Source organism: Phocaeicola fibrisolvens (genome assembly GCF_025567125.1).
In the GTDB taxonomy this organism is placed as follows: Bacteria; Bacteroidota; Bacteroidia; order Bacteroidales; family Bacteroidaceae; genus Phocaeicola; species Phocaeicola fibrisolvens.
Window position 1 is genome coordinate 57,672 of the sequence record NZ_JAOQJI010000002.1, and the last position, 55,514, is coordinate 113,185.

The following is a 55,514-nucleotide window of genomic DNA, read 5'->3' on the forward strand; positions in this document are numbered from 1 at the left end:
CAATATGCCATACGTCAAGGAGTGGCTCATGCGGTATACGGCTATCGCCAAAATGAGAGAATTTTGAGTGCGTGGCGGTGGAAACCACCGCCCACACTTCCAACACCATTAAAAGAGAAAGCGTTATGAAATACTATTTTATACTGACAGACGGCAAGGACGCATGGATACAGTTCGTTTACCTCCCCACGGGAGATTATGTGTCCGGCTATATCCGTGACTTGCGGAGCGTGGGAATATCCGTGCATGATTATGACCTTTGGACAAAAGATACGCGCCCCATTGCCGAGCGCACCCTTGAACACGTGCAGCAAAGGATGAAGCATTAAAAACGGGCGGTAGTCTTGCCGCCCGCTACTTTCTTTCATGAGCAGGTCGGGCGGATAAGAAAGTAGCAAAGAAACCGTTGCCCCCATCTCCGATTTAGATTTAGACTTTTTCCAAAAGCAACTTGTAGGTGAGAGTATGTTCAACACTACCTCCATTCGTTCTTATTTCATCCCTAACTTTATATAACGAAATATCTTCACTCAATATTTTTTCTACACACGCTGAAGATGCTAATATCTCATAGGAAGGATTAAATGTATGTGTTCCAGCTTTCCAGTATTCATTAACAGCAGCAAGTCGCAAATCATTATCATCTGAAAATCTGAATATGTCTAATATATTATCCAACTTATTCATATCCCCTCTAAAATATGGAGGTTCTTTTACTGAAACTCCATAGATAATACCACCGTATTTGCTATAAAATCGTAAAGCACAAATTAAATCTTGGAAAAGAAACAAACATTGTTTCCTCTCTGGTACATTTTCTGGACGGCTTCTGTTTAATAAATCTTCCATTTCTTTCTTTTCATCTTGCATTGTTTCTTCAAATGAAGTTTTTGGCATGATGGTATCACCTACTTGGTATTTTCTTTTATCAACTCTAAAAATCATCATAATAACTATGTTATAAAATAATATTTATTGAAAAGAAACTGGGAGTGTGCTTGCCCACTCCCAGAAGAATATACTCTTTTTCAAAATAAAGCTATGATAGCAACAATCAAAGATAGTATGCTAATCACAAGCTAAGCCTTTTCGTATGACTAATTGGGCTTATTTGATTGAGTTTTCTTCTTTTTTGAAAACTCAATCTACAACTTAAATGAAAAATCTATTTTCATTATTGTGTAATTTGAGTTATAGGTCAAATTTTTATTGTCCCCGTGACCATTTTTGGACTTAGCCATAACAACAAAATTCGTTCCATCTTTATAATCTGCCATATTGTCGCATTTTATTTTTCATACAGCAGCAGGAACTCCATTTTGCGCCGCCGCTCTATCGAGCGGACGGTTTTGCCCTTGTACCGGCAGTAGGCTGTGTATTCACGGTAAATGTCCCTGTTCCCGGCTTCCAGCTTGCGGATGAGCCTGCTTTTCGGGTGTCCGCCATGACCGAGCAGCACCCCTTGACCGACATTGTAGCTTAGGACGGTCAGGAGCAAAGCATCCTTTTTATACTTGCGGAACAGCCTGTAACGCACCGCCAAATCCTTGCGGAGCAGGGCTTCCGCTTCCGCCTCCGTCATGCCGTAGGACAGCTTCTCGTTCGGCAGCCTGCGGTGTCCGTAGCCGTAATACGGGTAGTCGGAACGGTCATGCAGCCCCTCGTATTTTTTCACCAGTTCGACGGCAATGTCGGCTTTCGGGTGGCCGTTGAACAGCGCCAGCAGCCGTGCCGTTTCCTCCGTATCCTGTGCCGGCAGGCTGCCGCAGAGGGTAGACGCTAGCAACAGGAGCAACGCCTTGCACATCATCGGCTGACGTTCAAGGTGTCCGACACCGCCACATCCGTATCCGAGTCGTTGTTGAACTCGACTTCCCACTCGAAGGCATTGCCGAAATTGTCCTCCACCGTGATGGTCAGGCTCTGCGACTCGTCGCACTCCGAAGTGTAGTACAGGCGGAACTTTTCATTTTCCAGCAGATAGCGGTCGTTGGGCTGGAAAACCAGGCCGTTGTCCAGCTTCAACGTGCCTTCCCCGTCGTACTGGAAATAGCGGATGGTATAGACCGCCCCGTCAAACTCGCCCTCACGTACCAGCTCGCAGCGTATCTCCGCCGTTTCGCCCTGCGCCAGTTCCTTCGGCACGGGCATGGTTTCCACCGTGAACGGATAGGCTTGCGTCACGTCCAGGTCATCGTCGCAGGCGGTGAAGCCTATGGAGAGCAGACCCACGCAGATGGCTGCAAAGGTTCTCACTATATTTCTTTTCGCTTGTTGTCTGTTGTTCAATTTGTTCATGTTCATAATCGTTACATTTTAAGTCTGATGTTCCTGTTATTTTTCTCGTTTTGTTTCAGGCGGCTTTGCAGGTACTCGTTCAGGTCCTTGCATCCGTTGTATATGCCGGAGCAATCTGATACCTTTTCTCCGTAGCGTGTGCGCAGGGTTTCCAATGTCCGCCGCCCGGCTTCGTCGTTGTCGAGGCAGCACTTTATCTGCCCGTAACCGTTCAGATGTCGATACGCCCTCGCCACGTTGGACACCGAGTTGAGCACGAGGTGGTCTTCCTTGCCGCCGATGCCCAGCGCACGGGCGGAGAGGTAGTCCATGAAGCCCTCGTACACGTTGCAGGTCGCCGAGCCGACCGGCAGCAGGGTCACGTCCTTCGGCGGCACGCAGCCCTTGAAGAACGGGTTGCGTATCTCGTAGCCGCCGCCTTCGTTGCCGAAAGCCACCGCAAAATACCGCTTGCCGTGCGTGGTATAGCGCATCTCCTTGCAGTTCGCAATGGCTACGGCGGACGGTATGCCCCTCTCTTGCAGGTAATGGAGCAGCGCCCGGTTCTGCAAGGGAAGCACCTCCACATCCTCGAAGCTGTGACCGTCGGAACGGTGCGTATCAACGGCTTTTTGCGGTCCATAGTCCTGTGCCGGCATACCCGCCACTTCCGCCACATACCTCGCTTGCGTGAGGAAGTCGCCCGTCTTGATGAACTCGCCTGCCAATGCGAAGATGTTGCCGCCCTTGCCCTCGCCGAAGTCAAACCAGAGGTTCTTCTCCGGGTTCACCTTGAAAGAAGGCGTATGTTCTTCACGGCAAGGCGACCTGTACCATACGGCATTGGCACGCCTTTGCACCGGGTGATGCCCCAGCCGTGCGAGGAAGTCCTCAATCGGGAACCGTTTCATCGCTTCTATGTCCATAGGCATCCGTCAGTTGATGATGAATTTCACGCCTATCCCGTACTCCGTGTGGCACACGCCCATGCTGCCGCCCCAGAGGAAACGCTCCCTGAGCGAAGCCGTCAGCGCGATGAAGTCCGCGAGATACACCTCCATGTCCAGCGTGGCGGCGCAACCATAGACGAAGGCATCCCCGTTGTCCAGCCTCGCCCCGTCGTACAGCGTCTTTTCGCCCCAGTTCACCGTTTCATATCCGGCAAGGGCTGACGCGCCCGCATAGAGGAACACCACCTTTTTCGCGTCCGACAGGAAGTTGTAGTAGAAACCGCCCTCCGCCGTGAACTGTGCCGCAGGGATGGTCGTACTCCTATAATCATGGTTGGTTTGCAGATATTCCACCCCGTACACCCACTTGTTGCCGCCTTTGGCATAGCTTGACAAAGTGGCTCCCAGCACATAGCCGTCCGCCTCGTTCAGCCCGGCTTTCAGTTCGATGCCCCGCATCTTCGGCAGGCACCGCTGGGCTTCCGCCCGTCCTGCCAGGAGGACGGACAGAAGCGTTACAAGGAAAAAGACTCTCGCTTTCATCGCACGCGCAGTTCGTTGATGGTTTCAGCCTGTACCAAGTCCTCGTTCTCCACGGTAAACGTCTGGTGGCGTCCGCCGTCCTTCTCGTTCATCTCCACCACGAGCTGCTTGCCGTCGGGGATGGTGAACTTCGGAAGGCAGAACACCGTGCGTTCGGACTGCTTCCCCGCTACACGGACGGCGTAGTTGTAGACGCGGAGCGGGAACAGCACCTGCTCCTGCATGGCGGTACGCTTCGCCACCTTCTTGTCCACAATCTTGAACGTGATGTAGTCCACGTCAAACGGCACGTTGCTCTGGTTCTTGATTTCCGTGTGGAAATACAGCAGGTCATTGTGGACATAAATCCCTTTCAGCAGGTACTGGATGCCGAAACGCTTGCAGCCGATGTGCTTCACCTTGCGCTTGTCCTCCTTGTGCAGCGACTTCATGATGAGGTGTACCAGCATCGGGCTTTCGCTGCCCAGTTCCTTCAGGTAGATTTCCTGCGCGTTGTTCGGTCGGTTCACCGTGCTGCCGTCGTGGATAAAGTCCTTCATCTCCACGTTCAGGATAAGCGGCTCGTCGGCGTACTTCACGTTAAAGGTATAGAAACTGCCATCCTCCGTGATGACGCTCATGTTCGTCTCGCTACGGAAGTCCTTGACCGTCGCCTTCACACGGATGACGTTCTCCGCGCCGTCCGCCTTGCCCGCTATCAGGTTGGGCGAACCCAGGTCCACGTAGCGCACCGCCGCCGGAAACAGGATGTGGACGGTCTTGTCATACGTGACTTCCAGACCGTGCGGCGGTATCATGCGGTCGAACATCAGCTTCTTCGTCAGACCGTGGTACAGGTCGCCGTCCTCCTCCGTCTGCGGATAGACGTCCTTCACTAGTTCCAGCCCGTCCTCCTTGGCGGTGGCGGTGCTGTCGTTCGTCACTCCCTGCGCGTAGGTCGCACAGGCGATGCCCATCAGCAGGGCAAACATTGTCATTACTTTCTTGATACTCATTTTACGTTGGATTTAGTGGTAAATAAAAATTGGTTTGTTGATTATTTTTTCTTTTTTCGCCTTTATGTTTTTGGACTGTTCATTCCTTTTCTTGGTAGAGCAATACCCTGTACCCTGACTTCAGATGTACCTTGACCGTGCGCATCCTTTTCGAGATGTACTGCGAGATGCCCTGTATCGCCCCTCGCCCCAAGTCGGAGGCGAGCTGCGCCCCCGCGTCGGTCGATATGTTGATGCTGCTGCCGAGCGAGCTGCCCATGTTCGCCCCGATTTCCTTTGCCGCGTCTATCTCCATCGAGCCGGGGATGAAGATACCCGCCTGTCCGTCGCTGTCGTACACCTCCAGTTCTACCGGGATGATGCTTCCCCCGTGTTCCAGCGAGGTGATGCCGATGCCGAGCCTTTCGCCCTGCAACCGTGCCGCGCCCACAAGGAGCGTGTTCTGGGGAATGACGCGCCCTGACACGCGCATCGGCTCCAGCAGCCGGAGCTTCACCGTCTGCCCGTCCGTGAGGGTCTGGTCGCCCTGCACGCAGGCGGCGATGGTGTTCTTTTCCGAGGCTTCCGCTGTGCCGATGGCGGTGTGGAAACCGTAGTTCCGTTCACCTGCGTAGTCAGCGATAAAAGCCGAGTCCGTCATGGGCTGCGGCAAGGCGGATACCACTGCCGGACGCACCCCGCTCACCGGTTCGGCTTTCATACCCTTTCCGTTGGTTTCAGGTACGGCAATTTCTTCTTTTGGCTGAGTCGCCTGTCCGGTGCTGTTGCCTCCATTTTGGTATTTTGCCGCCAGCTCATAGGACTTCTCCAACAAGGCGACCTGTTCCTCCATAGTAGAAGGCTTGCCCTCCTGCGCCATCAGCATGGCTTCCAGTTCGTCGATGCGTTCCCGGAGTTCCTCCTTTTCCGTGTCCTCCTTCGGCGGCTCGTAGAACGTGCCGAGTGAGGTGTTCAGCCGTTGGTAGGCGGCAGCGGAAGTGCGTATACCGGCTTGCCTTTCCTCGTCGGACTTGTCTTCGGGCGTTTCCGTCCGTGTCAGGCGGTAGTCGTCCGATACAGTATCGCTTTCATTCCCGTTTCCGTCGTTCCAGAACGAGGACAGGTCGCCCACCATACCCCGGCGTTCCTTGCGGCGTTTCTCCAGTTCCAGCTGCTCGTAGGCCTTGGTCTTGTCGCCGATGATTTTGGAGTCTTCGGGCAGGGGCATATCCGTGTTGAACCCCTGTCCTTGTTGCTCCTTTTCCTTGTCCTCCTGCGAGGGCGCGAAGATGAGCCACATACATCCGGCGAACAGCAGCACCATCAGCGGATAGACCAGCATCTTCTTCCTTTGCTGACGCTGCTGTTCCGTCAGCGGCTTCTTCTCTTTTGTTTCATTCTTTTTCTGTTCCTTTTCCATACATTTTGTTTTTAACATATTGTTCATACGCTTCTTGCATACTGCTTTTTTGTGGCAGTTCAGGTTTCTCTATGTGCCGTATCTCCAACGCCCTTTCCCCCTTGCCGAAGCCGATGACGGCGGTAGCGGTCATGTAGAGGCAAAGGACGGCGAAGACGGCAAATGTCGTGAGGACTATCCTTAACCGCGCCTTTGGAGACAAGGCATCCAGTTTTCCACGCAATTCCTTCTTGAAATCGGTGGCGTATTTTTCAATGAGATTTTTCACCTTTCCCATATTGTTACCTTTCAATGGTTCGGATGTCCCTGTTCTCCAATACCGTGAATCCCTCGATGGTGAAGCCGTTGGGGTTGTCGTCCGAGCGGCTCGCGTTGAGCAGGCGGCAGGCGGTCACGAGCGTGCGTTCCGTCACGTTGCTCTCGCGGATGATCATCTGCCTTGCGTATGTCCGCGCCTCGTAGGGGTAGCGGTCGAAGTTGCACACCACGCTGTCCACCTGAAGCACCTGGTTGATGTTTCCGGCGATGATTCGGTTGTAGAAGCCCTTTTCGGCGAAGTCGGCGTAGTAGTTGTACGCACTCTTGTCCGCCAGGAGCAGGGCACGCTTCACGTTGTGCTCGATGGCGCTTTTCTCCGGCGAGAGGGTGAAAAACAGCTCGTGGAAGCGGCGCACGTGTTCCCTGGCTTCCGCCGGGCGGTTCTGCGACAGGTCCTGCGAGAGCGCAAGCATCAGGCTCTTGCCCCCGTCGAGGACGTATATCTTCTGACGCTGCGCCTCGGCAAAGCGGAAGGCGCACACCACCGAGCAGACCACCACGAGGGCGCACGCCGCCGTATAGACGATGCCGAACAGACGTATCTGCCGGAAGCTCGTCTCGATGTTCTTGAGTGATTTGAATTCCATTTTCTTCTTTTCGTCTTTTTAGTTCATAAATACTTTCTCTTTACGTAACTCTTTTTCCCTTGTCGCCGACTTGAGAGCGTCAAGTCAGCGACAAGAGGGACACAAGTCAGCGACTCGTGAAAGGCATGACATACTACTTCCTGAATATCTTTCCGGCCGTTCCCTTGATGAGCTTGCCCGCGCGTCCCGCCACGTTTCCTGCGGCTGCACCCGCCACGCTGCCGCCCAAAGCTCCGGCGGTGTTGATGTTCTTGTTGTAGTTTCCTATACCACCTCCGGCCTGGATAATCCACCCTGCCACCGTCGGGATGGTGAAATAGCCCACGATGCCGATGATGAGGAACACGATGTACACCCCGTCGCTCGCGTCCAGCGAGAAGTTCGGGTCAGCCTGCATCCGCTCGATGTCCTGCCGGAGCATCAGTATCTGGATTTTCGCCAGTATGGTGCTGAACAGGTCGGACACCGGAAGCCACAGGTAAATCTGTATGTAGCGGCTGAACCATGCCGAGAGCGTCGAGTGGAAGCCGTCCCACACGGCGAAGGCGAAGGCTATCGGTCCGAGGATGCTAAGCACCACGAGGAAGAACGTCCGGAGCGTGTCGATAATCAGCGCGGCTGCGGCGAACATCAGCTCCAGCAGCTCGCGGAACCATTCGCGCACCGACTTCTTGATGTTGTACGACGCCCGGTCCATGTACATCCCCGTCATTGTCACGAGGTCGGAGGGCGACCAGCCCAGCTCGTCCAGCTGCCGGTCGAACTCCTCATCCGAGGCGAGGTAGGCGGTTTCCGGGTTGCGCATCATCGCCTCATACTCCAGCTTGTCCTTCTGCTCGCGGTATTCGTTCATATCGAAGGTCTGCGTTTCGAGTATCCCGTGTACGCCCTGCACGACAGGGCTCAGCACGCTGTTCATCGTGCCCAGCACGATGGTCGGGAAGAACAGGATACACAGGCCCAAGGCAAAAGGTCTCAGCAGCGGGTACACGTCTATCGCTTCGGCACGGGCGAGCGACTGCCACACGCGCATCGCCACATAGAACAACGCGCCCAGCCCGGCAAGCCCTTTCGCCACGCCCGCCATGTCCGCGCACAGCGGCATCATCTCGTCGTAGAGCGAAAGGAGTATCTGGTGAAGGTTGTCGAACTCTCCCATAACCTACCAGTATCTTTCGTTGGCCGTCCCGTACAGCGACATCACCCGGTCCATGTCGTTCTTCTTCCTCGCCCGGAGGTAACTTACCGAGATGGTCTTGTTCGTGTAGTAGCGCACGAGGTTGCGGTAGTTCATCAGGCTGCGGTAGGCGTTCTCGATGATGGCGAGGCGTTCCGCGTCCGAAAGCGACATCCCCGTGACGTTCACCACGTTCTTCAAATCCTGCAACACGTCCGAGCTTTCGTCTATCAGCATGGCGTAGCCCGACGAGATGGCGGCAAGCTCCTCCGGCGTGTAGTTCTCATCCGACAACATACGCTGGTAGTTGTCCACATAGATTTCGGAAATTTCCATCACCAGCCCTATGCTTTTCGACACCTTCACGCCGCCCTTCACCACGTCATGCACGGATTTCAAGGCATCGTAATACTTCTTTCCCTGCTGGAAAATCTTCTGTGTTTCCAGGAAGCCGTTAAGCGTGTTCGCCTTCGTTCCCGCCGTCTCCACCATCTCCTTGGCGGAGTTGATGATGCTCTGGGCGAGGTTGCCGGGATCGGACACTACCCATTGGGCTTTTGCCGTGCCCGCACCCGTGAGGCACAGGCAGGCGACAATCATTGTTGTTTTCAATTTCTGTTTCATTTACATTGGATTTAGTGGTAAATAAATAGATTATTACAAATTCTCCTTTCCCTTTGTCTTTTCGCCGTCGGCTGTTTCATCCGTGACCACCCGGATATAGTCGCCGTTCGGTGAGAAGGTCAGTACGTCCGTTTCCTCGTTGTACGCCACGTCAATGCGGAAGCCGGTATTCATGTAGAGGTTTCCGTCCGCTTCCCTTTGCAGCAGGTAGGTTTCCGGCTTCAGCCTGCGCCGCACGCCCGCCCCGCGGAACAGCGTCACCTTGTAGAGTGCGCCCTCCTTGTACACCAGTATGTCGGGACCCGACTCCACGCTCTGCCAGTTGCCGCATATCTTCTCGCGTATATCTTCGTTTTCTTTCATTACCGTCTCGCAGGCTTGCAGCATCAGCGATGCCAGGCCTATCAGACCGCCGCAAAGCAGCAGCCGTTGTGTCTTTGTCAGTTCAATGTTCATTTCCTGTTTCAATTTTTAATGATGAATAATCGGTTTATTGTTCTTCTTCTTTTCGTTTCTCCGCAATCTGCCGGATGGCGGCTTCCATGTCGCCGCCCAGTTTTTCCGCCAGTTCGCGCACTTCCATCTTCTCCGTTTCCTCCGTCGTGTAGGCCAGATATTCCTGCATGGACACCTCCGTGGCGTACACCGCCGACTGCGTGCCGCCAAGTCCTATCCACACTTCCTTGTACCGCCGTGACGGGTCGTTGGACTGGTTGATGGAGAGTATCTGCGACTTCTCTTTTTCCGTCAGCCCCAGGAGGGACTGTATCTGGTCAAAGCGGTTCATGAACTTCCGCTGGTCAAGCAGTATCTTGCAGTCCGAGTTGTTGATGATGCTTTCCTTCACAATCGGCGACGAAATGATGTCGTCCACCTCCTGTGTCACCACAATCGCCTCACCGAAATACTTTCTGACCGTCTTGTACATATACCTCAGATAATCAGCCATGTTTGCCGAGGAAAGGGCCTTCCAAGCCTCTTCCACAATCAGGAGCTTCCTGACGCCTTTGAGCCGCCGCATCTTGTTGATGAACGCCTCCATGATGATTATTGTCACCACCGGAAAAAGCTCGGCATTATCTTTCACGGCATCAATTTCGAAGACCACGAACCGCTTGTGCAGCAGGTCGATGTTCTCCGTGGAGTTGAGCAGGAAGTCATATCTTCCGCCCCTGTAATACTGCCGGAGCGTGGTCAGGAAGTTGTCGATGTTGAAGTCCGACTTCGCCACCTTGATGTAGCGTTCCTCCATTTCTTTGCGGTACACGTCCCTCATGTATTCGTAGAACGAGTTGAACGACGGCACGATGTTCTTGTCCTGACCGAGCAGGAGGATATAGGCGTTCACCGCGCTGCCCAGCTCCGCCGACTCCGTTTTCGTGGCGGGTTCGTTCTCGCTTTTCCACAAGGTGAGCAGCAGCGTCTTGATGCTGTCCTTCTTCTCCACGTCGAACACCCCGTCGTCCGTGTAGAACGGGTTGAACGAGATAGGCTTGTCCTCCGTGTAGGTGAAGTAGATGCCGTCCCTGCCTTTGGTCTTGCGGTGAATCATCTCGCACAGCCCCTGATAGGAGTTGCCCGTGTCCACCAGTACCACGTGGGAGCCTTGTTCGTAATACTGTCTGACAAGGTGGTTCATGAAGAACGACTTGCCGCTGCCCGAAGGCCCCAGCACGAACTTGTTGCGGTTGGTCGTCACGCCCCGCTTCATCGGCAGGTCGGAGATGTCGATGTGCAAGGGCTTGCCGCTGATGCGGTCCGCCATGCGGATGCCGAAGGCCGACGGAGAGTCCTTGTAGTTGGTCTCGCCCGCGAAGAGGCATACCGCCTGTCCGATGAACGTGTGGAACGACTCTTCCGCCGGAAAGTCCGCCGCATTGCCGGGGATGCCCGCCCAGAACAGTGTCGGGCAGTCCGTCGTGTTGTGGCGCGGCACGCAGCCCATGCTGGCCAGCTGGCTGCCCACATCATTTTTGATACGTTTCAGTTCCTCCGTGTCATCGCTCCACGCCATCACGTTGAAGTGGACGCGGACGGACTTCAGCCCCTGAGAGTGCGCCTCGTTCAGGTATTCCTCCACCCATTCGCGGTTGATGGCGTTCTGGCGGCTGTACCGGGAGAGCGACTGCATGTTGCGTGCAGCCTTCTCGAAGCGGCGCAGCTCCTCGTCGCTGTTGCCGATGAACACGTACTGGTTGTAGATGTGGTTGCAGGGCAGCAGCAGGCCCAGCGGTGCGGCGAACGACAGGCGGCAGTCCGAGCGGTCGGTGGAGAGCCGCTTGTAACGGCTGTCCGTGGCCACCGCTGCGGGCAGGTCCTCCGTGTCCGACAGGGTGTGCAGGCACAGGCGGTTGTCGCCGACGCGCATCTCCCTTGCCGTCATCTCGATGTCCTCCAGACAGTCCACGTTACCCAGCGACAGGGCGAAATACCTCCCGATGATGCCCGTTTCCTTCTCAGTTCCGACAAGCTCGTCATCGGAGAGCCGGCGCAGTTTTATATGTCCCGAATCGTTCATGATACGCGCGAACTGCTCCACCGCCTCAATGAACTTCACCGCCGTTTCCTTATCCTGTATTTCCTTCGGCACGCTGTGCCCCCGGCACAGCGTGTTCCAGTTGCTCTGCTGGCGCAGCCGTTCCTTCGTGGTCTTCGTCAGGAACAGGTAGCACTTGTGGTGCAGGAACGGACGCTCGTTGAAGTGCATCTCGTAGCTGCGGGCAAGGAAGCCCATGCCGTCCCGGCCGAGGTCGGGACGGTACCGCTCCTTCACGTACCAATCCTGCTTGTGCAGCACCGAGTAGTCGGGCAGCACCTTTATCGCCTTGCACCACGCGGCGTGGATGTTCTCGTACTCCTCCGCCGTGACGGTATAGACCTCCGGCAGCTCCACCTCGAAGGCGGCGGTGATGTCCGCGTCCTTCGAGACGATGCAGCCGTGCTCCACCGAGAGCAGGGGGAAGCGGCTTTCCAGCGTGGAGGCTTTCATTACATTTCTCATACGTTTCTTCCTTTCTTCCTTTGTTGTCTTAACAGTCTGGACACCCGTCGGCGGTGGAGCACATGGCGGGGGCGCATCCGTGCCGCGCCCAGCTTCATCAGCCCGTGTTCGCCGTATTTGGCGTTCAGGCGGAACGTGAGCCACACGAGCGAGGAAGCGGACACCACACCGAAGCCGATGCAGAGCCACTGGCCCGCGCCTGCCATGTACAGGATGATGAAGAGGACGAAGGCGGCAAGCAGCCCGCCTGCGAACAGGAAGAGGTATTGCGCCTTCAGTCCCTTGAACTCCACCGGACGGCCGATGCCCTTGTTGATAGGGTACTCAGCCATTGTCCTTATACCTTTTTTATTAAAGGAAGAATGAGCGTAGGATGGTCGCACTCACAATCAGGAAGATGCACGCTCCGAACCAGCTTGCGGCGGTCTTCGAGGTGTCGGGATCGCCGGCGCTGAACTTGCCATACACCTTGATGCCTCCGATGAGTCCTACCACCGCGCCGATGGCGTAGATAAGTTTCGTGGCGGGGTCAAAATAGGAAGTGACCATGCTGGTGGCTTCGGTGATGCCCGCCATGCCGTTTCCTTGTGCGAATGCTGAAGTGGTTGCAGCCAGCAGAAGGGCCGCGAGAATGAGTTGCTTTTTCTTCAAATTTGTCATAATCGTTTCTTGTTTTTGTGCCTCCGGGTTGGATATTCCCTTCGGCGGTTGATACTTGTTTTACTTCTTGCGGCTCTGGATGGAGCCGGCTTTTGGATTTAGTGGTTCGGTGGCAAGCCGATGGTTTAGCCGTAGTCGATTTTCTTTTTTCGCATCGTTGTTACTTTTACTGGTTATACATAGTCGCGGATGTCAAAATCCGCAATGTCATCAGGCACTTTCGGCATATCGTTTGAAATGTTGTCAACGGAAACGGGATGGCTCCCGTTTTTGCCCGTTCCGGCTTTCGCTTTCTTGTCAAGGCACCTGTTCATAACTGCCCGCACTTTGTCATACATCCCTTCAGAATTGGTCAGCTTGTCGAACAGCTCGTTGCCTTCCATGTCAATGAATACTTTTCCGGCATGGTCAAGCTCGCTGTCCGCCGCTTTCGGTTTCTTCACCGCAAGGACAGCCCTGTCAATGTCCTCGAAGGTATGGCCGTCGGCCTGATGCGGAGTGCCGTCGAAACCTTCATCATCGTCATACTCGGACAAGTCGGAGACACGGTAGTCGGTAAAGGTCTCGTCCAGCTTGTCATTTGGTACTTGGCGCGACGTCTTGGCTTCCTGCTCTTGACCGTTTACGGGTACCGTTTCATCGGCAAAGGTAACATCCTTTTCATCCACGACCTCGGCTTTCGCGGAAGTGGCAGCTTCTGGCACAGAGGTGTCCTTTTCTGTCCTTCTCCGCTCCGGCATCCTGAACTTGCTCTTGCCCATGATGTCGGGCAACGTCCTGCCGCTTTCCGGTTCCGGAGGCTTCTTGTTTCCGCTGCACCCTGTCATTTTCCTTTCGTTCATCATATAGAATACCGTCCATACGTTGAACAGCATCAGTAAGACTATCAGCACTGTTTCCATAGGTCATATATGTTTCCGTAAAAGGTAGTGGTCAAAGTAAAGGTCGTTTATTTCGGCACGGTACATTTCAAGATGTTCGCAAAGTACCTTGTCAATGTAGGCGCCGATGGTTGTCTTGTTCCTACCTAACGTATGCACGATGTCCGCTATCTTCTCCTGGACTTCCCGGCTGATATACACGCATTGCCTTGCCTTGAGTTCGTCCCTCTTTTCAAGGAAATACGAATATGGGCGGGAATTGCGCGTTCCCTGTATGTCGGCGAACTGCACGTCGCCTTCATCAGCGCATTCCGGTGATGGTTCTCCGGCTATCCCTTCCATGATTGAGGCGATGTCCTCAAATGAAGTGCGTTCATTACCTGTTTTCTCATTCCCGTTTGCGGAAGCGCACCCCTTTGATGCGCATTCAGTCTTCTTGTTTTTCTTTAATAATCCCATTTCAGTCTTTGTTTTTAGATGTTGAATGATTTGATATGTCTGTTGAATGATTCGGTGATGCCGTCACGGTATTCCTCGAAGTGGGCGGTCAGCACGTTGTCCACATAGCTTGCCATCGAAATCCCGTTCCCGCCTACCACCTGTATGATTTTCTGTATGCGGTCGTGGTACTCCGGGCGGATATAGGTCTGTCTGCCCCTCCGTGCGGTTATGTCGGACTCCCTGATGAACCTTTCTTCATATTCCCGCCATGTCCCTTTTACCGGAGGCTTCTTCTTGGATGGCTTGCCGCTTTCGACGGTTTCCTGCCCGGTGCTTTCATTGTCCGTGGCGGCGGGCGCGGACGTTCCGGATTTCGGAGGCAGGACGTCCAAATCGTCCTGCCTGAGCGAGTTGATGACCACGTCGGCATAGTTCTCCTCAATGTTCCTTTTCTTTTCCATGCCGCTTTATGCCTTTACGGTTTCCAATATCTCGTCCACCAGCAGGTCGAGGTTGCTTCCGCGCACGAGGGCCTTGTCCGCAGGGAACACGGTGGAGCGGAACACAGCCTTGCGTTCACGTGCCGTCTCCTTTCTGAAACGCTTGCTGTCCGGCAGGGCGGTTTTCAGAATGGGCAGGGCGAGTTCCGCGCATACGTCCGTGTACACGGAATAGAGTTCGCTCTTTTCCCGACCGTCCACCATGTTCCATACAAGGTGTATGGCCTTGACGTTTCCTTTGCCCATGCTGATGAAATGCTCGTTGATGACCTTGGCGAACACGATGGAGCTTTCCATGACCACACGGTCCGCAATGATGGGAGTGAAGATGTAGTCCATCTTGGCCACCGTGTTGATGACATCCCTGTTGTTCGCCGTTCCGGGCATGTCGAAGAAGATGAAGTCAAGGTCAGGCAGCTTGGCTTTGAGCCGTTCGGCCGTCTCGATGGCTTCGCCCGCCGGGCAGCACACGACCGGGTAAGGTTTCTTGCCCAGCCTCTTTATCTGCTCGTAGGCCATCTTCTGGTAATACGGGTCTTCTACGGATGCCTTGGTGTCACGCTTGCGCATGTCATACACGCTGTACTGGGGAAAGTCGCAGTCTATGACCGCCACGTTGTACCCTTTCACATAATGCAGGTAGCTTGCGACGAGGACTGTCAGCGTCGTCTTACCTGCGCCTCCTTTCTGGGTGGAGAATGCCACATAGTTCGTCTTTTTCATTCTTTTTGTTTTTTTAGTCTGTTGAACATTGGCCGGGCGTGCCGCGTATTGCCGGCAGTACGTACACACACCTGACCGTTTTTTCAGTTATGCGCCCTTCTGTCCGTCCATTCGTTCCGCCGGGTATTCTTGCGGGTTTTCGCGCGTGTTTCCGCAAGGTTTTCCGACAGTCCGCAAGCGTGGCCGTATGCGAGGCCCGGCTCATATCCGGACTTATGGGCGTTGGTTCATCCTTTCCAGCGGATGGAGGTTCCTCCGTGTGTCTGAATGTCTGAACACGCTGCAAAGTAAAGGGCATTTTTCCATATCCGTATCGTTTTGGAGTTTGGTGGCAGCTTGTGGCAGCAAGTGGTAGGGAGTGGCTTCGTTCTTATCACGTTTTCAAAGGCTTAAACGCCCTACCTTTGCACCCAAGCGGCAGGGCAAAGCCGAAAGCGCGTACCGCAGGCCCCGGCTCCGTCCTTCTTTTGGGCAGCCGAAAGGTATCGGGCGACCGATACCTTATGAAAAGGTAATGACAGGTCTATCTCCAATCCGTCTGCCACGGATTTTTGTGTCCTCAAAGACACAGCAAGGTATGTTTCGAGTTACCCGAAACCTTGCGGGTTACTCCCGCAAGCCTTGCCCCTGAAAGGGGAAGGGGGCTTCCTCTCCGAAGTCGGGAAGCCTGTTTCTTACCTGCGGTATGTATGCCGGAAGCTGCGCTTATGGCGTGAAACCACTAAATCCATAGTAATAATGAACAGAGAACGTAAGAAAGGGGGAAGACACCCCAAGTTGGAAAAGAAAACGCACCATGTGATGCTGCGTTTCAACGACGAGGAATGGCTCAGGTTCCTCGCCATGTACGAACAGACGGAGGTGAAGGCAAAGGCGGTGTTCGCCAAGGCACGCATCTTCGGCGGGGAGTTCCGTGTGTTCCGGGAGGACAGGACGCTGGTGGAATACTACGCCAAGCTGTCTTCATTCCATGCGCAGTACCGCATGATAGGCAACAACTACAACCAGACCGTCAAGGAGCTGCGCTGCCATTTCTCCGAGAAAAAGGCGATGGCATTGCTCTACCGGCTGGAGCAATGCACGAAGGAACTGGCGGCATTGACCCGCCAAATCGTGGAACTGACAAAGGATTTCGAGGAACGATGGTTGCAAAAATCAGTTTAGGGAAATCGTTGTTCGGGGCACTGGCGTACAACGGGGAGAAGATTAACAAGGAACAGGGCAAACTGCTCGGCACGAACAAAATTTTCGACGGCTGTTCCGGCAGGATGGACATCAGCCGCGCCATGCAGGACTTCTCGCGCTACCTCTCGCCCCACGTGAGGACGGAGAAGCCCGTCATGCACGTATCGCTCAACCCGCATCCCGATGACCGCCTGACGGACATGGAACTGGAGAACATCGCGCGTGAGTACATGGAACGGATGGGGTTCGGCGAACAGCCGTACATCATCTACAAACACGAGGACATCGACCGCCACCACCTGCACATCGTGACCATCCGCGTGGATGATAACGGCAGGTGCATCAGCGACCGCTACAACTTCCGCAGGAGCAGGGAGATTACCCGTGAGCTGGAACACAAGTACGGTCTGCACCCCGCCGACCGCAGGCAGCACCGCCATGACAACCCCTTGCGGAAAATGGATGCTTCGCAGGGCGACGTGAAGCGTCAGGTGGCGAACACCGCCAAGGCGGTCATGGCGACCTACAAGTTCCAGACGATGGGCGAATACCGCGCCCTGCTCTCCCTCTACAACGTCACGGTGGAGGAAGCCCGTGGCAACGTGGACGGGCGCGAGTATCACGGGCTGGTCTATGCCGCCACCGACGATGCCGGGAACAGGGTGGGCAATCCTTTCAAGGCGTCCCGTATCGGGAAGTCCGTCGGCTATGAAGCTGTGCTGCGCAGGTTTGAATTTTCCAAAGGGCAGATCCGCGACAAGCGTCTGGCGGACAGGACACGCAAGACCGTCGCCGCCGCGCTCGCCCGGACATACCGCAAGGAGGAGTTCATCGACCTGCTTCGCGCAAAGGGCGTGGATGTGGTGTTCCGCCACACGGACGAGGGGCGCATCTACGGGGCGACCTTCATCGACCACCGCACGGGCTGTGTGCTGAACGGCTCACATTTGGGCAAAGAGTTTTCCGCCAACGCCTTGCAGGAGCATTTCACCCTGCCGTATGCAGACACACCGCCGATGCCGTTCACCGTCACGGAGGACGCACTGCAAACAGACATCCATTCCTATGAGGAACACGACGAGGGTCACTCCACGGGCTTGGGCTTGCTTGGCAGTGACGCATCGGGCGCACAGGCGGAGGAAGCCGCCTTCGAGCGCGAACTCAAACGCAAGCGGAAGAAACGCCGCAAGGGTTTGGGGCTGTAATTTATTCCTCCGCAGGGCATAGGGGATGAGGTCGGACTTCATCCTACATCAAGTCCGGCCTCATGTACCATGAAGTCTGGGGTGATGTATGCTCACCTCCGTACCGTGCCTTGCGGAGATATTGTTCAACTTAAAAACAGAAACAGATTTATGTCACAACAGGAAGACGATTTGAGGGCATTGGCGAAAATCATGGATTTTCTCCGTGCCGTAAGCATTATTCTGGTGGTCATCCACCTTTATTGGTATTGTTACGAAGCCGTAAGGCTGTGGGGCATCGACATCGGTGTCGTAGACCGGGTGCTGGTGAACTTCGACCGCACTGCCGGGCTGTTCCACCACATTCTTTATACGAAACTCTTTGCGTTGGTGCTGTTGGCGCTTTCCTGCCTGGGCACGAAAGGCGTCAAGGAAGAAAAAATCACATGGGGAAGGATTTGGACGGTGCTTGCCGCTGGGCTGGTGCTTTTCTTTCTCAACTGGTGGATATTGTCCTTGCCTTTACCTGTGGAAGCCAACGCAGCTTTTTATGCGGCTTCAATGGCAGCGGGCTATGTCTGCCTGCTCATGGCAGGCACATGGATGAGCCGTCTTCTGCGCACCAACCTCATGGAGGACGTGTTCAACGTGGAGAACGAGAGCTTTATGCAGGAAACCCGGCTCATCGAGAACGAGTATTCGGTGAACCTGCCCACACGCTTCTATTACAGGAAGAAGTGGAACAACGGGTACATCAACGTGGTAAACCCGTTCCGTGCGTCCATCGTATTAGGCACGCCGGGCAGCGGAAAGTCGTATGCCGTGGTAAATAATTTTATCAAACAGCAGATTGAAAAGGGCTTTAGTCTTTATTGTTACGATTTCAAATATCCTGACTTATCGACCATTGCCTACAACCATCTAATGAACCACGGCGACGGCTACAAAGTCAAGCCGAAGTTCTACGTGATCAACTTCGATGATCCGCGCCGGAGCCACCGCTGCAACCCCATACACCCGAATTTCATGGAGGACATTACCGATGCCTACGAGAGCGCCTACACCATTTTATTAAATTTGAACAAGACTTGGGTGCAAAAGCAGGGCGACTTCTTCGTGGAGAGTCCGATTATACTGTTTGCCAGTATTATCTGGTTTTTACGGATTTATCAGGATGGAAAGTATTGCACCTTCCCACACGCCATCGAATTGCTGAACCGCCGTTACGAGGACGTTTTCCCTATCCTCACCAGTTATCCCGAGCTGGAAAACTATCTTTCACCCTTTATGGACGCTTGGCAGGGCGGCGCGGCCGAGCAGTTGATGGGGCAAATCGCTTCAGCGAAAATACCATTGTCAAGGATGATTTCCCCGCAACTCTATTGGGTCATGTCTGACAGCGAATTTACGCTTGACATCAACAATCCCGAAGAGCCGAAAATACTCTGTGTCGGCAACAATCCCGACCGCCAGAACATCTACGGCGCGGCATTGGGGCTGTACAATTCTCGAATAGTCAAGCTCATCAACAAGAAGGGCAAGCTGAAGTCGGCGGTAATCATCGACGAGCTGCCCACGATATATTTCAAGGGGCTGGACAACCTCATCGCCACCGCTAGAAGCAACAAGGTGGCGGTCTGCCTCGGCTTTCAGGACTTCTCGCAGCTCAAGCGCGACTACGGCGACAAGGAAGCGGCTGTGGTGATGAACACGGTGGGCAACATCTTCTCCGGTCAGGTGGTGGGCGAGACCGCCAAGACCCTTTCGGAACGGTTCGGGAAAATCCTGCAAAGGCGCCAGAGCATCACCATCAACCGCGAGGACAAGTCCACCTCCATCAACACGCAGATGGAAAGCCTGATACCCGCGAGCAAGATTTCCACGCTCACGCAGGGCATGTTCGTGGGCGCGGTGGCCGACAACTATGGCGAACGCATCGAGCAAAAGATTTTCCATTGCGAGATTGTGGTGGACGCGGAGAAGGTGAAACGGGAGGAACAGGCTTACAAGCCTATCCCCGTCATTACGGACTTCACCGATGCCGACGGCAACGACCACATGAAGGAGATGATACAGGAGAACTACAACCGCATCAAGGCTGAGGTGCGTCAGATTGTCGCCGACGAGTTGCAGCGTATCCAGTCCGACCCCGAACTGCAACATCTCTTGCAGAACAAGTAATACGCCACAGGCGAAAAAAGGAAAATCCGCAGCTCGGTTCAGTTCACGACTGGGTTACGGATTTTTCTTTTCTTGTGCTGTCTTTTCCGCTTTAAGCAATTTGTTAAGGGTGGAAATGACAAGGGTCATCAGGTAACTCTTCAATTCGCTGTCTTCTTTCAGTAAAATGCCATACTCTTCGGCAAAGGCTTCCAACGTCCATCTCCGGATGTCTGCCATATCCTCCCCGAAGGGTATTAACCGGTTCTCATTCCAATAGGCGGTAACGGCAGATACGACCATTGACTTGAATGCCGACTTTTGTCCTGCATTCAGTTTCTTGTAGCGTGTCCTTTCCGTAATGGGCGGTTCGCTGTATGGCATGACGGACACCGGGTCATAGACGGACACCAAGTCGCCGCCGTAATCAACGATTATCGGCAAGTCTGTCGTTATACCGTGTTTCCGTTTCTTCTTTTTTGCCATCGTGCGTGAGAGAATATGCTGCTATAAATGAAGAACGCCCCCCAAGTATGCTGCCTTGCGGCTCGCCTGGGAGGCTTATTATCTTTTAGTTTATAACTGTCTTGTTAATCTTGTGATGCAAAGGTAGGCATTTTTTCTTGAATGGCAAGCGCATGAAGCCGGAAAAATGACTATTTCCAGATTTTTTCGTTTTCCCAACCTTCGGCAAAGCCCATTGCGGAAAGTGACGCTACGCCTTTATATTCATCGACCAACGTTTTCAGCCTATCCTTGAATGAAGAAGTGGGATTGGCTGTCTGCAAGAGGTATCCCAACATACAGAAGAAATAATACACCTTGCCACGCTGTACCGTATCAGGATTGCTTATCCATACCAGCCTTTTGGAAAAATGCAGTTTTTCAGGTACGATGCTCATTTCCCTATTCCAAAGCCTTGCATGGTGGGCGCACAAGTTACGCACGTAGTTCATGGTATGCAGCCATGAGCAGAATGTCTTTGGAGGCAAACCGAAATAATCGGCTATGCCGTTGATGTCCGCCCTGCTCTTCAATCCCGTACAGATGCGTGACAGGTGATTGAAATACATGATTTCCACACTCATCCACGAAGGGGGATTGACTGGATTGTCATATTTGTTCCGGTAGTGCTGGATGAACACCTCAGCCCGGTTACTGTGCAATTGGTCGCTGATATGTTTCTGGATTTCGGCATACACATCGAATGTCACGATGGAGCCGTCACGCAACACACGCCGTTCCGGAGCTTTGAATATGGAAGGATTATCTTGCCAATGGGAACCGTATTTGTGGCTCAACTGATAAATGATTTGTGTCCGGATGGCTATTTCCAGCCGTTCAATGGCATCGAATACGAGCAGGCGTAATTTTCGGTCAAACACGTACAGGTCATACACCATATCCCATGTCGTGCCTTCCTTGAAACTGTCAATGATTGTGCCGTTCTCCTTTTTCTTATAAGGCAGCATATAGGCACTGAGCCGGTAATAACTGATGTTGGCAAGCAGTCTTTCCGCCCGCGGAATGTCCGGAACAGACATGCCCCTTGACTGCAAGAGGGCGACTTGTTCCGTGTAATTCAAAGGCGGTTTCTTATATGTTTCCATTCTGTATGTGCATTATAAAATTGAGCCACTTCTTGAAGTGGCGAGCCTTAGCTTTTTCCATCTAAGGGCGATGATGGATACAAAAGTAACCTTTTTCATGGAGAAAACAGACAAGGAATATCCTTTTCTTCATGAATGCGTATAAAAAACAGGCAAGGAGACACTCACGCGCCCCCTTGCCCTCTTTGTTTTGTATGATTAACAAAAATGTTTTATCTTCTCATCCGCTCCCGTTCCTCGTCCAGCAGCATCCGTCTGTTCACCTTTTCCGCCGCACGGTCGAGGAAGTAGGTGCGGCTCTCGTTTTTGCGCATCTTGATGTCATTGTAGATATTGTAGCAGCCTTTCGCCTGCACGCCGAACACCTTGTAGAAGTAGGCGGCTATTTCTTTCAGCGAGGCTTCGCCGCCGTTGATGCAGCCCATCTCGCTGACACCGTAGATAAGTTCCACGAGGTCGGATGCCTTGCCCGTCCACCGCATCGGCGGGGCATCGGCAGGCGCATCGTCTTTCTTTTCGTCTTTGCAGGGGATGGAGGATAGTGGCGGCACTTGGCTGTGTGGCAGGACAAGGTGCTTCTGCATTCTGCGCACGAAAGCGAGTGCTTTTCGCACATACACGCAGTGGTCGGTATCCATGTCTTGCAGGGCTTTATGGTATTGCAGTTCCGTTTCCGCATAGCTCAACGCAGGCAATGGGTGGCAGAGGCTTGCCGCTCCCGTACAGAGCGACACGACCGCCGTAGTGAACTCGTTGTATGCCGCACCCAGTTCCGTGCGGCTGTCGGGGTTGTCTATCAGACGGAAGAATTCCGTCTCGGTCAGTATGAGATGTTCCATTTTGCTTTCAGTTTTATGTTATTACACTTGGGTTTGAAGTGTGCGCACATAATACTATACGGCAAATGGGGTGCCCAAAAGACTGCTTTTTTTAGATGTTTTCTCAAACATCTGATATTCATCTAATTAGGTACTATAATTTGTATTCTGAAGGATAGATTTCTTCCTCTTTCCTGTTCGGAATCAGAACACGGAACAGCCTCCCGAACACATAGGCGAACACGGATACGCCAGTCTTGCGCGGATTTCCGCCGCGTCCGTACACCGCCCTTACCGTACCGTCCTTGTACATCCGTACTGAACGGCATTCAAAGGTGTCTTCGGGCAGCATGGGGTGGAACAAGCGGCATCCGCCTCCCGCAACCACGGGTATCGTGTGGATGACCATCTCGTCAATGAGCCGCATCCGTATCAGCCCGTTGACCATTCCTGCCGTGGATGTTGCCGCCTCAATAAGGTAGACCATGCCGTATGGGCTGCGTTCCAGCCAGTCGGGAAGCATCGTCAAGGGAGTGTCCGGGGTAAGCACGTGGGCTGCGGCCTTCATCTTGCCAATCCCGTACCTGTCACCACCGAGCCATTCCGACGCCTTGCGTGAACTGTTTGCCAGATAGCCGTCAAGCGTGATGACGGCTGTCAATATGACTTTTCCCATTTTAGGTTTTTCTTTAACGACCCGGGCCGTAAAAAAGATAGCGTACAAAACACGCTATCTCTAATGGCGGCTCTGGTAAAGCCTTACGGGAAATACACGTGAATGTACGCTACGCCGAAGCATAGCATAAGCATCACGCAATGGCTCCCGTTGTCGAAATTTACCAGATTTACGCATTATATGTATAGAATGAAAACAACATCCAATAAATTGATAACAAATATCCTGTAAATCAAAGTTTTATAATCTTATTTTTATTTTCGGTTGTTTTCAGTACTTTCAGTAGATTGGCTCTTGTTTGGTGCAATTTTGTTTCTCATTTGTTTCTCAAATTCGATACTTATTCGTATATTTGCAGTAGAAAAAATGAGAAAGGAATCCCTATGGCACGAGTTAAGAATCATACAAAAGTCAAAGAGCCAATTCGTCTTCGGATGAAGTCGCTGAGCAATGGCAGCAAGAGCCTGTATCTGGATATATACCGCGACGGAAAGCGGACATATGAATACCTCAAGATGTATATTATCCCGGAAACGGATAGCAACTCCCGCAGGCAGAATCAGACGACAATGGACGCCGCCAATGCCATCAAGTCGAAGCGTATTATCGAACTGACCAGTAATGAGGCCGGGATTGTATTCCGTAAGGACAAGACTTTCCTGCTGGATTGGATGCAGGTTTATATGGAGGCTCAAGAGAGTGCCGGTAAGAAAGATGGCAGTCAAATCAAGATTGCCATGCGCATACTGAAAGACTATGCCGGAGAAATGGTCACACTGGATCAGATTGACGGGGACTTTTGTCGTGGCTACATCACTTATCTGCTGACGGAATATCATCCGAAAGGCAAGGACATATCGAACTACACGCTTCACAATTATTACCGTGCGTTGAACGGTGCGTTGAACTCTGCCGTCAGGAAGAAAAAGATGAAGGCCAACCCTTTCAACGAACTTGAGAAGTCGGAGAAAATCCGCAAGCCGGAGAGTATGCGGTCGTACATGACCATCGAAGAGGTACAGGCGTTGATTGACACTCCTATGCCCCACGAGGAATACGAGATTGTAAAATGCGCATATCTGTTCTCCTGCTTTTGCGGATTACGCATCAGCGATATAATCAAGCTGAAATGGAATGACGTGTTCGTTGACAGGGGACAGTACCGTTTGGCCGTGTCCATGAAAAAGACCAAAGAGCCTATTTACCTGCCCCTCTCTCCTGAAGCGTTGAAGTGGATGCCGGAACGTGGGGGCAAATCATCAGAAGATAATGTGTTCGACCTGCCGTCCGCCAATACAATCAGAATGCAGCTCAAACCTTGGGCGAAAGCAGCCGGAATCTCCAAGCGGTTCTCCTACCACACCAGTCGCCATACGTTTGCCACCATGATGCTGACGCTCGGAGCGGACTTATATACTGTCTCGAAGCTGCTCGGCCATGCCGATGTGAAAATGACACAGGTGTATGCCAAGATTATCAATAAGAAAAAGGACGAGGCTGTGAATCTTGTAAACGGTTTGTTTCACTAATTGAAGGCATTCTGTGGTCCATGTCTAATTTACAAACATATATTTACGGCATTTCTCCGGTTGTAAATGCAACCGAAGTTAATGCTTCCATCACATATTATAAACTCAAAAAGGTAAATCGACATGAAAAGACCTGAAGACGGCCTTCTCTCTTTTTGGAGGGAGCCAACACCTGCAGCACTTCGCTGCGGACAAGGATGTGGCGAATGAACTTTTCGCCCTGCTTACCGAAGCAAAAACAGTTTATCTCCACGATGTTGTGTTGGGTGGTAAACAGTACCACCGCTATGTGGACGATTTCGTAAACGGACACCGGTACATAGACTGTGACCATGCGGCCTGCCGGAACTGCCACGAAATGAACATCCACATTGTCAAGGGGCTGCTGACCGAGTGCGCCAGTTCCGTCCAGCCCTGCTTTGCCGCACCGGATTTCACGTTTAATGAGTGCATGAAGTTGAAACGGATGTATGACACCTCGGAATCGTTGTCTCCGCTTGGTCCGCCCCGTATCAACCGACCTGCGGCTCTCTCTCTTTCTTTTGGTTGTAATTTTACCCCGGAACAGATGAAAAGTATAGTGGCTTGCGCCAATACTTATCATCTGTTCTGTGTTTCTGTACGCATTGAAGACATGGAGGCTCTCTTCGCCTGCAAGAAGGGCTTTTCCATCCGCGTGAACAATATCCGCCGTGTGGTAATCCTGTTCGATGCGCTTCTTGAAAACTCGTTCATCCAATCTCGGTGGCAGAATGTTCTCGGCAAGGGCGCATTCCTGCAGTCCAAGGACGGGACACGCTCCGTTTCGGTGTCAACCCTGTCTTCCGCGCTGTCATCCATCAAGAACAACATGACATCGGTCGCATACAGCATCCGAAAGGTCATTGATCGGCTGAAAGAATGACAGAAAGTGACAAGAAGCGAAGTATGTGAAAGGTAAAAGCATGAGAGTTACAATGACACGTGCATAGTATCATTCCCCAAATCACGGCATCTTCGTTTACAGGACATACCTTTGACCTCCGTTAGCGCGCTGCATAACGGAGGTTTCATCTCCATTGTCAAAAATCAAACTGTGTTATTATGCCGAATAGAATGACATTCATGGAGCGGATGAGCGGACGGCTCGCCGCCATCGAATCGGTACTGAAGAAATTGGAACCGGTCGAAAGTCTCTTGGAGCGTATTACGCTGCTGGAAAATACCATCTTCACGACCAAGAGAGTTTTCACATTTCAGGAAGCCTGCATGTATATCGGGGTTTCTGAAAGTATGCTGTACAAGCTCACATCGAGCAAGGAGATACCGCACTACAAACCGCGCGGTAAAATGGTTTATTTCGCCAAGGAGGAATTGGACGAATGGCTGTTGCAGAATTATGAACCTACCATGAACGAGGCAGTGCGCAGGGTGACGGAAGCCGCCGCCACAGAACCGTTCCTTAACAAGAGACGCTATGGAAAACGAAAGAAGGATTGACCGCACAACCAGCATGGGGATGGATGAACACCGCCTGTCGGACATCCTCCATGCCTCGCAAATCAAGGCGACGGACATTTATGAGACCCCTCCGCAAATCATCTGGATAGATAACTCAACGATTGCCACGCTCGGCAATTTCAGTGCATCGACTGGCAAGGCGAAATCGAAAAAGACGTTCAACGTCTCTGCGCTTGTCGCCGCATCATTGGCGGGGAAACAAGTATTGAACTACCGTGCACATCTGCCCGAAGGCAAACAGCGTATTCTGTACGTCGATACGGAACAGAGCCGTTTCCATTGCCGCTCGGTATTGGAGCGTATATTGCGGCTGGCCGGGTTGCCCACGACGACCGATCCGGAGAATCTCGATTTTTTCTGCCTGCGTGAATATTCGCCGTCGGTGCGTATCGAGGTCATCGACTATGCGCTGCGCCAACAGAAAGGCTACGGACTGGTCATCATCGACGGCATTCGCGACCTGATGCTCGACATCAATAATGCCGGTGAATCGGTGGAAGTCATCAACCGGATGATGGAATGGTCTTCGAGATACGACCTGCACATCCACTGTGTGCTTCATTTGAACAAAGGGGACAACAACGTGCGCGGACATATCGGAACGGAGATGAGCAACAAGGCGGAGACCGTGCTGGTCATCAGCAAGAGTAACGAGAATCCCGGCATCAGCGAAGTCCATGCGCTCCATATCCGGGAAAAAGAGTTCAAGCCGTTTGCATTTACCATCAATGAAACAGGACTGCCCGTCATTGCGGAAGTACACTCGTTTGGCGAGCCCCCGAAGCCCAAGGCAAGAACGGGGTTTACGGAACTGAGCATCGAACAGCACCGCGAAGCTCTCTCTGCCGCATTCGGGGAAAAGCCCATCCGGGGATTCGACAACCTGCTGCAGAGCCTGATGGTCTCCTACGAGGCAATCGGGTTCAAACGCGGCCGGAGTGTCATGATAAAACTGATGCAATACCTGATAGACAACCTCAAGCTCATCATCAAACGGGACAAGTTGTTCTATTACGACATGACGCCTACCGAGGCCATGCTTTTTGATGAAGAATGAAGTCGTGCGCGGGCTTATATCATTTAGTTTACTTTAGTATTTATATATATAGGGGAAAAACTAAACTAAACCTTTTTTTGAAATCAAGTGAAAGAAAAATAGATGACCATAGCAGAAGCAAAACAAGTACGCATCGTGGATTTTCTGGCACAGCTCGGCCACCATGCACAGCATATAAAATCGGAACAATACTGGTACTTCTCACCGTTACGGAACGAGCGTACCCCGTCGTTCAAGGTGAATGACCGAATCAATGAATGGTACGATTTCGGCGAGGCGACCGGCGGCGACCTGGTGGAACTGGCAAAATACATTTGCCGGACGGACTGCGTGAGCGAGGCACTGGCGTATATCGAGAGGCTTGTGAATGGCGCATCACTACCGAGAACCCGTATGCCGACCGCTCCACCCCGACCGGTGGAGGCTGAAATGAAAGACGTGATCGTGATTCCACTCCGCCATCACGCCCTGTTCTCTTACCTCCAATCCCGGCTTATCGACGCGGACATCGGCCGTATGTATTGCAAGGAGGTGCATTATGAACTGCGAGGCCGTCATTATTTCGCTCTCGCATTCGGCAATACCTCCGGTGGTTACGAGGTGCGCAACGCCTATTACAAGGGATGCCTGAACAACAAGGACATCTCATTGATAAGACATCTGACAGAAGAGACACAGGAAAATGTCTGTGTTTTCGAGGGCTTCATGGATTTCCTTTCCTATATGACACTGAAACTGGCAGGCGACCGAACGGTCTGTCTTGCCATGCCATGCGACTACCTCGTGATGAACTCGGTAAACAACTTGAAAAAGACGCTGGCACGTTTACAGGAATATTCGGTCATCCACTGTTATCTCGACAATGACCTTGCCGGGCAGAGAACCACAGAGACCATTGCCGGGATGTATGATGGACGTGTCAGCGATGAATCCTGCCACTATGCGGAATACAAAGACCTGAACGATTACCTGCGCGGAAAGAAACGCTGATATTCAGTGTTCTCCTTTGCCACCTAAAGCTCTCCACCACGAGAGCTTTTTTTATGCCCCGATTTCTCCATTTCCCTCCATAGAGACTGCAATATAGTACGATTTAATAGTTCGATTTTTGGAAATTACATAAATCTCATTAACGAAATAGATGTTTAATGCTCAATTATTTTATGGTTTTATATTTCGTGCGTTTCTTTGCAAAATCATACTAATACAAATTTTAATATTCATACTAAATACATGAACTCATATTTCATTTTTGCCATCGTCCTGACGGTTGCCTACATCATTTACTACGCCGTCATCATAGCGCATGACATCTACGGGAAAAAGGGGACGGACAAACCGAACGAGGAAGTTTTCGACCTCGGCGCACCGGAAGAGGAAGAGAGTGTGGCTGTCACGGAAAGCGAGACCGGCTTCAGTATCGGTAGCGAGAACTACGAGACGGAAAGTACGGCTACCTCTTCCGAAACATCCCTTGAGGATGTCAAGGACAAACCGGGAACGGCGCAGGAGAAACTGGAACGGCTGAAGGCCGAGGCGGAGGAACAGATGGAAGAGACCACGCCTTACCTGTCGGACGCACGCACGTCGGAGGAGATGTACAAGGCTATGATTTCCAAGGGACGGTTAGACAACCGACCGGAAATAAAGTGGAACCCAATTCAAGACCGGTTGTGAGATGTCGAAAGCTAAAAAGATTCTATGTGCGCTGTGCCTCCCGTTCCCCTACACGACTTTTGCCAAAAGCGGCAGCGTGAACTATAGCTGGGGAGCGGATGCGTTGGCCACGATGCACGACTTCGTGGTGACGATGATGCTCTATGTCCAGTATATCTGTTGCGCTATCGCCGGAGTTTACGTCATCGTGTCCGTCTGTCAGATATACATCAAGATGAACACGGGCGAGGACGGCATCACCAAGTCGATAATGACGCTTGTAGGTGCGTGCCTGTTCCTGATCGGGGCATTCTATGTTTTCCCGGTTTTCTTCGGCTACCGCATATAACCTTACTTGTATCAGGTCGCAGACAAATAAAGTATTCACTAAAAAAGTAAACGTATGTTTCAGAAAACCAAACAACTGTGCCGCAAGGCATTCGGATTCGTCAACGGAATCCCTACCAAAGTAATGATGTTCTCCTTCATGCTGCTGTCCGGCATGGTGGCGAAAGCGCAGAACTCCGCAGGCGACTATTCCGCCGGTACGAGCGCATTATCCACTGTCGCGGAGGAGATTGCCAAGTATGTGCCTATTATGGTGAAATTGTGCTACGCCATTGCCGGCGTTGTGGCCATCGTGGGTGCAATCTCGGTATATATCGCCATGAACAACGAGGAGCAGGACGTCAAGAAGAAGATCATGATGGTCGTGGGAGCCTGTATCTTCCTCATTGCGGCGGCCAAGGCGTTGCCTCTGTTCTTCGGTATTGCCGCTTAAACATCAAGGATAAGTATGAAAGGCAAGGACGAACGCTATCCGGACTACCCGCTGTTCAAGGGACTGCAACGGCCTCTTGAGTTTTTGGGCATCCAAGGCCGGTATATATATTGGGCGGCGGTGACGACGTGCGGAGCCATTGTCGGCTTTGTCGCCGCCTACTGCCTGCTCGGTTTCATTGCCGGGCTTGTCGTGCTGGCAGCCGTCGTATCGGCCGGTATCGTGCTCATCCTCCTCAAACAGCGGAAAGGACTGCATAGCAAGAAGGTCGTTCCGGGTGTGTATGTGTATGCCCACTCGCGCAAGATCTGACGAAAGAAAAACCATCACGGCAATGTGCATGGCTTTATTGATTGTTGAACGCGGGCGGGTTTGTCTTGAAGCAAGGCGAACCTGCCCCTATTTAATTACACGTATATCGAAATGACCCTATACATCATTTTATGTTTTGTCGCTTTGTGCGCGGGTATGGCCTTGTCGGTCTATGCGTTCGGTACGGGCGGCAAGCGCAAGCGAATCTTTCAGGACATCTATTTCTCGGCGGAGGAAACGGACGGTGTGGGTGTGCTGTACACCAAGACCGGCGAATATTCCGCCGTACTTAAGATAGAGAATCCGGTACAGAAATATTCGGCGGACATTGACAGTTACTACGACTTCACACACTTGTTCACCGCCCTTGCGCAGACGTTGGGCGAAGGGTACGCCATCCACAAGCAGGACATCTTCGTCAGGAAACAGTTTGCGAGCGAACCGACTGACGGTCAGGAGTTCCTGTCTTCATCCTATTTTCGTTATTTCAAGGGACGTCCTTACACGGACAGCCTTTGCTACCTGACCATCACGCAAGAGGCGAAGAAAAGCCGTCTGTTCTCGTTCGATAGCAAAAAGTGGCGCGACTTCCTTGTGAAAATCCGTAAAGTACACGACCAGTTACGTGACGGCGGCGTACAGGCCAGATTCCTGAACAAAGCCGAAGCGAGCGAGTACGTCGATCGTTACTTCGCCATGAACTTCAAAGACCGCACCGTGTCGATGACGAACTTCAAGGCGGACGATGAAACCGTGTCGATGGGCGACAAACGCTGCAAGGTGTACAGCCTTGTGGACGTGGACTGTGCCGCACTGCCCTCACAGATACGTCCGTACACGAATATCGAGGTCAACAACACGGAAATGCCCGTCGATTTGGTGTCGGTGGTGGACAGCATCCCGAACGCCGAGACGGTGGTCTATAACCAAATCATCTTCCTGCCCAACCAGAAGCGTGAGCTGTCGCTGCTCGACAAAAAGAAGAACCGCCACGCGAGCATTCCCAATCCGAACAACCAGATGGCGGTCGAGGACATCAAGCGTGTGCAGGAAGTCATCGCCCGTGAGAGCAAGCAACTGGTATATACACACTTCAACATGGTGGTGGCCGTGTCTGCCGGTGCAGACCTGCAAAAGTGTACGAACCACTTGGAAAACGCTTTCGGGCGTATGGGTATCCATATCAGCAAGCGGGCATACAACCAACTGGAACTGTTCGTCGGTTCGTTTCCGGGCAACTGCTACACGCTCAATGAGGAATACGACCGTTTCCTGACCCTTTCCGATGCGGCGATGTGCCTGATGTACAAGGAGCGTGTGCTGCACAGCGAGGAAACGCCGCTGAAGATTTACTACACCGACCGTCAGGGCGTGCCGGTGGCTATCGACATCACGGGAAAAGAGGGAAAGAATAAACTGACTGATAATTCCAATTTTTTCTGTTTGGGGCCTTCGGGCAGCGGCAAGAGTTTTCATATGAACTCGGTCGTGCGCCAGCTCCATGAGCAGGGAACGGATGTGGTGATGGTCGATACGGGGAACTCATACGAGGGACTGTGCGAGTATCTGGGCGGCAAGTATATCTCCTATACCGAGGAACGGCCTATTACGATGAATCCGTTTCGCATCAACCGGGAGGAATACAATATCGAGAAGATAGACTTCCTCAAGAACCTTATCCTGATGATTTGGAAAGGGTCGGACAGCCAGATTCCCGAAATCGAGTTCCGCATTGTCGAGCAGATAATCATAGACTACTATGATGCCTATTTCAACGGATTTACAAGATACACCGACGAGCAACGGGAGGTACTGCTGAAAAACCTGTTTGCGGCGGCCAGCCGAAAGAACCCAAACAAACCACCCAGAGAGGTGGATGAGATGGTGCGCAAACAGATAGAGGTGCTTGAGGCACGGCGGGCGGCTCTCAAAGTGTCGGAACTGAACTTCAACTCATTCTTTGACTACTCATTCGACCGTCTGGAGCAGATCTGCACCGAAAATGACATCACGACAATCAGCTACTCGACCTATTCGACCATGCTGCAGCCGTTCTACAAGGGAGGCGCATATGAGAAGATTCTCAATGAGAATGTGGATTCGGCACTGTTTGACGAGACATTCATCGTCTTTGAAGTGGATGCAATCAAGGAAAACAAGAAACTGTTTCCCATTGTCACACTGATTATCATGGACGTGTTCCTGCAGAAAATGCGCATCAAGAAGACCCGTAAAGTCCTTGTCATCGAAGAGGCGTGGAAGGCCATTGCCAGCCCGCTCATGGCGGAATACATCAAGTTCATGTACAAGACCGCCCGTAAGTTTTGGGCTTCTGTCGGCGTGGTGACGCAGGAGATACAGGACATCATCGGCAGCGAAATCGTGAAGGAGGCCATCATCAACAACTCGGACGTGGTGATGCTGCTTGACCAGAGCAAGTTCAAGGAACGCTTTGACGAAATCCGAAAGATTCTTGGTCTGACCGAGGTGGATTGCAAGAAGATATTTACCATCAACCGCTTGGAGAACAAGGATGGGCGCAGCTTCTTCCGCGAAGTGTTTATCCGTCGGGGGACGACCAGCGGCGTGTACGGCGTGGAAGAGCCGCACGAGTGCTACATGACCTACACGACCGAACGGGCGGAAAAGGAGGCACTGAAGCTTTACAAGAAGGAACTTCGGTGCAGCCATCAGGAAGCTATCGAGGCATATTGCCGGGACTGGGATGCCAGCGGTATCGGGAAGGCCCTGCCTTTTGCACAAAAAGTAAACGAGACGGGGCGTGTGCTCAACCTCCGTCCCGTGCATGAATCCAAATAAACATTGCAGCCATGAAACGACTACTCCTTATCCTGACCATCGCCTCGGTCACACTCTGCCAGACGGTTCACGCCCAGTATTACAGCGTGAACTACGACACCCGTACCGTTGCGGCGATGGTGGCTGCCTTCGGTACGGAAGCGGTCGCCGAAGGGTACTACCGGGAGCAGGTCGATGACGTCCTCAAGCACTACACGGCAGCGGAGGTCGCTACCGCCGGGATATTCGCGGCCAAGTTCTTGGAGCATAAAGCCCTGAGCGACCTCGGCATCTGGAACAGCCGTACGGAAAACTACTACTACCGGCGCATCTACCGGATGGTGGCGGAGAAAATCATGCCCAAGATATGGGTGGTGGCGAAGCAGATGCTCCATTCGCCGCAAACGGCTATCTATTGGGGCAGTTACCTGATGAAAGTCTGCGATGATACCAAAAGTCTGTGTATGCAGTTCGAGAGCGTGGTGACCAACAGCACGCTGACCTTTTCGGACATCGCCTTTCTCGAAATCAATCCGGAAATTGCCCCCTTGCTGAAACTCTCCGAAACGGGAAACATCGACTGGCAGCGGATGATGGACAACTTCGCCCGCATACCGGGCAACTTCACCCACGAGAACCTGAAAAGCGACCTCGACAACCTTTATAACACGGGGGTCGGCCTTGCAACGGCAGGCATTGCCAATCTTGGTGACGCCCTGTTGCAAAGCAGCTCGTTCCATGACCTGCTGGGTGGAAAGGTTGAAGAAATCGGCAACCTGTATGAACACTACGGGAGTCTATTCGAGCAGGCGGAACATGACATCAGCGGCTTGCTGATTGACATGGTGGGTGGTCCGGACAACGTGGCCGGTCTGTTCAACTTCAGCAACTACAACCTCACGGCATGGATGACCGACTACCTGGACGAAGCGATGGGGAACTATTACACGCAGCGGTGGTACATTGCCCGGCGTGACCAAGGGAGCGTATCGCTGTGCGACTACTATCCTCCGACGGACGACAACAGCATCCTGAACGGGGGCGCATGGGTGCGGTTCAACACGAGCGACCCGAATTTCTATCCTGATGCCTCGCAACGGGAACAGGTACTTGCCAACTCGGAAGGATATGCCGGTTGGTCAAGAAACCGCGTGCAGCAGTTGAACAACCAGAACGACGGGTTCAGCTACAGCATCAACTATTGGATGAGTGCCTATATCATCAGCAAGAAAAACAAGCAGACCAAAAAGGCATACGCATACGAAATCCATGTGAGCAAAAACTGGAACAAAGAAGAGGTCGTCTATGAGGAAGTCTTCGATTCCTACTCGATGGACTTGAACACGTTTCGGGCGCAACTGAATGTCCGGCTTGCGGAGTTCAACGAGAACGAGGACGGCTACACCTATTATATATCTTCCGGTGCGCGGAACTATTACCAAGCAACGGACGCAGCCAAATTGAAGGGATGCGAGAGCGTGACCATCAGCGTGACCTGTTCCGACGGGGTTACGCTCGGACAAGGCTCGACACAGTACAAGTGCCGCAAGTGCGGCAGCTCGTTGAATGCCCACACCAAGGAGTGCGCCATGCAGACCTCGGTGACGGAAAACGACCTCGACCTTTCGGAACTGGACGCGCTATTGAACGAGGCGAACAGCCAAGCGGCCAATATTGAAGCGCAAATCGGGGCATTGGAAAACGAGAACGCTGTCCTGCTGAAGAAAATCAGTACGGCGAGCATTGAGGATGCGGCGAATTACCGGCAGCAGTACAACGCGAACAAGACACGGATAGACCGTCTGAAAGGAGAACTCGCGGAATGGAAGAAGAAACAGTCCGACTATGCCCAAGCAAAGTCGGATGCCGCAGACGACAACAGCGTGGCGACGGATGACTATTACCGCATCCCTGCCATCATGCAGGACTGCAAGGCGGCATACGGTCTTACTTGGCAGGACGGCGGAGCATGGAACGGCTACTCGTATGTACGCAAGGCGACCATGCCGAATATCAACGGTATCATCACATTCAGGGCTACGGTCTCCATTGCCCGCAAGCCGAAATATTTTCTCGGCATAAAAATACACCGTACCATTATCCAAATCAAGTGGGAACTCACTTCGGAATATACGGACACACACGTCGCTGACGTGCTGACCCTTGATCCGGGACTTTCGGATGCGGAAAAGGCTAAACTGGTAAACGACCGGATAGCCGAAATCGCCCGTGAACATCCGTCCTGTAAAATCACGACGGAATACGCCCGCAGCGCACCGACGGAAGAAACGCCATCAGGCGACGTGTACCATCTGCTGTGGTCAAGCGACCGCCTTGAGATAGCGCGAGAGGTGGACAGCAGAATCACCAAGATATATGCCGACTTGGTATCGCTGGAAAAGATGATGCACTACAAGCGGAGCATCCTTGACGTGATGAAGGATGTGCAGCCCGGACTGGACACGGACGAAGGCCGTAGGCTGACACTCGTGGAGGAATGCCATGACCGCTGGGTGGAGAATGCACGGACGCTTCGGAGCGGCAACAGCAGGAATAGCAGAAAGGAGGTACGGCCATGAAACGTACCATACAGATTGCCGTCGTGCTGTTCGCCCTGCTGCCCGGTATCGCCAAGGCGCAGTGGACTTTCGATATAGTCTCCGTCGAAGCCTACATCAACGACCACAAGAAGCAGCGCAGCCTGCTGTTGGCTCGTAGCACCTTGGAGTACAGCAACAAGCTGTTGCACGAGTACAGCTGTAAAGAAATTGGGGACTATAAAGAGTTGAATATTGACCTTGACAAATACACCCGTGCGTTCGATGCCATCGACGTCATGTACCAGTCGTTGCGCACGGTGTTGAACGTCAAGAATACCTATACATCGGTCAGCGACCGTATCGGCGACTATAAATCGTTGTTGGAGGATTTCAATGCGAAGATCTTGAAACGTGGACGCATCGAATCCGCAGATACCCTGATTATCTCCATCAATGCGAGGGGGCTGAGGGCGATTGCCCGTGAGGGGGAACAGCTCTACAAGTCCGTGAGCGACCTCGTGCTGTATGCCACCGGAGCGGCAGCCTGCTCGACCTCCGACCTGCTGATGGTGTTGGAGGCCATCAACCGCTCATTGGACAACATCGAGCGGCATCTGAACCGGGCCTATTTCGAGACATGGCGGTACATTCAAGTGCGCATCGGCTATTGGAAAGCAAAGGTATATCGCTCCCGCACCATGCGGGAGATTCTCGATGACGCCTTCGGGCGTTGGCGCGGAGCCGGAAGACTGGATTATTAACGACAAAAAGAGAAGAATATGAACAGAAAACTATTACTCATGGCAGTGGCGGTCACCGTAACGACAGCCGTACACGCACAGTATGTAACGTACAACCATGATTCGCCGAAGCAGAATCAGGTAACGGTCATGGAAACCGGTACGGGCGCACTCTCGCCCGACCTCTATTATTCCGTGCTGCACAACAAATACAAGAAGTCGGCGGCGGCCAAAAACAAGCTCTCGTTCCGCACACTTGCCGGTATCAATCTCTACAACCAGGTGGACGAAGCGGAAGCCATTGATTCGGCTTTGGTCAAGCGGGCGAAGGTCGAGGCGTTGAACGTTGCCGACCGGCAGGCGGACATCGCGTGGCTTGCCGAGGGCGATAAGGTCAGCAGACAGATGGACCGGTTCCGGCGCAACATCGACCGTATTCTCCTGTCCGGCGGTACTCCGGCCGACAAGGAACGGTGGACGGAATACTACCACGTCTATCAGTGCGCCATCAACGCCACGAAAGACGCCTATATGCCAAACGCCCAGCGAAAGAAGGAGTATCTGCGCATCTACGAGGATGTGGCACGGCAGAACGAGATTTTAGTGAGCTACCTCGCCAAGCGTCAGAACGCAACGGCAACAAGCACACTGCTGAACGCAACGGACAACCGTACCCTGCATAAGGGCGGCATTGTCCGCAATGCCATGAGCCGGTGGCAGGAATCACGCCTTGCGGTGCGTGGCTCGCAATCGGGCGGCAACGGAAACGGCGAAGATGACAACGAGAGTGTAAACAGAGGGAAATAAAAAGACAGGGCTATGGCAAACGGAGATATACTTTCGGATTTCGGCATCAACCTGTTGGAGGAGGAAATAGATGATGTCATCTTTCAGACCAACGAGTTTCTGACGGACGCGACTTTTACCGGTGCGCAGGGTCCTTTTTGGTGGATATTGCAGATGTGCATGGCACTCGCGGCACTGTTCTCCATCGTCATGGCGGCAGGTATCGCCTACAAGATGATGGTAAAGCACGAGCCGTTGGACGTTATGAAGCTGTTTAGGCCGCTTGCCGTGTCGATTATCATCTGCTGGTGGTATCCGCCTGCGGACACGGGTATGGCGGGGAGCCGGAACAACTGGTGTTTTCTGGACTTTCTGTCCTACATCCCGAATTGCATCGGGTCGTACACCCATGACCTGTACGAAGCTGAAGCTTCACAGATATCGGACAGGTTCGAGGAAGTTCAACAGCTCATCCATGTGCGTGACACGATGTACACGAACCTGCAGGCGCAGGCGGATGTCGCCCACACGGGCACATCCGATCCCAACCTGATAGAGGCGACAATGGAGCAGACCGGCGTGGACGAAGTGACGAGCATGGAAAAGGATGCGGCGAAGTTGTGGTTCACGTCTTTGACGGCAGGAGTCATCGTGGGGATAGACAAAATCATCATGTTGATTGCTCTCGTGGTGTTCCGAATCGGTTGGTGGGCAACGATTTACTGCCAACAAATCCTGTTGGGAATGCTGACGATTTTCGGACCGATACAGTGGGCGTTCAGCATCCTGCCGAAATGGGAAGGTGCTTGGGCGAAGTGGCTGACACGCTATCTGACGGTGCATTTCTACGGGGCGATGCTCTATTTCGTGGGCTTCTATGTGCTGCTGCTCTTTGACATTGTATTGTGCATCCAAATCGAGAACCTGACGGCGATAACCGCCAGCGAGCAGACGATGGCTGCCTACCTGCAAAACTCGTTCTTCTCGGCAGGCTACCTGATGGCGGCTTCGATTGTAGCCCTCAAGTGCCTGAACCTTGTTCCGGACTTGGCGGCATGGATGATACCGGAGGGCGACACGGCATTCTCTACCCGAAACTTCGGCGAGGGCGTGGCACAGCAGGCGAAGATGACGGCAACCGGAGGGTTGGGCGGCATCATGAGATAATCCGCAAAAGATAATATAAACCCAATAAAAATCATAACAACATGAAATTGCAAGAGAAAATCAAAAGTTGGTGCAAGGATGAGAAATTCATGTCCTTTGCACAGGAACGAGCGAGAAAAGAGGTTTGCGAGGTGACGGAAAACCACCGCATCGACCCGCAGTATGAAGAACTGGACGAAGCCTTCGAGTACGACGACCGGTACATCGCCCCCTTGGTGACGTACCTGACGTACAAGCTGCGTCTTGCCCTGCTGCAGCGGAACGCAGGTAAGCGCAAAAGAGGAATCTGGTGGGTGCTTGTCCACGTGGAGATGCAGGGCTATTACGTGGAGATATTCTCGGCGGAGTTCGAGAATCTTTTGACGGAACTTCGGGATGCGGTCATACCCATGCTGCACACGGAATATGTACAGATGTTGAACGGTAAAAGGGAATAACCGATGGTCATCAAGAATTTGGAAAACAAAATAAGACTGGTGGGCATCATCTGTACCGCTTTTCTCGTGGGATGTGTCATCATCAGCTTGTCAAGTATCTGGACAGCCCGGACGATGGTCTCGGATGCGCAGAAGAAGGTGTATGTGCTGGACGGCAACGTGCCTATCCTCGTGAACCGCACGACAATGGACGAAACGCTTGACATGGAAGCTAAAAGCCATGTGGAAATGTTCCACCATTATTTTTTCACGTTACCGCCAGATGACAAATACATCCGCTATACGATGGAAAAAGCGATGTATCTGGTGGATGAGACGGGGTTGGCACAATACAACACGCTCAAGGAAAAGGGTTTCTACTCCAACATTTTGGGTACGAGTTCGGTGTTCTCCATCTATTGTGACAGCGTGGCTTTCAACAAGGAGAAGATGGAGTTCACTTACTACGGACGGCAACGCATTGAGCGGCGGAGCAACATCCTCATGCGGGAACTGGTCACGGCGGGGCAACTTAAGCGTGTGCCCCGAACAGAAAACAACCCGCACGGATTGCTTATCGTGAACTGGCGAACCCTGCTGAACAAGGACATCGAACAGAAAACGAAGATCAACTACTAAACAACGGAGTTTATGAATATCAAGGGATTCAGGCGGATGCTCTTCGGTGAAAAGATGCCGGACAAGAACGATCCGAAATACAAAGACCGTTACGAGCGGGAGGTGTCCGCCGGACGAAAGTTCGCCCAAGCGACACGCATTGACAAGGCTGCCGCCAAGGTGCAGGGATTCGCCAACGCGCACCGGATACTTTTTCTGGTCATCGTCTTTGGTTTCGCTATCGGAGGGTTCACTTGGAACATCTATCGCATTACAATGGCATACCGCAACAGCCGGCCGACACGCACGGCGACGGAAATGCAGGATTCGGTGCTACGGGAAAGACACAAGAGGCTGCAAGGGGGTGAAATAAGGGAAAATCGGAACGAGAACAAGAAATATGAACCGCAATAAAGGAGTGCTTATGAATACACGATTTGAAAAATCAGTCCGCTCGTCGGACGAATGGTACACCCCGAAGGAGGTGTTGAAAGCGTTAGGCAGGTTCGACCTTGACCCTTGCGCCCCTATCCGTCCGTTGTGGCCGACCGCCGAAGTCATGTATGACCGGAACATGGACGGATTGTCCCTGAAATGGGAAGGGCGTGTATGGCTCAATCCTCCGTACTCGCGTCCCCTTATCGAACAGTTTGTCCGAAAGCTGGCGGAACACGGCAACGGCATCGCGCTGTTGTTCAACCGTTGCGATTCCAAAATGTTTCAGGACGTCATTTTCGAGAAAGCGACGGGCATGAAATTCCTGCGCCACCGCATCCGGTTTTACCGCCCGGACGGAACACGCGGCGATTCTCCCGGTTGCGGCAGCATCCTGATCGCATTCGGAGTGGAAAACGCAGAAGTGCTGAAAAACTGCAGCATTGAAGGCAAGTATGTACAACTCAATTAAAAGATGTATGATGAAGATATTTGATAAAATCAATTTCAGGGAGCCGAAGTATATGCTTCCGGCTGTCCTGTATATCCCGCTTCTGGTTGCATCGTACTTCATCTTCGACCTGTTTCATACCGAAACGGCGGAGATTCCGGACAAGACGCTGCAGACAACGGAGTTTTTGAACCCCGATTTGCCGGATGCCCGGCTTAAAGGCGGTGACGGCATAGGCAGCAAGTACGAGAACATGGCCAAATCATGGGGTAAGATACAGGATTACTCCGCAGTGGATAACATAGAACGAGATGAACCCGATGACAACAAGGAAGAATATGAATCGCAATACACGGTGGACGACATCGCCTTGCTCGATGAGCAACAGCAGGAAAAGGCTGCGGCAGCGCAAATTGCCGATGCCAAGACACGCGAGCAAGAAGCTCTCGCGGAACTGGAGAAAGCCCTTGCCGAAGCAAGGTTGAGAGGACGCAATGAGGTATTACCGGCGACCGATACGGACAGTACCGCATCGGCGCAACCCCCGACGGCAACCATAGAGGTCAAGGGAAAAATAGAGGAAGAGAGCCGTTCGGTAAAAGCCCCGTCAGAGAACGAACCGCCCAGCGAAGTGGTACGCAAGGTAAAGACGGCTTCGGATTACTTCAATACGCTTGCGGTCAATGCCCGTGAACCGAAACTGATAAAGGCCATTATCGACGAGGACATCAAGGCGGTGGACGGCTCGCGTGTGCGGTTGCGTCTGCTCGACGACGTGGAGATCAACGAGTGCGTGGTCAAACGAGGGTCGTATCTGTATGCCACCATGAGCGGCTTCTCGTCGGGGCGTGTGAAGGGGAACATCACCAGCATTCTCATCGAGGACGAACTGGTGAAGGTCAGCCTGTCCCTTTACGACACGGACGGCATGGAAGGGCTTTATGTACCGAACAGCCAGTTCCGGGAAACGAGCAAGGATGTGGCAAGCGGTGCGGTGTCGGGGAATCTGAACATGAATACCGGCAGTTACGGCAACAGTCTCTCGCAATGGGGAATGCAAGCCGCTACGAATGCCTACCAGAAAACGAGCAATGCCATCGGCAAAGCTATCAAAAAAAATAAGGTAAAGCTGAAATACGGCACTTTCGTCTATCTGGTGAACGGACGTGAGAAACAGTAAAAACGGAAGCCATGATAGAGATTGACAACATATATAATATGGACTGTATCGAGGGTATGAAGCTCATGGCGAACGGCAGTGTCGATGCCGTGATAGCGGATTTGCCTTACGGCGTGTTGAACCGTAGCAACAAGGCGGCACACTGGGACAGGCAGATACCGCTCGAAGCGTTGTGGAAACAGTACCGCAGGATCACCAAGCCGGGAAGCCCCGTTATCCTCTTTGCGCAGGGCATTTTCTCGGCGCAACTCATGCTCTCGCAACCCCGGATGTGGCGGTATAACCTCGTGTGGCGGAAAGACCGGGTAACGGGTCACCTGAATGCCAACCGGATGCCGCTACGCCAGCATGAGGACATCATCGTGTTCTACGACCGTCAGCCGGTATATCATCCTCAAATGACGCCGTGTCCACCGGAACGGAGGAATCATGGACGCCGCAAGACGGACGGTTTCACGAACCGCTGTTACGGTGAAATGAAACTGGCTCCGGTGCGTGTTGCCGAAGACAAGTACCCGACCTCTGTCATTTCCATACCCAAGGAACACAAGACAGGAGCATTCTATCATCCGACACAGAAGCCGGTAGCCTTGATAGAGTACCTGATACGTACCTATACCAACGAGGGCGATGTGGTGCTGGACAACTGCATCGGTTCGGGTACGACCGCCATTGCCGCCATCCGCACGGGGCGGCATTACATCGGATTCGAGATTGAACCGACGTATTGCGAAATTGTCGGACGACGGATTCGGGAGGAACTGGAACGTGGTCATGGATTAAAGAAAGCGAAATAAGGGAAATAAAGAAATAAACAATATCAACAGAAACGATATGAACAAGAAAATAATTGTAACTGCATTTCTTCTGGCGGCAGGACTTTTTGCCACACGGAACGCACAGGCTCAGCGTACATACGAAGAGATGGAACGGCTGACTGTCAATGAACAGGTAACGACCGTCATCACAGCCACGGAACCGGTCCGCTTCGTGGATATTTCCACAGACAAGGTGGCGGGCGACCAACCCATTGAGAACATCATCCGGTTGAAGCCCAAAGAGACGGGACACGAGGACGGTGAAGTGCTGGCCATCGTCACCATCGTAACGGAACGCTATCGCACGCAGTATGCACTCATCTACACCACGCGGATAAGCGAGGCGGTGGCAGACAAGGAAATTCAGCTACAGGAACGGGATGCCTACAACAATCCTACGGTCTCGATGTCCACAGCCGACATGGTGCGTTTTGCAAGACGGGTGTGGAACTCGCCCGCGAAAATCCGCAACGTGGCGACCAAGGCGCACCGAATGGTAATGCGCCTGAACAATATTTACTCGGTGGGCGACTATTTCTTCATCGACTTTTCCATCGAGAACAAAACGAACATCCGTTTCGACATCGACGAGATACGGGTGAAACTGTCGGACAAGAAACTTTCGAAGGCAACCAACGCGCAGACCATCGAGCTGACGCCTGCCCTGGTATTGGAACACGGCAAGACGTTCAAGCACGGCTACCGGAACGTGATTGTCGTGAAAAAGATGACCTTTCCGAACGACAAGCTGCTGACCATCGAAATGACGGAACAACAAATCAGCGGGCGCAATATCAGCCTGAACATTGACTACGAGGATGTGCTGTCGGCCGATTCATTTAACACCGCTTTATTGGAGGAGGAATGACGATGAAAAAGACGATAATACTGATGCTTGCCTGCATGTGCGTCTTCATGAATGCAAGTGCGCAGCGTAACAGCGGCCGCCTCTCGCTTGGAGTGGGATTGCTGTATGAGAACGGCATGGACGTAACGCTTGCTTACGAACATGAAATGAACTACCGCCATGCGTGGGAGTTTTTCGCCAACGGCTATCTGAAATGGACGGAATGTAAATCTTGCGGTCATATTTGTCCGGAATCCTTCTGGCGCAACTATCGCACTTACGGTTTCGGTGTGGCGTACAAACCTTGTGTGGTGCGTGGACGCAACCATTACGGCAACTTGCGTATCGGAGCTTCGGCAGGGAGCGACACGAACAAGTTTCTTGCCGGAATCCATGTGGGTTACGAGCACAATTATGTGCTGCGGTCGGGATGCACACTGTTCTGGCAGGTAAAGAGTGACATGATGATAAAAGGGGCGGATTTGCTGCGGACAGGTATCGTGCTGGGGGTGAAACTGCCGATAAAATAAAGGAAAAACAAAAAACGAAAATAACATGATACGAAAGATTCAATGGTTTGCAATGGCAGTGACGGCGGTATTGTGCGCTGCCTGTGACGCCCATATCGACGTACCTGATACGGCGGTACGTCCGGGACATATTCTCTGCGAGGACGGTACGGCTTTATCCTACGTACAGTATGAACAGTCGGGAAAACGGGCAATAGCGGTTGTCTTCGATACCGAACACCGTGAAGGTACGGAAGGGAACGGCTATGCGGTTTACCTGTGGGACATTGCTCCGGCAGCTTTTGCCGACAGCCTCGGTGTCGCACAAGGGACGTCGGCCGACATCGAGGCTTTGGACGGGAACATGAACACCTTTGCGCTGTACGACACACGGGAGACGGCTTCGCCTATGGCGGAAGCGGTCTTTGACCTGTGGCGGTACGGACAGAGTGCCTATATCCCGTCGGTGGCACAGATGCGGCTGCTGTATGCCGTCCGGGAAACCGTCAATCCTGTCATCGAACGGTGTGGCGGCCATCCGCTGCCGTTGGATGAAAACGACTGCTGGTACTGGACATCGACGGAGGTAACCGGACAGGAAACGGCGAAAGCGTGGCTTTACTCGACAGGAAGCGGTGCGATGCAGGAGACCCCGAAGACACAGGCGCACAAGGTGCGGCCGATTATCACACTGAACAGGTAGGAACGAAAAGAGGGAAAGGACAAAGACAATGGAAGAAAGCAAGGAACTACAAGGATTTTACAAAATATTCCGTGCGGTCATCTATATCTCCGTGCTGATGGAGTTCTTCGAGTATGCCATAGACCTTGCCATGCTCGACCACTGGGGCGGCATATTGATTGATATACACGGGCGCATCAAGCGATGGATGATCTATAACGACGGCAACCTCGTGTATAGTAAGATAGCGACCTTCCTACTCATCTGCATCACTTGTATCGGCACACGCAACAAAAAACACTTGGAGTTTGACGCACGCAGGCAAGTGTTATATCCACTTATCTGCGGATTGTTCTTGATTGTGTTCTCCGTGTGGCTGTACCATCATACGATGGAAACGAGGCTCTACACCCTGCCGCTGAACATCATCTTCTATATGGCGGCTACGCTGGTCGGTGTGATATTGGTGCATATCGCATTGGATAACATCTCGAAGTTCATCAAGGAGGGACTGGGTAAAGACCGGTTTAACTTCGAGAATGAAAGTTTCGAGCAGAGCGAAGAGAAGGATGAGAACCAGTATAGCGTGAATATACCGATGCGGTACTATTACAAAGGTAAATTTCGCAAGGGATGGGTGTCGATAAGCAACTGTTTCAGAGGAACATGGGTGGTTGGAACTCCAGGTAGCGGTAAGACGTTCAGTATCATAGAACCGTTCATCCGCCAACATAGTGCCAAGGGCTTCGCGATGGTGGTCTATGACTACAAATTTCCGACACTTGCCACTAAACTTTACTATCATTACAAGAAAAACCAGAAGCTCGGCAAAGTGCCAAAAGGATGCAAGTTCAACATCATCAACTTCGTGGATGTGGAGTACAGCAAACGGGTGAACCCCATTCAGGCAAAGTACATCAATAATCTTGCGGCGGCGAGCGAAACGGCGGAAACCCTGTTGGAATCCCTGCAGAAAGGCAAGAAAGAGGGAGGCGGAGGCAGTGACCAGTTCTTTCAGACTTCTGCCGTGAACTTTCTTGCCGCCTGTATCTACTTTTTCGTGAACTACGAGCGGGAACCCTACGATGCAAACGGAAAGAAACTGTATGCGGAGAAACGGCAAGATCCGCAGACGAAGTTCTGGAAGCCGACGGGTGTCGTTCGTGACCGTGAGGGTGGCAGCATCGTGGAACCTGCCTATTGGCTTGGAAAATACTCGGATATGCCGCATATCCTTTCATTTCTCAATGAGAGCTACCAGACTATTTTTGAGGTACTTGAGACGGACAACGAGGTCGCGCCGTTGCTCGGCCCGTTCCAAACGGCCTTCAAAAACAAGGCGATGGAACAGTTGGAAGGTATGATAGGTACGCTGCGTGTCTATACCAGCCGTTTGGCTACAAAGGAATCTTACTGGATATTCCACAAGGATGGGGACGATTTCGACCTGAAAGTTAGTGACCCCAAGTCACCCAGTTATCTGCTGATAGCCAACGATCCGGAAATGGAAAGTATCATCGGAGCGTTGAACGCTCTGATATTGAACCGTCTCGTTACCCGTGTGAACACCGGGCAGGGGAAAAATATTCCGGTCAGCATCATCGTGGATGAGCTACCGACACTGTATTTCCACAAGATAGACCGACTGATAGGTACGGCGAGAAGCAACAAGGTAAGCGTAACGCTGGGTTTTCAGGAGTTGCCGCAGTTGGAGGCTGACTACGGAAAAGTGGGAATGCAAAAAATCATCACGACAGTGGGCAACGTGGTAAGCGGTTCAGCTCGCGCAAAAGAGACACTGGAATGGTTGTCGAATGACATTTTCGGCAAGGTGGTACAGGTCAAAAAGGGCGTGACGATCGACCGGGACAAAACGAGTATCAATCTCAATGAGAACATGGACAGTCTTGTACCCGCCTCGAAAATTTCGGATATGGCGACGGGATGGATTTGCGGACAGACGGCACGTGATTTCGTGAAGACGAAAACCGGTACGGGAGGCTCGATGAACATTCAGGAGTCGGAAGAGTTCAAGACTACAAAGTTCTTCTGCAAGACGGATTTCGATATGAGGGAGATAAAAGCGGAGGAAGCGGCCTATGTACCGCTACCGAAGTTCTACACTTTCAAGTCGAGGGAGGAACGGGAACGCATCTTGTATAAAAATTTCATACAAGTCGGACAGGATGTAAAAGACATGATAGCGGATGTACTGAACAAGCGTGGGGCGAAATAAATCAAAATCCCTGCAATAATTTACGTGGTTATTGCAGGGATTTTTGTATTCCATTCAGCTACCCGAAATCTTGCGGACATAAATGAATCATCTGACAGTTTCCGATTTGGAATCGTTTTCCGACAGCAGATTTTGTAATTTGTCGATGTCCGGTAGAGTCTTGCGCAAATTTTCCGGCATTTCTTGGGCTGTGCGGTATGTCGCCACGCCCATAGGCTTATCATAGTCGCGCACCATGATTTCGACAAATTGGCGGTTGGCATCCTGACATAGGACAATACCGATTGAAGGGTTCTCGTGCGGTTTCTTGTCGGTCATATCATATACAGTCAGATAACCGCTAAGCTGTCCGAGATAATTCGGGCGGAACTTGCCCCGTTTCAATTCCACGATTACGCTGGCATTCAGTTCTCTGTTGAAGAATACAAGGTCAGCAAACATTTCCTCTCCGGCAACTATCAGGCGATGCTGACTGTCGATAAAAGTGAAGTCGTTTCCAAAACGGAGAATGAACTGCTTGATATTGGTTACGATTTGGTTTTCGATGACCTTTTCGTTCCAGTCCTGTTCGCGTTCTCCCACATTCTCCAGATTAACCATTTCGAGCATATACTCATCCTTGAACGCCAATGTCGCTTTTACGGCATAAATGGCTTCGGGCAGCACTTGAAGGAAGTTGCTCGGCAAAGATCCGCGATTTGAATAGATGTCTTCTTTCAAGTAATTTTTGAGAGAGGATAGCGACCACGCATTTTGAGCGGCACAATGGATATAGAACAATCGTTCTGCGATGTCTTTTGAACGAGTCAGGATTTCAATATGATGTGAAAAGCTAATCTTGACAAAATCGTCCCAGGTAAATTCGGTATTGACCGGTTGCCCGATAAGTTGCAGCAGTAGATGCTCGTCAATATCCAATTCGCCCAACGCTGTTGGATGAATTAAAGCCGTACCCTTTTCCGACGAATGGTTTTCCAATTCGCCCAACACTGTTGGACGAATTAAAAACGTCCTCCATTCCTCATAGAATGAGCGCATCCGTTTCAACCCCGATTCAGAAAAGCCGTGCAGACCGGGCAACTCCCGTTGAAGGAGCTTTGATATGGTAGGCAATGCTTTAGTACCCCAACAGCCGATGCGGGAATTTTCAGACACGAATTTCCCCACTCCAAAATACAACGAGAGAGTTTCTTTGTTGACCGCAGCCGCACTTCTATACCGGCAGCGTTCGATGGCATGTTTGATTATCTCTACTGCCTCTGCATATTGTGTATAATCCGATGGGATAACTTGTTGTTCCATATACATACGTTTTTGTGCCGCAAAGGTACGAAAAATACGGGATATACAGGGCAGAATGCCAACATATTATAGTGCCGTGTGGGTCTTATTCGGTATTTTTAGCGTTCCGGTTTCCTGCACTCGCTTTGCTGCCAATCTACTCACTTAGATGTTCATGTGTCTGGGGCGTGCCGAGAAAGCCGGTAGCGGTGTGGATAAGATTGTGAGCGGTTGGCAGTCTTTGGGTTGGCCGCTTCCTACTGTAGCCGAGGAAACACGTCCGGACTATGTTGTGCTGACCTTGCAGTTAGGGATGAAAACCCGACAAGAAAACCTCGCAAGCAGGATTTGAGAAAAGAGCAAATCTTGGAGTTCTGTGTTGAGCCGCAATCCCTATCTGATATTTTGCAACATTTAGGATTGAAAGATAGGGAAAATCTTATGGAGGTCTATATCAATCCGATGATTGGTGCAGGGGTATTGGAAATGACGGAGCCGGACAATCCCACAAGCCGTAACCAGATGTATGTAACGGTAAAAGTGGAACAAGAATTTCAAAAGTAAGTTTATAATAGGATATTGCGGCTTGGACGCATCCAACCTCATACAAATAACACTGCCCGCGTGAAAATGGGGGCAGTGTTATTTATATGGTAGTTCGCTTATTTAAGCTCGTGTACCGCTTAAAAGTTCGGCAAGTTGCCGGTCGCAGAATTTATCGTATTCCTCCTTGTCTGTACCGCTTTCGATAGCCCGGTCGATAACATCGCCCAGTTCGTCGAAGCAGACTTCTTCATTGACACACTTTGCATTGCTATCATCTTCTTTCAGTAGATAGACCTCGTAGTAATCAGAGCCGTTGAGAGCGATAACGACATATCCGGCGTGTAACCGTCCGTTTACTTTCAGCCGCAGTGCCGGTAATTCTTGGAATACCGTAGCGACAAATTCGCTGACTCCCCACGACATAAAGACGGGTATGGGGGTAAATGACAGTAATTGTTCTTTGATGGTCTGTGCGATGTGCATTACATACTCTTTATCCATAACTTTGATTTTTAATATGATTATTGATTTATGTTAGTTGAACCATTCGGGGTTATCCTCTTTTAATTCCGTGATGAGTTCATCGTCCGGTAATTTGAGGGTCTTCGCATCGGCGAAAAAGAAAACCTCGTCATATATTTGTTCGGCTTCCTTACTTGCAAAACCTTCGCTCTCGTCCTCGAAACTGCCCGGATGAAGTGCATCGAGCAGAGCGGTAGAGCCGATAAGTAGTTCTTCACCTTCGTTGGATTTCACGATACGGCAGATGTAGATATTGCCGTCAAATTGTAGTTCTTTCGTTTTCATACGCCTGTTATCTTAATGGGATATGTCTCCCGTTTGCCTTGAGGTATTCCATGATACACTTCGCTTCTTCGTGCGATGCACGGTTGCGGTCATCGTAATTGCGTGTCTCGTCTGCCATGACCACGATACACTCCTTTACCAACCTGTAAAGGCTTTGCTGCAGCGTGGGGTGCATTTCGGGGATAGCGGCTGCAAACCGTTTGGGATTGAAGCCGTAATCGTTCACTGCTCTTTCCCAGTCTTTGGCGAGCTGGTACTCCTTGCTTTCCTTGATGTTGTCCATAATCTTGAATTTTAATGATTTGTTTTTTATTCCCTCCGTTCGATTCCTTTCTGTCGGAACCGCTTTGGGATTTTATAGATGCGGTAAACGGTTGTCGGTACAGCTTCATACGGGAGGCTTTTCCTGCCAATTACTCTTTCTGAGGGAAGGAAGAATTTGCAGGAAATACATTTCAAGCCGCCGGATCAAGCGCGACGGCCGACCTTTGCATCTGATAAAACCAAACCGGGGCTGACAGGGAATGAAGCTGGGGAAACGCTATAAAAGGGAAGTTGAAAATGGTAAAAAAGAGAGGAAACGAAAGCTATGAATGGAGGAAGGGTGGGTGGTGACGGGTTCGTCAGAAAGTTAAAAGAGGTACTTGGGTCCTTTGTCCGGAGCATACAAAAATGAATAGAGGGCGGATTTCCCCCCCCCTATTCGTTATGACAACAACATTTGTCAGGCAGCTATTTCTTCCGTTTGCGGTTCGGTCTGTGCTTCCGCTTCGGGTTGCGGTTCATCGGGTTGTTCCGCTTCCTGCGTGGCTTGTTCCTGCAAAGCGGCTTTTTTTTCCTTAATGCGTTGGTGCCGCTTTTCGTACACTTCATTATATCCGTCTTGGATATTGGCAAGTTCTTCGGGCATATGCTTTTGGGCGAAGCCAAGCAACAGGGAGGCTGTGGCGTTGTTACCGAATGCGTCCTTGAAATTGGCAATCAGATAATCCCTGCGGATAACGGCTTTCTGCTTGGCGGTAAGGTTCTCGATGATGCGCATTTTGTCCTCGCTCGTAAGGTAGTAATAAGAACCTTTATCTTCAATTCCCACCTCATTGAAATGCTCTTTGCGGAGTGAGGAGAGCAGGAAGAAATACACCATTTTCTCCTCGTCCTGTCCAAATTTGCGCTCTGACATATCGACCTCTAAAATCCGCTTTTTGGTGTCTTCAACGGTCTTTTCGAGGGCAATCTCCTTGTTGCGTTTGTCCTGCTTTTCCAACTTCTCGATAGGTGAAAGCGGCATTTCGGTTGCTGTACCGTTTACGGTGGTAGCGGTATTTGCAACATAGCACAGTGTAATGTCGTTGCTCTCAATACGGAGATAGAGGGAGATTTCTCCTGCTTCGCTTCGGGTGCGGATTGCTTCGCATTTTTCGGTGTAACCGTTCAATTCCTGCCCGTAATCCTTTTCTGCATCCTCGTATTCCTCGGTGGTATCATAATCCTCTTTTTGAGGTGCTTGGGGGCTTTCGGGGTATTTCGTTGCATAGGTTTTAAGGCTTTCCACTTCGTAGCCCATAGCGGTAAGTCGGTCGATGACAGCTTCATTGTAATTGTAGCTTTCGTGGCAGAGGGGAACGGCAGGGTGCTGTTCCATGAGCCGCATAGCCTTTTCGGTAAGGTGCGATGTGTTCATTTCCACCAAGCAAGCGCGGTTGGCGCAATTTCCGCAACCACCCTCACAGAACAACATCATATTATTGGTATTGTGAGGGCATGAAAGACAAAGGGTTTTGTCGAATGAATAGCGATTGAGGTCTGCGGTGTATTGCCGTTCGATGCTTTGTGCCACCTCGGAAGCTTTCATGCCTCGCCAACTATTGTACTGCACCCCCTCTTTCAGATGTTGGTCGTACACCTCACGCTGTATCTCTTCCCCATAACGGCAGATTTCACTTGCCACGCTGATTGTGATTTCGTCCTGCTCCAACAGCAAAGCGATTTCGGGTATCAAGGAAACGAATTTAAGTCGTGTACGGATATATGCCTCCGTCTTGCCGAACTGCACGGTCAAGGACTGTACATCGTGGCGACCGCTGTCTATGAGCTTTTGGTAGGCGTTGGCTTCCTCAATCGGGGTCACATCCTTACGCTGCAGGTTCTCGGTAATCGCCATTTCCTCGGCTGTCTCGTCTGAAATTTCCATGACGATAGCCGGAATTTCCGCCAATTCAGCCATGAGGGAAGCACGGTATCTGCGTTCTCCGAATACAATCTCGAAACGGTTGTCCGCAATAGGGCGCACACCGATAGGCTGAAGCACTCCCTGCTGACGGATGCTCTCGGCAAGTTCCGCAAGGCTTGTCTCGTCAAAGTTCTTACGTGGGTTGTAGTTACTCGGCTGAATGTCTGCCAATGCTACCGATGTGATGTTCTTCTCTACTGCTTGAACTGCTGTTGTTGCCATAATCATAAAATTTAATTGGTTGATATTTGATTTTTTTATTTTCCCTTTTTTCGGTTCTTTTCTCTGCCTGAACCGCTTGGGATTTACAGATGCTTCAAGGGACTGACGAACAAGCTATTTTCAACGCTTTTTCCGGAAAATTACTCTTTCGCAGGAAGGAAGAATTTTACGAGAAATGCACTTCAAAGCGGTGAAATCAAGCGCGGCAGTCCAAATTTGCGTCTGGAAAACCAACCGGCGATGGCAGGAACGAGGCCGGACAAGCGGCAAGTGGAATAAATAAAAAAGTAATACAACCATGCGGTTATAAGAGGTAATAGAACAGGAGAACACCCAGGAGGGTATAAACAGGAAAAACGCTACCTTGTGGACGTGCCCATAAGATAGCGGTATGCTATAAAAGGTATATCGGATGGGGACTACAACCGCCGTACCGGTTATTTCTCGTGCTTTTCCAAATACTCTTTCATCGCCTCGTTCACGATGTCCCGTAGAGACATATTCTTTTCGATGGCGAGGTACTTCATCCGGGTATGAATACTTTTGTTTATGACAAAGTTGCAATGTACAGCAGGCTCTTTTTCCGTTTTGACCGGTGCAGGTTCTTTCTTTTGCGTGGACTTCCCGGTGGATGACAGCAAGCCGTCCAGTCCGCTTCTCATGCCGTTTTTCAATGAATCACTTTTGCCCATATCGTTTTTATTTTAATTTCAACACTTCTTTTGCTAACTCCATGTAGTCCTTTGCCCCGTTGCTGTTCTTGTTATACTCAAAGATATTCATGCCTTTTATCGGAGCTTCGGCCAATGATACATTGTCCCGGATGACGGTCTTGAATACCTTGTCGCAGAACGATTCGCTGATTAGTTCCGCCACACTTTTGTTGAGCGTCTTGCGCTTGTCAAACTGGGTGATGACAATGCCGCCGATATTTAGGTTTGGGTTCAAACGTTCCTTGACAATCCCGACCACATTTGTAATCTTTGCCATTCCGCGCATGGCGAGGAACTGCGCCTGTACCGGGATAATCAGGAAATCCGCCGATGTGAGGGCGTTCAGTGTCAGCAAACCCAGCGAGGGCGGACAGTCAATCAGGATATAGTCGAATTTACGGGTTTCAAGCAATTTTGCAATCAGCCCTTTTAGTATTAATTCCCGCCCCGGCTCGTTGATAAGCTCGGATTCTGTCGCCGACAAATCGAGGCAGGACGGTACAACGGAAAGACCGTTTTCCAACTCGAATACCGGTAAGGTATATTCGCCTTTCATCGCTCCGTACACCGTCCGTTCCTCTTCGATGGAGAGACCGCAGGATTCCGTGAGGTTTGCCTGACCGTCCATGTCGATGAGCAGTACACGCTTTTTCTTCTGCTGCAATGCGGCAGCAAGATTGATGGTGGTAGTTGTCTTTCCGACACCGCCCTTGTGGTTCAAAACTGCGATTATTTTTGTCATAATTTCGTGTCTTTATATCTGATACAAAGATAATACTATTTTTAGTATTTACTATTATTAGTGTATACTATTTTACTACTTTTGTATATTTTAGTATTATAGCATCTACTACTATACTAAAATACTGATTGACTAAATGTAGTGCATTCTATCATTTCTGATGGGATATTTCCTAATATCCTACTTTACTAACCTTAGTATATACTACATTTAGTATTTGTTGTATAACAGCAAAATAAGCTCATTTTGGAATTAGTCTTATAAATCATCATCATGCGCATTAGATAAATTCTGTCTCAAGTGCTTCCAACAAGTCGTGTATTTGTTTTTCCGCTTCCTCCATATCCGATACAATGTCCTTGATGTGGTAAGGTGCGCCATTTTTACCGTGCCCATCATTTCCAATCCATAGATAGGCTTCGTAATCCGGGTCAAAACCCTCGAAATATTGTTCCATGTCAGCAATGAGGGTATCAATGTCCTCACATTTCATTTCGGCACTGAAATTAAAATCCTGCCCATAGTTGGTATAGCGTTGGAAGTCGAACTGAATATTTGATTTATTTTTGTCATCCACACTTATACTCCAGCCTTTGCTTTGGGATATTTCCGTTACTTTTTGTATCTTTTCTTGAGCGGTCATAGTTTTGAGTTTATAGTGGGGAGACTTCACACCGTCCTACCGATTGCTTTAATCCGTTATTTGAAAGTAATACTCCTGCAGCTCGTCTGGCCATTCGGCGGTCATAGAGCGTGGCTTTCTGGTTGTCCCGCTCGTGCCATTGCCAAATTTTGTGATTAAGTACAAGGCACAGCTCTGTCCAATGCTTGTAGTTATCTTTCCATTCTGCCTTAACCTTTCTGTATGTGTCAGCTATGGCTTCATTCCCGAACTTGTCTGCCATAGAGAAGTCCTGCCAAAAGGTTGTCATCGGGTCATAGCCAGTAATTTCCGCTATATTCCACTTGGGAATTACTATTTTTAATATTTCCATACTTATTATTGTTTTTGTAATACTCATGAATCAAGATTACTATTTCCCTTTGTTCGGTCTGTTTGCGACCGCCGGGAAGATTTTTCTGCTTTCAGAAGGTGGCGGGGAACAATCGGACAAGGCTGATCCGGAAAAATACGCTCGACAGCGGAGAGGAAGATTTTTACGTGTCATTTGCGGCAGTATGCCGGCATTGGCAGGATTGGAGCCGCCGGTTACCTTTGCGGAAAATTCTGTTCCGTAGGTCGCACGGCAGCGGACTTGGGTTTAATGGGAATCCGTTAGAAAAGGAAAGATTTATGAATAAAAGAGTGAGGCGGCCAGCCGGGACGGACTTTCCGATGGACTGTCTTGGGACTACAGAGGGCAGGATTTATCCCGCCCCCTGTAATGCCAAGTCTGTCCGTGTCCGTCCTTTTGCAAAAAGGGGCTTCACGCACTTTATGTAACGTGTTACACAAAATGCGTGAGGCTGCTTGAAGCAAACTGGCCGCAGGATGTAAGGCTATATGAGGGAGAAAGGAATTTTATAAAAGGCCGTTGGTCGATCGGAACAACAAACCGTACCGAGACTTTGCCCGATACGGTCTTGCATATAACTCAGTCTATGTCATAGCCTATCATGTATTCATCGTTGATAAGCAGATAATAGTAGCCGTTGCCACAATTCCTGTATTCTTTGCTGAATCCAGCCGCCATATCTCCATTTTCGCGTGGCTCACACCATAACGTACCGTCATAGCCACAAAAGTCGAAGCGTCCGGTGGAAAACTTTTCGCCTTGCTTCAGTGCCGTTCTGAAACGAGCCATATCCCAACTGCTGCAATACTTCTCGATGGTGGCAAGTCCGATACACTTGCCGTCGATGCGTGTGCCGGTCGTGATGCGGTTCTCGTAGAGGGATTTATCCAAATCGGCATTAGCGATTTTGCGAAGCCAATCATTCGTATGCGTGGCAAGTCGGGCAAGTTTCTGGTATTTCAAGACCTGTTTCTTTCCTATGTCCGCTGCATCTTCGGGAGAGGATGACGGATAGTATATCTTCTCAATGCTTGCCCAATCCGTGAAGATGTACCCGCTTTTTCGTTTTCTTGGCGCAATAATGCCGATGACGTTTTCATTGCGGTTGATGAATAATCGCCTACGTTGTCCTGCAATCCTTACATATAAAGAGGTGGAATTCTGCTCGTTTCGGAGATAGGCTTCTGCCGGATGAATAGTTGTTGTTTCCATATTTGTATAAATTTTGATTTTTGCTGTTCCTATTTTGGTTTACCTGTTCAAAGTTCCGGGATTGTGCCGTTCTTATATAGAACACCGTCCCGATAATGGGACACGATGCCCGGCTTAAGTCCCATTTCCTCAAAGGCTATATGCCTGATATAGTCCTTGTATTCTTTGCCAATGAAATTCTTTCCACAAAGGTTGTTGAAAATCATAGGGACGGAAAAACCGTCTTCGCTCGATAATATCACTTTGTCGTCTTGTCTAATTTCTTCTACCATACTTGTTTACTTTTAATTGGTTGAACTATCATGCTGATTTTTCTTTTTCCCTGCTTTCGTTTGCCGTGCAGGTTTGTTTTCAGCTTTTTGAGGCAGCCAGAGGATGAAGCTGTGGCATCATAAGCCAAACCCGGATAGAAAACCGACCGTGTAACAGTCTGTTTTCGTCATCCGAATGCAATGCGGCTTGGCGATTATGCGCTTCGTCCTACATTCGCCGACGAAAAGAGTAAAGAATGACCTGCCGGTAAAAGCAAGGATTTTGTAAAAAAGAAGAGTCGTATATGATAGAAAAAACGGCTTGGGATGTGAGAAAATACCCTGAAAAATTTGCGGTGTATCGTATTTTATGTAATTTTGCAGTTGTATTTCAAAATTGCATAAACAGTATGGAGGCAAAATATATCCACAGGGAGCTATCCGCCGTGATAGAAGAGGCTTACCGCTATTTTTCAGTCATTACGGTAACAGGACCGCGCCAGTCCGGAAAGACGACGCTGCTCCGCAACTTGTTCTCATACCTACCGTATTACTCGTTGGAAAATCTTGATGTCCGGAGTTTCGCCGAAAACGACCCGGTCGCTTTTCTGAACCAGCACACGGAGGGCATGATTCTTGACGAGGTACACAACGCTCCGAACCTGCTGTCGTATATTCAGGGTATGGTGGACAATGATGCCGACCGGCGGTTTATCCTTTCGGGCA

Annotated in this window: 67 protein-coding genes (2 of these 67 cut by a window edge); 33 read left to right on the top strand and 34 right to left on the bottom strand. The window is 51.3% G+C overall.

Annotation, left to right across the window (positions count from 1 at the left end; translation table 11 throughout):
- A protein-coding gene (locus OCV81_RS00940; RefSeq protein WP_148327810.1) for a DUF6956 domain-containing protein crosses the window boundary here: on the top strand, positions 1-67 show its final stretch. Its footprint begins 179 nt before the window's first position; only the last 67 of its 246 coding nucleotides appear in the window; the start codon falls outside the window, past its left edge; it ends in the stop codon at positions 65-67.
- A 58-nt stretch (positions 68-125) separates the two neighbouring features.
- Positions 126-329 (top strand): hypothetical protein, encoded by a 204-nt coding sequence (locus tag OCV81_RS00945; protein WP_148327812.1) that lies wholly within the window; start codon positions 126-128, stop codon positions 327-329.
- 100 nt (positions 330-429) lie between these two features.
- Here OCV81_RS00945 and OCV81_RS00950 read toward each other — a convergent pair whose 3' ends face one another.
- From OCV81_RS00950 to OCV81_RS01040, 19 genes are all read right to left on the bottom strand, one after another.
- A complete protein-coding gene (locus tag OCV81_RS00950; RefSeq protein WP_148327814.1) occupies positions 430-948 on the bottom strand; it encodes a toxin-antitoxin system protein in 519 nt (172 codons plus the stop codon).
- 340 nt (positions 949-1,288) lie between these two features.
- The gene (locus OCV81_RS00955) at positions 1,289-1,810 is read right to left on the bottom strand and encodes a glycoside hydrolase family protein (protein WP_148327816.1); all 522 of its coding nucleotides are present in this window, start codon (positions 1,808-1,810) and stop codon (positions 1,289-1,291) included.
- A complete protein-coding gene (locus tag OCV81_RS00960) occupies positions 1,807-2,304 on the bottom strand; it encodes a DUF3872 domain-containing protein (RefSeq protein ID WP_148327818.1) in 498 nt (165 codons plus the stop codon). Before OCV81_RS00960 ends, OCV81_RS00955 begins: the two co-directional genes overlap by 4 nt.
- 5 nt (positions 2,305-2,309) lie before the next feature.
- Entirely contained in the window at positions 2,310-3,209 is a 900-nt protein-coding gene (locus tag OCV81_RS00965; protein ID WP_262639890.1) for a toprim domain-containing protein, read from the bottom strand.
- A 3-nt stretch (positions 3,210-3,212) separates the two neighbouring features.
- Positions 3,213-3,770 (bottom strand): conjugal transfer protein TraO, encoded by a 558-nt coding sequence (locus OCV81_RS00970; protein WP_148327820.1) that lies wholly within the window; start codon positions 3,768-3,770, stop codon positions 3,213-3,215.
- The gene (traN, locus tag OCV81_RS00975) at positions 3,767-4,765 is read right to left on the bottom strand and encodes a conjugative transposon protein TraN (RefSeq protein WP_394802506.1); all 999 of its coding nucleotides are present in this window, start codon (positions 4,763-4,765) and stop codon (positions 3,767-3,769) included. The genes OCV81_RS00970 and traN (OCV81_RS00975) overlap by 4 nt, the downstream gene beginning before the upstream one ends.
- Positions 4,766-4,844: 79 nt before the next feature.
- The gene (traM, locus tag OCV81_RS00980; protein ID WP_148327822.1) at positions 4,845-6,164 is read right to left on the bottom strand and encodes a conjugative transposon protein TraM; all 1,320 of its coding nucleotides are present in this window, start codon (positions 6,162-6,164) and stop codon (positions 4,845-4,847) included.
- Positions 6,139-6,441, bottom strand: a complete 303-nt coding sequence (locus OCV81_RS00985) for a TraL conjugative transposon family protein (RefSeq protein ID WP_148327824.1) — start codon at positions 6,439-6,441, stop codon at positions 6,139-6,141. The genes traM (OCV81_RS00980) and OCV81_RS00985 overlap by 26 nt, the downstream gene beginning before the upstream one ends.
- A 4-nt stretch (positions 6,442-6,445) precedes the next feature.
- Complete coding sequence (gene traK / locus OCV81_RS00990; protein ID WP_148327826.1) at positions 6,446-7,069, bottom strand: conjugative transposon protein TraK; 624 nt, start codon at positions 7,067-7,069, stop codon at positions 6,446-6,448.
- 133 nt (positions 7,070-7,202) lie between these two features.
- A complete protein-coding gene (gene traJ, locus OCV81_RS00995) occupies positions 7,203-8,228 on the bottom strand; it encodes a conjugative transposon protein TraJ (protein ID WP_148327828.1) in 1,026 nt (341 codons plus the stop codon).
- 3 nt (positions 8,229-8,231) lie between these two features.
- Positions 8,232-8,870, bottom strand: a complete 639-nt coding sequence (locus tag OCV81_RS01000) for a DUF4141 domain-containing protein (RefSeq protein WP_148327830.1) — start codon at positions 8,868-8,870, stop codon at positions 8,232-8,234.
- A 33-nt stretch (positions 8,871-8,903) separates the two neighbouring features.
- A complete protein-coding gene (locus tag OCV81_RS01005) occupies positions 8,904-9,326 on the bottom strand; it encodes a DUF3876 domain-containing protein (protein WP_148327833.1) in 423 nt (140 codons plus the stop codon).
- Between the two features lie 34 nt (positions 9,327-9,360).
- Positions 9,361-11,871: a TraG family conjugative transposon ATPase gene (locus OCV81_RS01010; protein WP_148327835.1), complete on the bottom strand. Its 2,511-nt coding sequence runs from the start codon at positions 11,869-11,871 to the stop codon at positions 9,361-9,363.
- A complete protein-coding gene (locus OCV81_RS01015; RefSeq protein WP_148327837.1) occupies positions 11,868-12,203 on the bottom strand; it encodes a DUF4133 domain-containing protein in 336 nt (111 codons plus the stop codon). The genes OCV81_RS01010 and OCV81_RS01015 overlap by 4 nt, the downstream gene beginning before the upstream one ends.
- A gap of 19 nt (positions 12,204-12,222) precedes the next feature.
- Positions 12,223-12,531: a DUF4134 domain-containing protein gene (locus OCV81_RS01020; protein ID WP_148327839.1), complete on the bottom strand. Its 309-nt coding sequence runs from the start codon at positions 12,529-12,531 to the stop codon at positions 12,223-12,225.
- Between the two features lie 173 nt (positions 12,532-12,704).
- Positions 12,705-13,433 carry a conjugal transfer protein TraD gene (locus tag OCV81_RS01025; RefSeq protein ID WP_148327841.1) on the bottom strand — a complete coding sequence of 243 codons (729 nt, stop codon included), beginning with the start codon at positions 13,431-13,433 and terminating at the stop codon, positions 12,705-12,707.
- 3 nt (positions 13,434-13,436) lie between these two features.
- Positions 13,437-13,871 carry a DUF3408 domain-containing protein gene (locus OCV81_RS01030; RefSeq protein ID WP_148327843.1) on the bottom strand — a complete coding sequence of 145 codons (435 nt, stop codon included), beginning with the start codon at positions 13,869-13,871 and terminating at the stop codon, positions 13,437-13,439.
- 14 nt (positions 13,872-13,885) lie between these two features.
- Positions 13,886-14,314 carry a DUF3408 domain-containing protein gene (locus tag OCV81_RS01035; protein ID WP_148327844.1) on the bottom strand — a complete coding sequence of 143 codons (429 nt, stop codon included), beginning with the start codon at positions 14,312-14,314 and terminating at the stop codon, positions 13,886-13,888.
- Between the two features lie 6 nt (positions 14,315-14,320).
- Positions 14,321-15,076: a ParA family protein gene (locus OCV81_RS01040; RefSeq protein WP_148327846.1), complete on the bottom strand. Its 756-nt coding sequence runs from the start codon at positions 15,074-15,076 to the stop codon at positions 14,321-14,323.
- Positions 15,077-15,814: 738 nt separating this feature from the next.
- Between OCV81_RS01040 and mobA the strand changes: the two genes are divergently transcribed.
- The 3 genes from mobA to mobC all read left to right on the top strand — a co-directional run bounded on the left by mobA (position 15,815) and on the right by mobC (position 19,626).
- Positions 15,815-16,240 carry a conjugal transfer protein MobA gene (gene mobA / locus OCV81_RS01045; RefSeq protein WP_032570600.1) on the top strand — a complete coding sequence of 142 codons (426 nt, stop codon included), beginning with the start codon at positions 15,815-15,817 and terminating at the stop codon, positions 16,238-16,240.
- Positions 16,219-17,466 carry a conjugal transfer protein MobB gene (gene mobB, locus OCV81_RS01050; protein WP_148327848.1) on the top strand — a complete coding sequence of 416 codons (1,248 nt, stop codon included), beginning with the start codon at positions 16,219-16,221 and terminating at the stop codon, positions 17,464-17,466. Before mobA ends, mobB begins: the two co-directional genes overlap by 22 nt.
- Before the next feature lie 150 nt (positions 17,467-17,616).
- Complete coding sequence (gene mobC / locus OCV81_RS01055) at positions 17,617-19,626, top strand: conjugal transfer protein MobC (RefSeq protein WP_148327850.1); 2,010 nt, start codon at positions 17,617-17,619, stop codon at positions 19,624-19,626.
- A gap of 54 nt (positions 19,627-19,680) precedes the next feature.
- On the opposite strand, the gene OCV81_RS01060 is transcribed toward mobC, so the two are convergent.
- The 4 genes from OCV81_RS01060 to OCV81_RS01075 form a co-directional block, all read right to left on the bottom strand.
- Entirely contained in the window at positions 19,681-20,091 is a 411-nt protein-coding gene (locus OCV81_RS01060) for a hypothetical protein (RefSeq protein ID WP_148327852.1), read from the bottom strand.
- A gap of 170 nt (positions 20,092-20,261) precedes the next feature.
- Positions 20,262-21,215 (bottom strand): Abi family protein, encoded by a 954-nt coding sequence (locus OCV81_RS01065; RefSeq protein ID WP_148327854.1) that lies wholly within the window; start codon positions 21,213-21,215, stop codon positions 20,262-20,264.
- Positions 21,216-21,427: 212 nt separating this feature from the next.
- Positions 21,428-22,054 (bottom strand): RteC domain-containing protein, encoded by a 627-nt coding sequence (locus OCV81_RS01070; RefSeq protein ID WP_148327856.1) that lies wholly within the window; start codon positions 22,052-22,054, stop codon positions 21,428-21,430.
- Positions 22,055-22,187: 133 nt separating this feature from the next.
- Positions 22,188-22,709: a hypothetical protein gene (locus OCV81_RS01075; protein WP_148327858.1), complete on the bottom strand. Its 522-nt coding sequence runs from the start codon at positions 22,707-22,709 to the stop codon at positions 22,188-22,190.
- Positions 22,710-23,092: 383 nt separating this feature from the next.
- On the opposite strand from OCV81_RS01075, the gene OCV81_RS01080 reads away from it, so the two are divergent.
- The 24 genes from OCV81_RS01080 to OCV81_RS01195 all read left to right on the top strand — a co-directional run bounded on the left by OCV81_RS01080 (position 23,093) and on the right by OCV81_RS01195 (position 45,768).
- The gene (locus tag OCV81_RS01080; protein WP_004320429.1) at positions 23,093-24,238 is read left to right on the top strand and encodes a site-specific integrase; all 1,146 of its coding nucleotides are present in this window, start codon (positions 23,093-23,095) and stop codon (positions 24,236-24,238) included.
- Between the two features lie 199 nt (positions 24,239-24,437).
- Positions 24,438-25,142 carry a hypothetical protein gene (locus tag OCV81_RS01085; protein ID WP_005679961.1) on the top strand — a complete coding sequence of 235 codons (705 nt, stop codon included), beginning with the start codon at positions 24,438-24,440 and terminating at the stop codon, positions 25,140-25,142.
- Positions 25,143-25,342: 200 nt separating this feature from the next.
- The gene (locus tag OCV81_RS01090; protein ID WP_008645392.1) at positions 25,343-25,717 is read left to right on the top strand and encodes a helix-turn-helix domain-containing protein; all 375 of its coding nucleotides are present in this window, start codon (positions 25,343-25,345) and stop codon (positions 25,715-25,717) included.
- Complete coding sequence (locus OCV81_RS01095) at positions 25,695-26,795, top strand: AAA family ATPase (RefSeq protein ID WP_007487638.1); 1,101 nt, start codon at positions 25,695-25,697, stop codon at positions 26,793-26,795. The genes OCV81_RS01090 and OCV81_RS01095 overlap by 23 nt, the downstream gene beginning before the upstream one ends.
- 102 nt (positions 26,796-26,897) lie before the next feature.
- The gene (locus OCV81_RS01100; protein ID WP_004320436.1) at positions 26,898-27,785 is read left to right on the top strand and encodes a toprim domain-containing protein; all 888 of its coding nucleotides are present in this window, start codon (positions 26,898-26,900) and stop codon (positions 27,783-27,785) included.
- A gap of 243 nt (positions 27,786-28,028) precedes the next feature.
- The gene (locus OCV81_RS01105; protein WP_004320438.1) at positions 28,029-28,472 is read left to right on the top strand and encodes a hypothetical protein; all 444 of its coding nucleotides are present in this window, start codon (positions 28,029-28,031) and stop codon (positions 28,470-28,472) included.
- Between the two features lies 1 nt (position 28,473).
- Complete coding sequence (locus OCV81_RS01110; RefSeq protein WP_005679963.1) at positions 28,474-28,800, top strand: DUF4134 domain-containing protein; 327 nt, start codon at positions 28,474-28,476, stop codon at positions 28,798-28,800.
- Between the two features lie 54 nt (positions 28,801-28,854).
- The gene (locus OCV81_RS01115; protein ID WP_004320444.1) at positions 28,855-29,232 is read left to right on the top strand and encodes a DUF4134 domain-containing protein; all 378 of its coding nucleotides are present in this window, start codon (positions 28,855-28,857) and stop codon (positions 29,230-29,232) included.
- Positions 29,233-29,247: 15 nt separating this feature from the next.
- Positions 29,248-29,544: a DUF4133 domain-containing protein gene (locus tag OCV81_RS01120; protein WP_004320446.1), complete on the top strand. Its 297-nt coding sequence runs from the start codon at positions 29,248-29,250 to the stop codon at positions 29,542-29,544.
- Positions 29,545-29,655: 111 nt separating this feature from the next.
- Positions 29,656-32,364 carry a TraG/VirB4 family ATPase gene (locus tag OCV81_RS01125; protein WP_004320448.1) on the top strand — a complete coding sequence of 903 codons (2,709 nt, stop codon included), beginning with the start codon at positions 29,656-29,658 and terminating at the stop codon, positions 32,362-32,364.
- Between the two features lie 11 nt (positions 32,365-32,375).
- Positions 32,376-34,922 carry a GumC domain-containing protein gene (locus OCV81_RS01130; protein ID WP_004320450.1) on the top strand — a complete coding sequence of 849 codons (2,547 nt, stop codon included), beginning with the start codon at positions 32,376-32,378 and terminating at the stop codon, positions 34,920-34,922.
- Positions 34,919-35,644 carry a hypothetical protein gene (locus OCV81_RS01135; protein ID WP_004320452.1) on the top strand — a complete coding sequence of 242 codons (726 nt, stop codon included), beginning with the start codon at positions 34,919-34,921 and terminating at the stop codon, positions 35,642-35,644. The genes OCV81_RS01130 and OCV81_RS01135 overlap by 4 nt, the downstream gene beginning before the upstream one ends.
- A gap of 18 nt (positions 35,645-35,662) precedes the next feature.
- Entirely contained in the window at positions 35,663-36,430 is a 768-nt protein-coding gene (locus OCV81_RS01140; protein ID WP_004320453.1) for a DUF5045 domain-containing protein, read from the top strand.
- A gap of 12 nt (positions 36,431-36,442) precedes the next feature.
- Positions 36,443-37,576, top strand: coding sequence for a membrane protein (locus OCV81_RS01145; RefSeq protein ID WP_008645383.1), 1,134 nt, complete (start codon positions 36,443-36,445; stop codon positions 37,574-37,576).
- A 41-nt stretch (positions 37,577-37,617) separates the two neighbouring features.
- Positions 37,618-38,013, top strand: a complete 396-nt coding sequence (locus OCV81_RS01150; protein ID WP_004320474.1) for a hypothetical protein — start codon at positions 37,618-37,620, stop codon at positions 38,011-38,013.
- A 3-nt stretch (positions 38,014-38,016) separates the two neighbouring features.
- On the top strand, positions 38,017-38,631 hold the full coding sequence (traK, locus tag OCV81_RS01155; protein ID WP_004320476.1) for a conjugative transposon protein TraK: 615 nt from the start codon (positions 38,017-38,019) through the stop codon (positions 38,629-38,631).
- Between the two features lie 12 nt (positions 38,632-38,643).
- Positions 38,644-39,024: a hypothetical protein gene (locus tag OCV81_RS01160; protein WP_004301338.1), complete on the top strand. Its 381-nt coding sequence runs from the start codon at positions 38,644-38,646 to the stop codon at positions 39,022-39,024.
- Positions 39,025-39,034: 10 nt separating this feature from the next.
- Positions 39,035-39,517: a DNA N-6-adenine-methyltransferase gene (locus OCV81_RS01165; RefSeq protein ID WP_004320479.1), complete on the top strand. Its 483-nt coding sequence runs from the start codon at positions 39,035-39,037 to the stop codon at positions 39,515-39,517.
- Positions 39,518-39,524: 7 nt separating this feature from the next.
- Positions 39,525-40,676 (top strand): conjugative transposon protein TraM, encoded by a 1,152-nt coding sequence (gene traM, locus OCV81_RS01170; protein ID WP_005680011.1) that lies wholly within the window; start codon positions 39,525-39,527, stop codon positions 40,674-40,676.
- Positions 40,677-40,687: 11 nt separating this feature from the next.
- Complete coding sequence (locus tag OCV81_RS01175; RefSeq protein ID WP_004320483.1) at positions 40,688-41,473, top strand: DNA-methyltransferase; 786 nt, start codon at positions 40,688-40,690, stop codon at positions 41,471-41,473.
- 37 nt (positions 41,474-41,510) lie between these two features.
- Entirely contained in the window at positions 41,511-42,362 is an 852-nt protein-coding gene (traN, locus tag OCV81_RS01180) for a conjugative transposon protein TraN (RefSeq protein ID WP_004320485.1), read from the top strand.
- Entirely contained in the window at positions 42,359-42,871 is a 513-nt protein-coding gene (locus tag OCV81_RS01185; protein ID WP_004320486.1) for a hypothetical protein, read from the top strand. The genes traN (OCV81_RS01180) and OCV81_RS01185 overlap by 4 nt, the downstream gene beginning before the upstream one ends.
- 25 nt (positions 42,872-42,896) lie before the next feature.
- Complete coding sequence (locus OCV81_RS01190) at positions 42,897-43,553, top strand: hypothetical protein (RefSeq protein ID WP_004320488.1); 657 nt, start codon at positions 42,897-42,899, stop codon at positions 43,551-43,553.
- 28 nt (positions 43,554-43,581) lie between these two features.
- Positions 43,582-45,768, top strand: a complete 2,187-nt coding sequence (locus OCV81_RS01195) for a type IV secretory system conjugative DNA transfer family protein (RefSeq protein ID WP_004320491.1) — start codon at positions 43,582-43,584, stop codon at positions 45,766-45,768.
- Between the two features lie 87 nt (positions 45,769-45,855).
- On the opposite strand, the gene OCV81_RS01200 is transcribed toward OCV81_RS01195, so the two are convergent.
- The gene (locus OCV81_RS01200; protein ID WP_004320495.1) at positions 45,856-47,070 is read right to left on the bottom strand and encodes a PDDEXK nuclease domain-containing protein; all 1,215 of its coding nucleotides are present in this window, start codon (positions 47,068-47,070) and stop codon (positions 45,856-45,858) included.
- A 148-nt stretch (positions 47,071-47,218) separates the two neighbouring features.
- Here OCV81_RS01200 and OCV81_RS01205 point away from each other — a divergent pair, with 148 nt between their 5' ends.
- Together OCV81_RS01205 and OCV81_RS01210 are read left to right on the top strand one after the other, a co-directional pair.
- Complete coding sequence (locus OCV81_RS01205; RefSeq protein WP_008782490.1) at positions 47,219-47,401, top strand: hypothetical protein; 183 nt, start codon at positions 47,219-47,221, stop codon at positions 47,399-47,401.
- 89 nt (positions 47,402-47,490) lie between these two features.
- Positions 47,491-47,613 (top strand): Fic family protein, encoded by a 123-nt coding sequence (locus OCV81_RS01210; RefSeq protein ID WP_004320497.1) that lies wholly within the window; start codon positions 47,491-47,493, stop codon positions 47,611-47,613.
- 102 nt (positions 47,614-47,715) lie between these two features.
- On the opposite strand, the gene OCV81_RS01215 is transcribed toward OCV81_RS01210, so the two are convergent.
- From OCV81_RS01215 to OCV81_RS01250, 8 genes are all read right to left on the bottom strand, one after another.
- Positions 47,716-48,096, bottom strand: a complete 381-nt coding sequence (locus OCV81_RS01215) for a hypothetical protein (protein WP_004320499.1) — start codon at positions 48,094-48,096, stop codon at positions 47,716-47,718.
- A 33-nt stretch (positions 48,097-48,129) separates the two neighbouring features.
- Positions 48,130-48,402, bottom strand: a complete 273-nt coding sequence (locus OCV81_RS01220) for a hypothetical protein (protein ID WP_004320500.1) — start codon at positions 48,400-48,402, stop codon at positions 48,130-48,132.
- 7 nt (positions 48,403-48,409) lie between these two features.
- Positions 48,410-48,685, bottom strand: a complete 276-nt coding sequence (locus tag OCV81_RS01225; protein ID WP_004320502.1) for a hypothetical protein — start codon at positions 48,683-48,685, stop codon at positions 48,410-48,412.
- Between the two features lie 441 nt (positions 48,686-49,126).
- Positions 49,127-50,854 (bottom strand): ParB/RepB/Spo0J family partition protein, encoded by a 1,728-nt coding sequence (locus tag OCV81_RS01230; RefSeq protein ID WP_004320504.1) that lies wholly within the window; start codon positions 50,852-50,854, stop codon positions 49,127-49,129.
- Between the two features lie 437 nt (positions 50,855-51,291).
- Entirely contained in the window at positions 51,292-51,546 is a 255-nt protein-coding gene (locus OCV81_RS01235) for a hypothetical protein (RefSeq protein ID WP_004320506.1), read from the bottom strand.
- 7 nt (positions 51,547-51,553) lie between these two features.
- On the bottom strand, positions 51,554-52,309 hold the full coding sequence (locus OCV81_RS01240; RefSeq protein ID WP_004320508.1) for a ParA family protein: 756 nt from the start codon (positions 52,307-52,309) through the stop codon (positions 51,554-51,556).
- Positions 52,310-52,589: 280 nt separating this feature from the next.
- Positions 52,590-52,952 (bottom strand): hypothetical protein, encoded by a 363-nt coding sequence (locus OCV81_RS01245; protein WP_004320510.1) that lies wholly within the window; start codon positions 52,950-52,952, stop codon positions 52,590-52,592.
- A 10-nt stretch (positions 52,953-52,962) separates the two neighbouring features.
- Positions 52,963-53,304 carry a hypothetical protein gene (locus OCV81_RS01250; RefSeq protein ID WP_004320512.1) on the bottom strand — a complete coding sequence of 114 codons (342 nt, stop codon included), beginning with the start codon at positions 53,302-53,304 and terminating at the stop codon, positions 52,963-52,965.
- Between the two features lie 25 nt (positions 53,305-53,329).
- Between OCV81_RS01250 and OCV81_RS01255 the strand changes: the two genes are divergently transcribed.
- Positions 53,330-53,548, top strand: coding sequence for a hypothetical protein (locus OCV81_RS01255; RefSeq protein ID WP_004320514.1), 219 nt, complete (start codon positions 53,330-53,332; stop codon positions 53,546-53,548).
- Between the two features lie 356 nt (positions 53,549-53,904).
- Here the strand turns inward: OCV81_RS01255 and OCV81_RS01260 are convergent, their stop codons facing one another.
- Positions 53,905-54,537, bottom strand: a complete 633-nt coding sequence (locus OCV81_RS01260; protein ID WP_004320516.1) for a hypothetical protein — start codon at positions 54,535-54,537, stop codon at positions 53,905-53,907.
- A gap of 47 nt (positions 54,538-54,584) precedes the next feature.
- Positions 54,585-54,809, bottom strand: a complete 225-nt coding sequence (locus OCV81_RS01265) for a DUF7688 family protein (RefSeq protein WP_004320520.1) — start codon at positions 54,807-54,809, stop codon at positions 54,585-54,587.
- A 284-nt stretch (positions 54,810-55,093) separates the two neighbouring features.
- On the opposite strand from OCV81_RS01265, the gene OCV81_RS01270 reads away from it, so the two are divergent.
- Positions 55,094-55,514, top strand: the beginning of a protein-coding gene (locus OCV81_RS01270; protein ID WP_004320523.1) for an ATP-binding protein. 854 nt of this gene lie beyond the right edge of the window; only the first 421 of its 1,275 coding nucleotides appear in the window; its start codon is at positions 55,094-55,096; its stop codon lies off the right edge, out of view.

Bases quoted from the DNA above. Each gene is read 5' to 3' on its own strand.
- OCV81_RS00945 (WP_148327812.1), top strand. From the start codon at position 126: ATGAAATACTATTTTATACTGACAGACGGCAAGGACGCATGGATACAG.
- OCV81_RS00950 (WP_148327814.1), bottom strand. From the start codon at position 948: ATGATGATTTTTAGAGTTGATAAAAGAAAATACCAAGTAGGTGATACC.
- OCV81_RS00955 (WP_148327816.1), bottom strand. From the start codon at position 1,810: ATGATGTGCAAGGCGTTGCTCCTGTTGCTAGCGTCTACCCTCTGCGGC.
- OCV81_RS00960 (WP_148327818.1), bottom strand. From the start codon at position 2,304: ATGAACATGAACAAATTGAACAACAGACAACAAGCGAAAAGAAATATA.
- OCV81_RS00965 (WP_262639890.1), bottom strand. From the start codon at position 3,209: ATGCCTATGGACATAGAAGCGATGAAACGGTTCCCGATTGAGGACTTC.
- OCV81_RS00970 (WP_148327820.1), bottom strand. From the start codon at position 3,770: ATGAAAGCGAGAGTCTTTTTCCTTGTAACGCTTCTGTCCGTCCTCCTG.
- traN (WP_394802506.1), bottom strand. From the start codon at position 4,765: ATGAGTATCAAGAAAGTAATGACAATGTTTGCCCTGCTGATGGGCATC.
- traM (WP_148327822.1), bottom strand. From the start codon at position 6,164: ATGGAAAAGGAACAGAAAAAGAATGAAACAAAAGAGAAGAAGCCGCTG.
- OCV81_RS00985 (WP_148327824.1), bottom strand. From the start codon at position 6,441: ATGGGAAAGGTGAAAAATCTCATTGAAAAATACGCCACCGATTTCAAG.
- traK (WP_148327826.1), bottom strand. From the start codon at position 7,069: ATGGAATTCAAATCACTCAAGAACATCGAGACGAGCTTCCGGCAGATA.
- traJ (WP_148327828.1), bottom strand. From the start codon at position 8,228: ATGGGAGAGTTCGACAACCTTCACCAGATACTCCTTTCGCTCTACGAC.
- OCV81_RS01000 (WP_148327830.1), bottom strand. From the start codon at position 8,870: ATGAAACAGAAATTGAAAACAACAATGATTGTCGCCTGCCTGTGCCTC.
- OCV81_RS01005 (WP_148327833.1), bottom strand. From the start codon at position 9,326: ATGAACATTGAACTGACAAAGACACAACGGCTGCTGCTTTGCGGCGGT.
- OCV81_RS01010 (WP_148327835.1), bottom strand. From the start codon at position 11,871: ATGAGAAATGTAATGAAAGCCTCCACGCTGGAAAGCCGCTTCCCCCTG.
- OCV81_RS01015 (WP_148327837.1), bottom strand. From the start codon at position 12,203: ATGGCTGAGTACCCTATCAACAAGGGCATCGGCCGTCCGGTGGAGTTC.
- OCV81_RS01020 (WP_148327839.1), bottom strand. From the start codon at position 12,531: ATGACAAATTTGAAGAAAAAGCAACTCATTCTCGCGGCCCTTCTGCTG.
- OCV81_RS01025 (WP_148327841.1), bottom strand. From the start codon at position 13,433: ATGGAAACAGTGCTGATAGTCTTACTGATGCTGTTCAACGTATGGACG.
- OCV81_RS01030 (WP_148327843.1), bottom strand. From the start codon at position 13,871: ATGGGATTATTAAAGAAAAACAAGAAGACTGAATGCGCATCAAAGGGG.
- OCV81_RS01035 (WP_148327844.1), bottom strand. From the start codon at position 14,314: ATGGAAAAGAAAAGGAACATTGAGGAGAACTATGCCGACGTGGTCATC.
- OCV81_RS01040 (WP_148327846.1), bottom strand. From the start codon at position 15,076: ATGAAAAAGACGAACTATGTGGCATTCTCCACCCAGAAAGGAGGCGCA.
- mobA (WP_032570600.1), top strand. From the start codon at position 15,815: ATGAACAGAGAACGTAAGAAAGGGGGAAGACACCCCAAGTTGGAAAAG.
- mobB (WP_148327848.1), top strand. From the start codon at position 16,219: ATGGTTGCAAAAATCAGTTTAGGGAAATCGTTGTTCGGGGCACTGGCG.
- mobC (WP_148327850.1), top strand. From the start codon at position 17,617: ATGTCACAACAGGAAGACGATTTGAGGGCATTGGCGAAAATCATGGAT.
- OCV81_RS01060 (WP_148327852.1), bottom strand. From the start codon at position 20,091: ATGGCAAAAAAGAAGAAACGGAAACACGGTATAACGACAGACTTGCCG.
- OCV81_RS01065 (WP_148327854.1), bottom strand. From the start codon at position 21,215: ATGGAAACATATAAGAAACCGCCTTTGAATTACACGGAACAAGTCGCC.
- OCV81_RS01070 (WP_148327856.1), bottom strand. From the start codon at position 22,054: ATGGAACATCTCATACTGACCGAGACGGAATTCTTCCGTCTGATAGAC.
- OCV81_RS01075 (WP_148327858.1), bottom strand. From the start codon at position 22,709: ATGGGAAAAGTCATATTGACAGCCGTCATCACGCTTGACGGCTATCTG.
- OCV81_RS01080 (WP_004320429.1), top strand. From the start codon at position 23,093: ATGGCACGAGTTAAGAATCATACAAAAGTCAAAGAGCCAATTCGTCTT.
- OCV81_RS01090 (WP_008645392.1), top strand. From the start codon at position 25,343: ATGGAGCGGATGAGCGGACGGCTCGCCGCCATCGAATCGGTACTGAAG.
- OCV81_RS01095 (WP_007487638.1), top strand. From the start codon at position 25,695: ATGGAAAACGAAAGAAGGATTGACCGCACAACCAGCATGGGGATGGAT.
- OCV81_RS01100 (WP_004320436.1), top strand. From the start codon at position 26,898: ATGACCATAGCAGAAGCAAAACAAGTACGCATCGTGGATTTTCTGGCA.
- OCV81_RS01105 (WP_004320438.1), top strand. From the start codon at position 28,029: ATGAACTCATATTTCATTTTTGCCATCGTCCTGACGGTTGCCTACATC.
- OCV81_RS01110 (WP_005679963.1), top strand. From the start codon at position 28,474: ATGTCGAAAGCTAAAAAGATTCTATGTGCGCTGTGCCTCCCGTTCCCC.
- OCV81_RS01115 (WP_004320444.1), top strand. From the start codon at position 28,855: ATGTTTCAGAAAACCAAACAACTGTGCCGCAAGGCATTCGGATTCGTC.
- OCV81_RS01120 (WP_004320446.1), top strand. From the start codon at position 29,248: ATGAAAGGCAAGGACGAACGCTATCCGGACTACCCGCTGTTCAAGGGA.
- OCV81_RS01125 (WP_004320448.1), top strand. From the start codon at position 29,656: ATGACCCTATACATCATTTTATGTTTTGTCGCTTTGTGCGCGGGTATG.
- OCV81_RS01130 (WP_004320450.1), top strand. From the start codon at position 32,376: ATGAAACGACTACTCCTTATCCTGACCATCGCCTCGGTCACACTCTGC.
- OCV81_RS01135 (WP_004320452.1), top strand. From the start codon at position 34,919: ATGAAACGTACCATACAGATTGCCGTCGTGCTGTTCGCCCTGCTGCCC.
- OCV81_RS01140 (WP_004320453.1), top strand. From the start codon at position 35,663: ATGAACAGAAAACTATTACTCATGGCAGTGGCGGTCACCGTAACGACA.
- OCV81_RS01145 (WP_008645383.1), top strand. From the start codon at position 36,443: ATGGCAAACGGAGATATACTTTCGGATTTCGGCATCAACCTGTTGGAG.
- OCV81_RS01150 (WP_004320474.1), top strand. From the start codon at position 37,618: ATGAAATTGCAAGAGAAAATCAAAAGTTGGTGCAAGGATGAGAAATTC.
- traK (WP_004320476.1), top strand. From the start codon at position 38,017: ATGGTCATCAAGAATTTGGAAAACAAAATAAGACTGGTGGGCATCATC.
- OCV81_RS01160 (WP_004301338.1), top strand. From the start codon at position 38,644: ATGAATATCAAGGGATTCAGGCGGATGCTCTTCGGTGAAAAGATGCCG.
- OCV81_RS01165 (WP_004320479.1), top strand. From the start codon at position 39,035: ATGAATACACGATTTGAAAAATCAGTCCGCTCGTCGGACGAATGGTAC.
- traM (WP_005680011.1), top strand. From the start codon at position 39,525: ATGATGAAGATATTTGATAAAATCAATTTCAGGGAGCCGAAGTATATG.
- OCV81_RS01175 (WP_004320483.1), top strand. From the start codon at position 40,688: ATGATAGAGATTGACAACATATATAATATGGACTGTATCGAGGGTATG.
- traN (WP_004320485.1), top strand. From the start codon at position 41,511: ATGAACAAGAAAATAATTGTAACTGCATTTCTTCTGGCGGCAGGACTT.
- OCV81_RS01185 (WP_004320486.1), top strand. From the start codon at position 42,359: ATGACGATGAAAAAGACGATAATACTGATGCTTGCCTGCATGTGCGTC.
- OCV81_RS01190 (WP_004320488.1), top strand. From the start codon at position 42,897: ATGATACGAAAGATTCAATGGTTTGCAATGGCAGTGACGGCGGTATTG.
- OCV81_RS01195 (WP_004320491.1), top strand. From the start codon at position 43,582: ATGGAAGAAAGCAAGGAACTACAAGGATTTTACAAAATATTCCGTGCG.
- OCV81_RS01200 (WP_004320495.1), bottom strand. From the start codon at position 47,070: ATGGAACAACAAGTTATCCCATCGGATTATACACAATATGCAGAGGCA.
- OCV81_RS01205 (WP_008782490.1), top strand. From the start codon at position 47,219: ATGTTCATGTGTCTGGGGCGTGCCGAGAAAGCCGGTAGCGGTGTGGAT.
- OCV81_RS01210 (WP_004320497.1), top strand. From the start codon at position 47,491: ATGGAGGTCTATATCAATCCGATGATTGGTGCAGGGGTATTGGAAATG.
- OCV81_RS01215 (WP_004320499.1), bottom strand. From the start codon at position 48,096: ATGGATAAAGAGTATGTAATGCACATCGCACAGACCATCAAAGAACAA.
- OCV81_RS01220 (WP_004320500.1), bottom strand. From the start codon at position 48,402: ATGAAAACGAAAGAACTACAATTTGACGGCAATATCTACATCTGCCGT.
- OCV81_RS01225 (WP_004320502.1), bottom strand. From the start codon at position 48,685: ATGGACAACATCAAGGAAAGCAAGGAGTACCAGCTCGCCAAAGACTGG.
- OCV81_RS01230 (WP_004320504.1), bottom strand. From the start codon at position 50,854: ATGGCAACAACAGCAGTTCAAGCAGTAGAGAAGAACATCACATCGGTA.
- OCV81_RS01235 (WP_004320506.1), bottom strand. From the start codon at position 51,546: ATGGGCAAAAGTGATTCATTGAAAAACGGCATGAGAAGCGGACTGGAC.
- OCV81_RS01240 (WP_004320508.1), bottom strand. From the start codon at position 52,309: ATGACAAAAATAATCGCAGTTTTGAACCACAAGGGCGGTGTCGGAAAG.
- OCV81_RS01245 (WP_004320510.1), bottom strand. From the start codon at position 52,952: ATGACCGCTCAAGAAAAGATACAAAAAGTAACGGAAATATCCCAAAGC.
- OCV81_RS01250 (WP_004320512.1), bottom strand. From the start codon at position 53,304: ATGGAAATATTAAAAATAGTAATTCCCAAGTGGAATATAGCGGAAATT.
- OCV81_RS01255 (WP_004320514.1), top strand. From the start codon at position 53,330: ATGAATCAAGATTACTATTTCCCTTTGTTCGGTCTGTTTGCGACCGCC.
- OCV81_RS01260 (WP_004320516.1), bottom strand. From the start codon at position 54,537: ATGGAAACAACAACTATTCATCCGGCAGAAGCCTATCTCCGAAACGAG.
- OCV81_RS01265 (WP_004320520.1), bottom strand. From the start codon at position 54,809: ATGGTAGAAGAAATTAGACAAGACGACAAAGTGATATTATCGAGCGAA.